The sequence below is a fragment of the Paraburkholderia strydomiana genome (assembly GCF_046030495.1).
Classification (GTDB): domain Bacteria; phylum Pseudomonadota; class Gammaproteobacteria; order Burkholderiales; family Burkholderiaceae; genus Paraburkholderia; species Paraburkholderia strydomiana_A.
On the sequence record NZ_JAQQCJ010000014.1, the window covers coordinates 115,344 to 171,357 of the forward strand.

The window sequence follows — 56,014 nt, forward strand, 5'->3', positions numbered from 1 at the left end:
CTCGCCGTATTCTGTTTTCGGATCTTCGTCCCGTTCCTGAATCTGATGGTATGGGCGCTGATTCTTGCCATCACCCTCTATCCGTTGCAGGTTCGGCTGCGCAGCAGGTTGCCGAACAGGGGAGGCTTGATCGCGACGCTGATCGTCGCTGTCGCGTTCGGCATCATTCTCGTCCCGACTTACCTGCTAGGTGTCGCGGTTGCCGATTCGATCGAGCATGCGATCGCCGTGTTCCGCAGCGGCAGTTTCCGGATTCCGCCGCCGGCCGAATCGGTGGCCAATTGGCCGCTGGTGGGCGAACGGGTGCATGAGTTCTGGCAACAGGCTTCGACCGACCTCACGGGCCTCGCGCACAGGTTTGCCCCGCAGCTCAAGGGTGCAGGCCTTGCGGTGCTCGGCATGGTCACGGGTCTCGGTGCCGGGCTGGCGATATTCTTCGTTTCCCTCGTCGTGGCGGGCGTGCTCATGGCGCATGGCGAACATGGTCACGTCAGTGCCGTGCAGATTGCCTCGCGCATCTCCGGCCCGGAAAATGGTCCGAAGATCACCGATCTTTGTACGGCCACGATTCGCGCCGTGGCCCAAGGGGTGGTCGGCATTGCATTCATCCAGATGCTGCTGATCGGCATCGGCTTCGTCGTGATGGGCATTCCCGGTGCTGGATTGCTTGCTCTCGCCATACTGCTGATCGGCATCATGCAACTGCCTGCCACCTTGATCACGATTCCCGTAATCGTCTTCGTGATTGTCACCGAGGGCTTCAGCGCGGCAACGATCGGGTTTGCCGTGTATGTGTTTGTTGCGGGACTGGCGGACAACGTGCTCAAGCCATTGCTGCTCGGCCGCGGCGTTGCGGTACCGATGCCGGTCGTGCTGATTGGCGCGCTTGGAGGCATGGTTTCGGCGGGCGTCATTGGCCTGTTCATCGGGCCCGTGATGCTCGCAGTCGGCTATCAACTGTTCTGGCGATGGGTGAGAGACCAGCCCGTCTCCGAGTTGCCGGGAGAGAAGCTGAATACCGTGGTCAGCAAGACCGGACAACTGGAAGCGAAGTGAAGAGAAAGGACCCCAGGTCAGGTAGTCAGGTACTTCGTCGCTTGCACCGACGCACAGCGAGAGCGGCCGGAGATAACTACAACGCGCAGCGATCGCAGCCATTCTCCGGGCGGAGAACGGCTGCTCCAGATGCTCCAGATTAACCGCCGGTCGGCACGCGGTAGCGGATGCCCGATTCGGCCGTGCTCACGCGGGTGCCGGCCCCGCGTTCTTCGAGGATGGCCTGGATGTCCGACAGTGAGCCGATCACGGCGTCCTTGCCCGTTTGACGGGCAAACTCGATCGCCGCCTGGACTTTCGGGCCCATCGAACCACTGGCGAATCCGAGCCTTTCCAGTTCGTCCGGGTGCGCCTGTGCAATGGCCCGCTTGTTCGGCGAACCCCAGTCGACATACGCCGCATCGACATCGGTCGCGACGATCAGCATGTCGGCGGCCAATTCCTGCGCAAGAAGCGCGGAGCATAGATCCTTGTCGATGACCGCTTCGACGCCGATCAGGTTGTGATTCGCGTCGTAGCAGGTGGGAATACCGCCGCCGCCGGCGCAGATCACGATAGCGCCGCGTTCCAGCAGCCATTTGATCGGTCGGATCTCGAAGATATGTTTCGGTCGTGGGCTTGCGACCACACGACGGAACTTGTCACCGTCCGGGGCAATGTTCCATCCCCGCTCCTTCGCGAGACGCTCGGCTTCTTCTTTCTCGTAGACCGGACCGATTGGTTTGGTCGGATGCTGGAAGGCGGGGTCGTGCGGATCGACCTCGACCTGCGTCAAGATCGTGGCGAACGGCACTTCGTAAGGCAGCAGATTGCCCAGCTCCTGCTCGATGAGATAGCCGATCATCCCTTCGGTCTGCGCACCGAGAACATCGAGCGGATAAGTCGCGACTTCCTTGTATGCCGCACCCTGGAGAGCAAGCAGCCCGACCTGCGGCCCGTTGCCGTGCGCAATCACCAGTTCGTTACCCGTCGCGATTCGCGCGATCTGGCGGGCGGCGAGCCGCACGTTATCGCGCTGATTTTCTGCCGTCAGCGGTTCACCGCGCCGCAGCAAGGCGTTGCCTCCCAATGCAATCACGATACGCATCATGTAACCCCTTCTAATGGACGGCAAATGACGGTGGGCACAAGCGTTGGCGACGCTCGCGCCGCAACGTCCTGAGCGCGGCGAGCTGGCTATTCAAATATCGGCAAGCGTCGAGACAAGGATTGCCTTGATCGTATGCATGCGGTTTTCTGCCTGCTCGAACGCGATATTCAACGGCGACTCGAATACCTCCTCGGTCACTTCGACGCCGCCCGCAAGCTCTGGATATTTCTCCGCAATCTGTTTTCCGAGTTCCGTCTCGCTGTTGTGAAACGCGGGCAGGCAGTGCATGAACTTCACCTGAGGATTCTGCGAGGCTTTGATCAGATTCATGTTGACCTGATAGGGGAGCAGCTGTTGAATACGCTCGCCCCATGCTGCCATCGGTTCACCCATCGACACCCACACATCCGTGTGCACGAAATCGACGCCGTTGACGGCGGCCTTTGCGTCTTCCGTCAGCAGGATGCGCGCGCCGCTTTCCGCGGCGAAGCGCTGACAAGTCTCGATGTGCTCGGGGCTCGGCCAGAGCGCTTTGGGCGCACCGATCCGCACGTCCATTCCCAGCTTCGCGCCGATCAGCAGCAACGAGTTGCCCATGTTGTTGCGAGCGTCGCCAAGGTACGCATAGCTGATTGCCGTCAGCGGCTTGTCGCTGTTTTCCCGCATCGTCAGAACGTCGGCGAACATCTGGGTTGGGTGGTATTCATCGGTCAGGCCATTGAATACGGGCACGCCCGCAAATTTGGCCAGCTCCTCGACGATTTCCTGTTTGAATCCGCGATACTCAATGGCGTCATACATGCGCCCCAGCACGCGCGCTGTGTCCTTCATGCTCTCCTTATGGCCGATCTGGGAAGAGGTCGGATCGATATAGGTGACATTGGCGCCCTGGTCATACGCCGCGACTTCGAACGCGCAACGTGTGCGGGTTGAAGTCTTCTCGAAGATCAGCGCGATGTTCACACCCTTCAGGTGCTGCTGCTCGGTGCCGGTGTACTTGGCGCGCTTGAGATCGCGTGCGAGGTCAAGCAGGTACCTCAGTTCACGCGTGTTGTGATGCATCAGGCTCAGCAGACTCCGGTTACGCAAATTGAAAGCCATGGTTTTCTCCTTTAAGGGCCGATCCGGTGGCAGCCGGCTCCATGCCGGCGATGCCGACCAGTCAGTAGTCGATGGGATCTCGCACGATCGGGCACGTCATGCAGTGGCCGCCGCCGCGACCGCGACCAAGCTCACCCGCGGTGATCGTGATCACCTCGACGCCAGCCTTGCGCAACAAGGTGTTGGTGTAGATGTTGCGGTCGTAGCTGATTACGGCGCCAGGCTCGATGCAGACGACGTTGTTGCCGTCGTCCCATTGCTCACGCTCTGCGGCGAAGCTATTGCCCCCTGTCTCCACGACGCGTAATCTGGCTAGTCCGAGCGCCTCGGCAATGACATCGAGAAACGGCTTATCTTCGCGGCGAATGTTCAGCTTCGTCGCTGACGAATCATCGGCGCGTATTGAGAACGCGACAATTTCCTTCACGACCTCCGGAAACACGGTGACCAGGTCGCGATCACAGAACGTGAATACCGTATCGAGGTGCATGGCAGCGCGAGACTTCGGCAGGCCGGCCACGATAATTCTTTCGACCGCCCCTTTCGAGAAGAGACTCTGAGCGAGTTCGCCGATCGCTTGCCGTGACGTGCGCTCGCCCATGCCGACCACGAGCACCCCATTGCCGATGGGCATCACATCGCCGCCTTCCAGCGTGGACATGCCGTGATCGCGGTCCGGATCGCCGTACCAGACTTCGAACTTGTGATTCACGAAGTCCGGATGAAACTTGTAGATCGCCGTGGCCAACAGGGTTTCCTGTCGCCTTGCGGGCCAGTACATCGGGTTGAGACAGACGCCGCCATAGATCCAGCAGGTGGTGTCGCGCGTGAACAGGGTGTTCGGTAGCGGAGGCAGCACAAAGCCCGAGTAGCCGAGATACTGGCGGAACATCTTGAGCGTATTGGTCTCCGCCGTGTCGGGGATGTCTTCCGCAACCACGCCGCCAATCAGGAATTCGGCCTGCTTGCGAGGCTCGAGACCTTCGATCCACGCGCGAACCTCGTTCGCGAGTCCAATGCCCACGGTATCGGGCCGGACCTTGCGGTCGAGAATCCACTCGAGCGCGTCGGCGTTGCGTACCGTTTCGGTGAGCAGGTTGTGCATCTCCACGACTTCGACGCCGCGCTCTCGCATCTTGGTGGTGAAGTCGAAATGATCGCGTTTGGCCTGGCTGACCCAGATGACGTCGTCGAACAACAGTTCGTCGCAATTGCTTGGCGTCAGGCGCTGGTGCGCAAGTCCGGGCGAGCAGACCAATACCTTGCGCAGTTTTCCCGCTTCGGAATGGACGCCATAATTCAATGTCCCAATGCTCATCATGTGTCTCCCTGGATCAGAGCGTGAGGAAACCTTTGTACAAGCCGAATGCGGCGACCAATGCGCCGATCACGACCGCCACGAAGACGGCTTTTTCGACGGTAGTGAAGACTGGCTGGCCGGCTTCGCGCTTCGCCTTGGCGAACAGCAATGCGCCGGGCGCGTAAAGCAGGGCGGATAGCAGCACATATTTGAGCCCGCCCGCATAGAGCAGCCAGACGGCGTAGATCACTGCAATCGCGGCGATCGCAAGATCCCTGTTGCGCTGCTTCGGCTCGCTTTCGTATGTCTCGCGACGCCACGCGACTTGCAGTGCGTAAGCTGCGGACCAGAAGTAAGGCAACAGGATCATCGACGTTGCCAGATAGATCAGCGACAGGTATGTTCCTTTTGAAAACAGGGTGATGAGCAGGAATATCTGCGTCAGCCCGTTGGTCAGCCAGAGCGCGTTTGCGGGGACCTGCTTCGAGTTTTCCTTGCGCACGAAGCTCGGCATCGTGTTGTCGCGAGCGGCGGAAAAAATGATTTCGGCGCAAAGCAGCACCCACGAAAGCAATGCACCCAGCAGCGAAATCACGAGGCCGACGCTGATCACGACCGCACCCCAGTGGCCGACGACATGTTCGAGGACACCTGCCATCGACGGGTTTGGAAGTGCCGCCAGCTCGGGCCGCTTCATGATCCCGAGCGACAGCATGTTGACGAGCACGAGAACCAGCAGGACACCGGCAAAACCCACGACCGTCGCCTTGCCGACATCAGTGCGCTTCTCAGCGCGCGCTGAGAAGATGCTGGCGCCTTCAATGCCGATGAACACCCAGACGGTGACGAGCATCGTGCCGCGCACCTGATTTGCGACGCTGCCGAGCTTTGGACTGCTCAGACCGAAAAAGTCGCTGGTGAAGACATGCGCTTTGAACGCGAACAGGCAGATCAGGATGAATAGAATAATCGGCACCACCTTGGCGATCGTCGTGATCAGGTTGACGAAGGCGGCTTCCTTGATGCCGCGCAGCACGAGGAAGTGAACGCCCCAGAGCAGCACGGACGCGCAGGCAATCGCAAAGGGCGTATTACCTTCGCCGAAGATGGGAAAGAAGAAACCGAAGGTGGCGAATAGCAGGACGAAGTACCCGACGTTACCAAGCCATGCGCTAATCCAGTAGCCCCAGGCCGATGAAAACCCCATGTAGTCCCCGAAGCCTTGCTTGGCGTAGATATAGACGCCACCATCGAGTTGTGGTTTGCGGTTGGCGAGCGTCTGGAACACAAACGCCAGGGTCAGCATGCCCACAGCGGTGATGGCCCAGCCGATCAGCACGGCGCCGGCGTCAGCGCTAACGGCCATGTTTTGCGGCAAGGAGAAGATGCCGCCGCCGATCATCGATCCAACCACGAGCGCGGTCAGGGCGCCGAGATGAAGCTTCGGGGCGGAGGCGGTGGAAGGCTTCGTTTTTGCGCCAGAGGCAGGATGAGATATGGAATCAGACATGTAACGTCTCCTTTAAACACTTGCCGCGATGCCGGAGAATCTTTGGGTGATGATCTCGGCATACGGCGCTCTCAACTCTTTTGCGTGTGAACATCGGCAAGGCCACCTTTTTTGCGAATGAGTCGATGCCACATACCGATGAATGAAGTGAGCACTCGATATCAATTTTTTGCGGACTAAAAAAACCATTTTTGAACGATCGGCTCGCATCGGATGGGACGTGATCGTTCGGAGCGGCTCTGCCCGCATATGGAGCGTATGAGTTACTGGGATGCGCAGATTGACCTGAATCAACATCTGCTCCGGTATGCATAACGTTGGAAAAACATATGGTTTTCATCTGACGGGAGCAGTGGAACTTCGCATGGGACGCAGCGAGTTGGCCGCATAAATCTTCACGCGGTTGCGCGAGTGTGCTCGACGTAATGCGGTGAGAGATTAAATCGCCAGGCTAACTCGCGCGCGTCGGAGGTGGATTCGCGCTTGCGCTCCCACGGTCGCGCTCAGAGGCGTTTGTCGTTTCCCGGCTCAGCCACCGCGTTGATCTGTATCAAGCCTGTGGGTGGGCCTATTGCGTACTGTGGGATGAAGGACGATCAAGGAACTGCCGCAACCTTGCGGCAATTGCCGGATCACAGCGAGTGCGACGGACCGCGTACTGGAAAAGTGGCCCGCCAGTTCGAAGCTTCTCTAAAAGTCAGGCCTTTGAGACTTTCCCGGAAGGAGACACCGTGAAATCCCTATTGGCAACAGCCGTGGCCGCTGTGTTTCTGGACATGGGCCCGGCTAGTGGTGTCAACGTCGCAACGAATGACGTCTGCGCCCGTCGCTAACGCACGGATCTTCAGAGGCATACGCTCATGCAAGACCAGTCCTCGCCGCACCAAAGTCCCGGCCGTCGGCTTCCCGTTCTCGAATGGGTTCACGGGTATCAGAAGTCGTGGATCAAACCGGACGTTGTCGCGGGAGTCACGGCTGCGGCTGTCGTGTTGCCGAAGGCGATGGCTTACGCTACCGTTGCGGGTCTTCCTGTACAGGTCGGACTGTACACGGCACTTGTCCCTATGGTGATCTATGCGCTCTTCGGTACATCGAGGCCGCTGAGCGTCAGCACCACTGCAACGCTGGCTATTCTGACAGCGACCGCGCTCGGTCAGGTCGCGCCGGGCGGCGGCGCGGCCCAACTGGCCGTTGCCACTGCGACACTCACGCTGCTGGTCGGCGTATTCCTTGTTCTCGCTGCGCTTCTCAGGCTTGGATTCGTGGCGAACTTCATCTCCGAGCCGGTGCTGACAGGCTTCAAGGGCGGCATCGCCATCGTGATCGTGCTCGATCAACTGCCGAAGCTGATTGGCCTGCACATGGTGAAAAGTTCGTTCTTTCATAACGTCTATGCGCTCGTCACGGGACTTCCTCATGCATCGGTGGCCACGGTCGTCGTCGGGGTGGTGACAGTTGTGGTTCTGGTGGCGCTCGAACATTTCTATCCGAAGTCACCGGCCCCGCTCATTGCGGTGGCATGTGGGATCGCGGCTGTCAGCATCCTGGGGCTGCCGAAGTACGGCGTGGGGATCGTGGGCCACATTCCAACGGGGCTTCCATCGATTGTCATGCCTCAGTTCTCGCTCGTCGAGGCGCTCTGGCCCGCGGCGGCGGGCATTGCATTGATGAGCTTTACTGAAACGATCGCTTCAGGCCGGGCGTTCGCCCAAAGCGGCGAATCCGTGCCGCTACCGAATCGCGAGCTAATGGCGACGGGCCTTGGCAATGCAGCGGGCGCGCTGCTGGGTTCGATGCCGTCGGGCGGCGGGACCACCCAGACGGCGGTCAATCGCCTTGTGGGTGCGCATTCACAACTGGCGGAACTCGTGACGGCAGCCGTTACGTTGGGCACCATGCTCCTGCTTGCGCCGCTGATTGGTCTCATGCCGCACGCGACGCTTGCCGCAGTCGTGATCGTCTATTCAATCGGGCTGTTCAAGCCTGCGGATTTTCGCGCGATTCTCGCTGTCAGACGCATGGAGTTCCTCTGGGCTCTGGTTGCCCTCGCGGGCGTCGTGCTGCTCGGTACGTTGAACGGCATTCTGATCGCCATTCTTGTGTCACTCGTGGCGCTTGCGCACCAGGTGTCCGATCCACCCGTCTATGTGCTGCGACGCAAACGTGGCACGAATGTATTCCGGCCAGTATCTGACCAGCACCCCGACGATGAGGAGTTTCCCGGACTGCTGCTTTTGCGGCCCGAGGGGAGAATTTTTTTCGTTAATGCCTCGAACATTGGTCACAAGATTACGCCGCTCGTCGAGCAGACCCGTCCGACTGTGGTGGCGCTCGACATGCGCGCCGTTTTCGACCTGGAGTATACGGCGTTGAAGATGTTGACCGAGGCCGAGGAGAGATGCCGCAAAGTGGGGATTGCCGTATGGCTCGTTGGTTTGAGCCCGGACGTATTTGCCGTCGTGGAGAATGCGCCGCTCGGCAAGGCGCTTGGACATAGGCGCATGTTTCTCAATCTCGAGCAGGCGGTTACTGCGTGGCATGCACTGCGGGAAGAACAAGCCGTTGAGGAAGCCTCAGGTGGAGTCCAGCGTTGAGCCATCCATTAGCACACGACGAGGCAGTTGGCCGAACATGCATTGCAGAATGGACGACGACCATCGCATTTTCGTACATCGCTCCCGGTTGCCGGCCTGAGCGAAAAACATTGCGTCAGAGAGAGCAGCCTCCGACACGGCATACCGCTATAGTGAAAACCACTAGGGGTTGACATGGACAGAGCCGATTCACGCAAAGTTGCGCACGATGCATCCGCAAAGCCTCCGATCTACAGCACGCCTGAAGAGCGAGCGGCACAAGGGCGAGTCATTCGTGATTCGGTCTCCAGATCGTCTCAAGGCGGGTGGAGTTTGCCCACGGGTCGCCGCAGCCCAATCGAACTTCTCAACGAATCGAACGAAGGGCGGCTCCAGAGCCTGATCCCGATCCGCTTCGGTCGAATGTCCGCGTCTCCGTTCGCGTTCTATCGCGGCGCGGCCGCAGTGATGGCGGCTGACCTCGCTACGACGCCAACCAGTGGGCTGCGCGTGCAAGCATGTGGCGATGCGCATCTGATGAACTTCGGCGGGTTCGCGACGCCCGAGCGCAACGTGATTTTCGACATCAACGACCTGGACGAGACGTTACCCGCTCCGTTTGAATGGGATCTGAAGCGGCTCGCAGCGAGCGTCGTGATCGCGGCGCAACATCTGGAGTTGCCTTACAGCGATACGACACGCGTCGCTACGGAACTCGTGCGCGAATACCGCGAGCGTATGCACGACTATGCGTCCATGCGTGCGCTCGACATCTGGTACGACCGAATCGACCTGCAGAAGTATGAGGATCGCTCGGGCGACCCTGTAGTCGTGGAGGCCGCGCGCAAGCGGATTGCACAGCGAATTGAAGTGGAACGCCGCAAGACCGTGCCCGAGCATCTGTATCCGAAACTTGTCTCGGAGGAAGGCGGGCGGCCCAGAATCAAGGATGAGCCGCCGCTTATCTTTCATCCCAGTGAAGATATCGCGCCCGGCCTTCAATCGGGCTACGCAGAGGCAATTGCGACGTATCGGGAAAGCCTCGCCGAACACGTGCGAGTTCTGTTCGACCGCTTCCGTTTCGTCGACCTGGCGCTCAAGGTGGTGGGCGTGGGCAGTGTCGGCACGATGTGCGGGGTAGGCCTGTTCATGGCCTCCGACAACGACCCGTTGTTCCTGCAGGCCAAGGAGGCGAAGGCGTCGGTGCTCGAGCCCTATGCGGGCAAGAGCCTGCACCCCAACCACGGCCAGCGCGTGATTGCGGGCCAACACATCATGCAGGCCGCTAGCGATGTGTTTCTCGGCTGGAGTCGGGGCAAGAATGGGCGCGATTTTTACATTCGTCAGCTCCGCGACATGAAGATTTCCGTCCTCATCGAGGCGCTCGACATCGGGACGCTCCGGCAATATGCGCGCATGTGTGCCCATGCTCTTGCGCGTGCACACGCGCGTTCGGGTGATGCAGCGATGATTGCCGGGTATATGGGCTCGGGTCAAACCTTTGACGACGCCATCACGGAGTTCGCGACGGAATACAGTTCACAGAACCGGCGCGACTACCGCGAGTTTATCCAGGCGATTCGTGAAGGGCGAATTGAGACGGTAACTGAAGTTTAGGTTGGGCGGTGTTGGTGCATCGGGCCGGTCTGATCGAGGCGTGGGCCCGAGCGGGCAAACGGGCATTTGCGGGACATGTAGCCTACGAGTTGCAGGTCACGTGGGGGCACCGCCGCAGGAGAATGAAGTGATCGGATCGGTCTTCCGGAGTACGCAGAAACGCACGCCGTGCTTGACTGGCGGGCTTGCCGTTCTATTGTCATCGACAGCCGGCGCGGCCGTACATCATGACTTCCATTCTCTTGCGCCCGACAACCCGGCTACCTTGAGCGCGCCCGCCTCCGGCCCGGAAGCCACTGCCTTGAATAAGGTATTGCGCCAATACGGAATCGAACAAGGATCGAACAAAGCGAGGATCCTGTCGGCGTGGTTCGACAAGGTATCGCATGACCCCATCATCGCGGCTCGGATACCAGGTGGGGCAGGGGGACTCGAGCGGGTCCTGCTCGATGCGGACAAGCGGGAAGCCCTGATGTCAACAGGACTCGCGCGTCTTACCGTCGAAGACCGGTTGCTTTACCTGCAACTGTTCACCCGTCTGCTCGACGAACTTGTCCCTGTCAACTGTTTCGGGCTTATCGATGTCATCGCGGTGATGAACCGTATTACGGTTGCCGTGATGTCCGACGCGGATGCGGAAATCTATCTTGGGCTGCTCTATAAGGTCCTCGTGAGCAGCGTTTCCGAAATGCCTGAGCGGTCGCTGACGCCGCGTCAATATACGGCGGCTGTCGACAGTCTGTCTCGCGCAATCGTCATCGAGCTGGACGCCGATCCCGTCGACCTCGATCGATACCACTTCTACACGATGCACCCTTTGGCGGCCACACCGTCGGACGTGTGCTGGATGACGAGAGTCACGCTGCATGCTATTGCAAGGATGCCCGAGGGGGAGCGCGACCTGTTTCTTCTGTCGATATTCACGGATTCCAAAGCAGCGTCACATGCAAGCCCGGTTGATGCAGAACCGGCGAAAGCACCACTGCCTTCTTCGACCGCGCCTCCTGACCTGAAGATGCCTTGACGGCGTATGCGAGCGGCCAGGCGAGTCAGGCGTGGATTCCGGGTGCCCGGGACCTGATTGGACGACGTGGTATCGAAGTCCTGCCGCCCCCGGCGGGAAGGTAACGAAACAGGGCGGTACGAAGCCCGGAACCGCGCCTCGCGCGGGGCGGCTGCTTGAGGCGGTTATGGAGGTTGGCATGGCCTGGAACAGAAGATACAGCGTGAGCAGCTATGTGAGATCGTCGCTGTGGACCGTTCCGATTCTTGCCGTGATGGCCGGCATTGCCTTGAAGCGTGTAGCCGAATACACCGGTGCGTGGCTGGCCAACCATCATGCATATGACCTGCAACGCGGATTTCTTGCCGTCAGCGCGGAGGAAGCGCATTCCATTCTCGACCGGATCTTCACTCTCAACTTGTCGTGTCTGGTGTTCAGTTTCGGCTCCCTGCTCGTCGCCATCCAGGTGGCGGGTGGACAATATACGCCTCGCATCATCGCAACCACGCTGTTGCGGGACAACGTAATCCGCTGGATCGTCGGCCTGTTTGTCTTCTCGTTGCTCTGGACTCACAGAACCATGGCGGAACTCGGGCAATCAGTGGTGGTGCCGCAGATGCAGGTGTTCCTTGCGACCCTGATCGGACTCGCTTCACTCATCGCGTTCATCCTGCTGATCGACTATTCTGCGCGGCTGATGCGGCCCGTGAGTTTGATAGGCCGCGTGGCAACTCAGGGTTTAGCGGTCATCGAAAGTATTTATCCCGATGCCTTTAGTGAGGAGGAAATGCACGCGGATTTACCACACGTTCAGGTTTGGGCATCGCTCTCACGGCAGTCGCCCGCAAGCGCAGACGAGGAAAGCGTATCCACTAACCCGATGCCGAGCCCGCGCATTGTCTGTCATGGGGGTGGATCCGGCGTCGTGTTGGCGGTGAATCTGAAGGGCCTCGCACGAGAGGCGCGACGTTGTGGCTGCGTCATCGAGTTCGCCGCTCAGGTCGGTGATTTTCTTGCCACGGACGAACCGCTCTTCTATCTGTACGGTGCAACCACTTCACTCAGCGACGACAGCGAGCAACGTTTGCAAAACTTTGTCGCGCTCGGTTCGGAAAGGACGATGGAGCAGGACCCTATGTTCGCATTCCGGATCGAGGTCGATATTGCGCTGAAGGCACTGTCTCCTGCGATCAATGATCCGACGACGGCCGTGCTGGCCATCGACCAGTTGCACAGGCTGCTCCGCCTGGTCGGCAAGCGCTCCCTTGCCAACTGCGCGGTCAGCGACGAAAGCGGGAAGCCCCGCGTGCTGTTTCGTACGCCGGACTGGGAGGACTATGTGCACATCAGTTTCAGGGAAATACGGCAGTGCGGGGCAGGAAGCTTGCAGATCGAGCGGCGTCTGCGGGCAATGATCGAAAACCTGATGAAGACACTGCCACCTGAGCGTCACGGCGCATTGCGTCGCGAACTGATCCTGCTGGACGCGACGATTTTGCGTGAGCATATGTTCGAGGAGGACATCGCACTGGCTCGCGTTCCGGACACACAGGGGCTGGGCGGCGCATCGGAGGCCAGCTCGCGGCAAACATCCGCGGGGGATCGCGAACATGAACAGGGCGATGGGGTCAGTGCCCATGGCGCGCCGGTGCGAGGATGAAAGTTCGGCGGGACGTCATCAGTACGATCCTGACTACCGCAGCCGTCGTGGTACTCGTGATCGCGCTGCCCTCGGCAATCGTCGATACGTTTGAGACAGGGCGCGTCTATCTGTTCTCCCGTCAGTTTCTTGATGAACTGCCGCAGCGGTTGACGGGTCCGGGGCGCCTGCGATTTGTTATCCAGCCGCTGATTGCTATCGTCTTTGGATGGCGTGGGGGGATCGGCAATGCCAATGCAGATCGGCAGCCCTATTTGTACAGTCTGGTCATTCGAGCTGGGGACCGCAAGGAACTGGCAAGGAGTGGGATAAAGGCGATTCGGGATCTGTTTGCCGTGGGGATTATTCTGGACGCCATCGCTCAGTTTTTCATCTATGGATGAAGTCCATCGGGGCGCGGCGATCGTATTCGGGCCGGTACTCATTTGCCTTCCGTATTCTGTTTCGCGCGCGCTCGGCAATCGGGCAGTGCGGCTTTTGCGAGGCCATAGCGGAGGGCGGTGATTTCCGACAGCTCCTATTCGTGAACCTGGATATCCCAAACGAAAGGAGTCGTCTTTGAGATTGGCGCAGCGCGCAACGTGGTCGCGCCGTTCTCGAAGAGTGGCGAGCCGGTCTGTTGCATGTTTGCCCATCGGACTTTCAGGTGCGTTTTTGCGTCTGCAACGCGTTCAAATAACAGGCTGTTGCGTCGTTGATCTGCGTCAATCGCCCGTGGTTTCGAGGTGCTTGAATGAACGTAGACACCAGGAGCAACGACTATGAATTCACGTTCGGCAGAGGCTCCTGCCATCCCCATCCAGTTTCACAAGCTGCTCAAGATAGTCGCGATCGTCGACGGGAATGATCGTGCAACGAAGGAACTGCTTGATCACATCGCTGCCGGGAACATACGCGTCGAGATCACGAACAGCGCCAGGCGAGATCTCGACGAAGATGCGGACGTCGGTGCCTACATCGTCAGGGTGGACACCGAGCACGTCGGAACGGCGCCACGCTTGCGTTGATTTATCCGCCGAAAATCGGTGTCGTACTTCCGGGTGAGCGTTGGGACGCGCGTGCGCAGTCGATGCTCGCGTATTTCACGGCATTCCAGGAATCGTTGAACCGCTTTCCTGGGTTCAACTTCGAAGTGCAGGATGTGTTCCACGAACGGGAGAACGGTCGCATCCGCTTCTATACCTACGTGGTCCGGGCACAACCGGACCTGAACGCGACCTACCCTGCAGGAGGGTCAACATGTCTAACCAACCCAAAAAGATGAACGTCATCCAGTTGACGTTCATCGTCACGGTGAACATGATGGGCTCCGGCATCATCATGTTGCCCACCAATATGGCGAAGGTGGGTGCGATATCGCTGCTGTCCTGGCTGGTGACGGCCATCGGGTCACTCGCCATTGCATACGGCTTCGCCGAGGCGGGGCTGTTGAACCAGCGCGCCGGGGGGATGGCGGCCTATGCGGAGGATGGTTATGGCAGGGACGGGTACTTTCAGGTGTTCTTCCTGTACTTCCTTTCTATTGCTATTGCGAATGTGGCGGTCGCGAGTTCGGCACTCGGCTATCTGGCAGCGTTCTTTCCGGTGCTCACGTCATCGCCCATTGCCACCTGCGCGGGCGTGATCGGTCTGCTGTGGCTCACCACCCTGGCGAACTTTGGAGGCCCAAAGATCACGGGGCGCATCGGATCCGTCACTGTGTGGGGGGTGATTCTGCCCGTCGGCTTCATTTCGATAGCAGGCTGGTTCTGGTTCCACGGCGCAACGTTCGCCGCCGCGTGGAATCCCAGGGGACTGAGCCTGGGCGAAGGCATGGGCTCGAGCATTCCACTCACCCTGTGGGCGTTTCTCGGCATGGAGTCGGCGGTGCAGAACTCCTCGGCGGTCGAGAATCCAAAGCGCGACGTGCCGCTGGCATGTATGTTTGGCACCTTGGGCGCGGCGGTGATCTATATCCTGTCCACCGCGGTGATCCAGGGCATCGTGCCCGGTGCGGATCTCGCTGCATCGACCGGCCCGTTCGGGCTGGCCTTTGCGCGCATGTTCAACCCGACGGTCGGGTCGATTGTGATGGCGCTGGCTGCGATGGCGTGTGTTGGATCACTGCTCGGCTGGCAGTTCACACTGGCCCAGACGGCCAAGGATGCCGCCGACACCAGAATGTTTCCAGGCATTTTCAGCAAGGCGAACGCGATGGGGGCGCCGATCGCGGGCATGATCATCATGGGCATCATGCAATCGCTCATGGCGCTTTCGACGATCTCGCCAAACCTCAGTGAGCAGTTCGCGGCACTCGTCAATCTCGCGGTCGTCACGAATGTGCTGCCGTATATCATCTCGCTATCGGCTCTGTTCGCGATGATGCGAAATGCCGGCACGCCACCGGCAAAATACCGTCTCAACGCGATTGTGACCGTGATTGCGCTGTCGTATTCCGTCTACGCGATCTATGCGTCCGGCAAGGATGCCGTGCTCGGGGGCATGCTCGTCATGGCGATCGGATATGTGATTTACGGCTTCATGGCTTCACGCTTCACGTTGGCGAAATTGACCGGACGTGCGGCGGCGTCGGCCGCTGCCGCATTGGCTGTCGCGATCGTGGTGCTGGCGGGTTTGATTTCACCGCGGGCACACGCGGACGAAGGGGCACCCGCGCGGACGCTGGCGAGGATCAAACAGGCTGGCCAGATCAACCTGGGTTATCTCAGCGAGGCCCAGCCGTTCGCCTACAAGGACAAAACAGGGCAGATCACAGGATACACGGTCGGACTGTGCCAAAAGATCAGCAATGAGATCAAAAGCGAGTTAAAGCTCGGAAGACTCACGGTAAAGTGGGTGGCCGTCACACCCGATGATCGTCTGCGCGCGATCCAGGAGCGGCGGATAGACCTGTTGTGCGGTGACAGCGACACACTAGCCGCCCGGCAGGGCATGTCGTTCTCGGTTCCGGTCTACCCCGGCGGCATCGGCGCTTTGCTGCGCTCGGATGCGTCGCCGGGGCTCAAGGAGGTCCTGTCCGGGGCGGGGCCGTCGCACCCCACCTGGCGAGCGGCTCCAGCGCAGCTGCTTTCGCGGCAGACCGTTTCCGTCGTCGAGGGGTCGCCCACGCAACGCTGGCTCGGCAGCAAGCTCGGCCAGTTCCAGATTACAGCGTCCGTCGTTCCGGTCCCCGATGTTCAGTCGGGTGTACACAAGGTTCTCGAGCGGCAGACCAACGTCTTCTTTGGCGAACGTTCACTGCTGCTCGCGGTCGCCAGCAATAGCCCGGCTGCCGGTGAGCTGGCCGTGCTGGAGCGTCGATTCACCTATTTGCCGGTGGCGATCGGCATGGCACGCGGCGACGACGATCTGCGCCTGCTCGTCGATCGCACGTTGAGCCGGCTATTTGTTTCGCCGGAGTTTCCCGCGATGTACGCAAGGTGGTTTGGCGAGCCTGATGCGGGCACGCAAGCCTTCTTCCGCGTGAGCGCGCTTCCCGAATAGCAGTCGGCCGATGAGGGGGCCGCCGTCGCGTGGCCGCGCGTTTGTCCAGATCGGCCACATCCTGTTGACACGCATGGCTTGCCTGTGACACGGCTGGGATGTTTCGCTTAGCATACTGAAGAAGCCTAATGAATATCAGACGCAGGGGATCAGAGAGCCATGAAGCCGGTGCATAACCCAGAACCCGCCGGCCACGCTGGCGGCCGCGCCCCTTCCAGATGGACGGCGAGCGTATGTTTCGCGCTGTGCGCACTGATTTCTGGCTGCACGTCGCTCGGCCCCACGACCATCATCGCAGACCGCTTCGACTACAGTGCAGCGATCGCCGATTCCTGGAAACAGCAAACGCTGCTGAACATCGTCAAGCTCCGCTATCTGGACTTGCCGGTGTTCGTGGAGGTGGCATCGGTTGTCAGCGGCTATTCGCTTCAAACGGGTGTGTCGATGAACGGCACCCTTTCGACGGAGAGGGCGGTGCAGGGCAATTTTCTGGCGGCGGGCGTACAGGGTGTCTATACGGACCGGCCAACCATCACCTATGCGCCCGCAACCGGGCAGAAATTCCTGCGGGGGCTGGTGGAGCCGATCGATCCGAAGAACATCTTCTTCATGCTTCAGAGCGGCTATGCGGCCGACTTCCTGTTGGGCATGACGGTAGAGTCGCTTAACGGCGTGCGTAATCGCTCGACGGCTGCAGGGATAATGCAGGAGGCGGATCCAGACTTCCTGCGGGCAATCACACTGCTGCGCGAAGTGCAGGCCACCGGCGCAGTTGGCATGCGTGTGGAAGAGGATAAAGGCAAGGGTTCAACCGCGGTGCTTTTCTTTCGGCGCGAGGATATGCCCGCCGATGTCGTCGAGAAGGTCGGCGAGATACGCCGGCTGCTCAAGATGCCCGTGGGGCCGCAAAAGTTCAAGCTCAAGTACTCGCCGGCGCGCGGTGCAGACGACGAATTGACGGTGAACAGCCGCTCGATGCTGCAAATCATGCAAGCGTTTTCCACCTATATCGACATACCGGCGGAGCATCTCGCAGACCATAGCGCGTTGCCGGTCGTCATCAAGTCCGCCGCCGAAATGCAGCAGGGTACCGTACAGATTCACAGCGGCAAGGAAAGGCCGACGAACGCGTATGTGGCGGTACGCTACCGCGACTATTGGTTCTGGATCGATCATGGCGACTTGCGAACCAAACGTGCGTTGAATGCCGTCATGCTCTTTTTCACGATGGCGGACACCGGTCCTCAGGAGGCTTTGCCACTGATCACGATCCCGGCGCAGTAGCGGTGTCAAACGCAGGGCGCGGCGAATCGCGCCGCTTACGAAGTACGAGCCGACGGATGGTTCAAGGCCCGCGCGCGCTGCTCCTGGCGGGCGTCGTAGAGGTCTCGCGTCGCTGCAGACCACCGTGTCGGACCATCACATGGATAGCCCGCGAGCGCTCATCTCCGGCCGTTATCCGATTCCCTCTCCATTAGGCGGATGCTCTGTAGGCCAACGCCTACAGAGCATCACGTTCGGCTACGTCTTTCTCGGGGCACTCTGATTTCGTTTCGCGAGCGTATCTCCAATAATAATTTTACGGACCTGCGCAACGGCTTTGCGCCGCAGCCCGACCGGACTTCAGGAGCACGCCATGAACAGCAATTGCGTTTCCCTGCGATCGTTAGTGGATAAATGGCTTGCGCCCACGCATTCAATGCCGGCGCGGGTAGCGCTCGTTGGTCGGATGTTCGCGACGCACGGCCGCTATGTGCAAATGGAAGGTTGCACCTCGACCGGACCACTGACGATCATATTTTTCAGGCATGACGACGGTTCATGGTGCGTGTTCCCACCCGTGCCTGCGCTGCCCGCGATGTGCGGGCATGTCTTTGCGAACTGACGCGTCATGTCATGAACCTGCGTCGACCACATGCCGATGCTGATCGGCATATCGCGGCGGGCTGCCAGCGCCTCTAATCGGCTCAAGGCTTGCCCGCGCCTGTCTGTGATGAATTCTCGGGATCGAACCGCTCAAGCCGCAGGGCACCCCAGCCCAGCGGCGCGAATACATGGCCGCCGGCCAGTTCGACCAGTTCGACGAATTTTTCGAGCGAAACGCCCGCAGCGATTCGAACCGGCGCATTGCCGATGAAATTCTGGGTGCGCAGCCACGGCACATCCCCATGATTGACTTCGTTGACGCTATATTCCCGGCCGTCGTACCCGGCGTCGGGCGACAGTAGCGGCCCGTCGAATGCAACGGTCAGGATCTGGTTCGGTGCGTCGTCGTAGGGCCGGCCGGCATGCTGCTCGCAAGGTGCCCGCTCCCATCCGTCGCCCCATTGCTGATCAAGTGGCAAGCGGGTGAAATAGGCCCACGGCGCGCGGACGAAGCACAGTCCGTAAGCATGGCGGACGCCGTCCAGATCGGTGGTGAGTGCCATGACAGTAGCCTCAAGGTTTTGACGACATCGCCGGATCAGGCTTCGTCGTCAGTAGTGAACAGGCCGTGTTCAGGCGAGGCCCGCTCATTGTCGACACATTGCACATGCCAGTGACCGGTCATCAGGGTGCGGCCCCGGTCCGCGCACCACTGGGCGCGCCCGGTCTCGCCTTCGAACGGGCCGTTGAGTTCGTTGAGATCGAGCCCTTCGAGCACACAAACGGGCACCGAATCGTGCGGACCGCACACGAGCGTATGTCCGCAATCCACACGGAGCGTTCCCCATTCGGGCAGCTCCAGCCCGAAGTGGCCTTCACGTGACCATTGCCGCGTTTCCTTGTCGAGCCACAAGATTGCAAATGCCATCGGATGAGCACGATCGAACGTGTCGAGGTGGACAGTCAGACGCATGAAAATTCTCCGGAACGTGCGGTCGCCTCTATCTGATCGAGACAGGCCGCGAAGGCGTGACAAAAACCGGCGTTATTGACTCAGAACCCACTGCACCAGCGTATGCGCATCCTCCGCCGACAGCGGACCGCCGCGATCGGCCGGTAGCGGCATCGACATGTCGCCCCAATGCGCTTTGCCGCCGAGGCGCAACTTGTGTTCGAGCATGAACTGCGCGTCCGGCTTGTCGCGGTAGCGCTCGGCGATCTGCTGGAACGACGGTGCGAGGAACGGTGCGTCGCGCGTGTGGCAAAACATGCAGTGGTGCTGATCGACCAGGGCGACCGGTTCAGGCTCGGCAAGCGCGGCGCCGCTGGCTAGCAGCCAGGCGGAGCAGACCATCAGACTGTGACGGGACAAGGCGTTCACGGCATGCGCTCCTGTGCAAGGGATGAGTTCAGTGTAGAGAGCCCGATCTGGCTGCTGTTGACTTCGGTCAACCAGGACGCAAAACCTGACTTTGATGTACCGCGCGCGGCTCCTATGCTGATGACAGGCGGGCGGCGCACAGGCCGGGCCGCCGCGAAGCGTGGTGCTCGACGCGTGGGCGTGCAGACACGCCCACTCCACGTCACATCCTCGCGGTCAACCAGGTGGTGGTCATGAAGATTCATTTTCCCGAGGAACGCCGGAGTATTGCGCGCGCGATCTCATCGTCGCGTTCGCCGCCGAAGTGGACGGCGCGCGAGTGCAGTGCGCGATCACGGCGGAGGCGCTCGAAGACCATTTCGGCGCCGCCTCGTTACGCGAAGACGACCTGATCGCGGCCTTCAACTCGAACCGGCATCCAATCGAACATGCCGCGCGGCGGCTCCTTCACGAGATTGGTGCCAAGCCGGTGCTCATGCACAGCGGTTACTTTCGCTTTTGCGAGTGAATGCCCTCGAAGCTGGCGGGCGCAGTGCCAGGCGGCGTGCGCCACGCCCGGAGGGCGTCCGCGTCAGGCGGGGAAAGGGAATTCGAGGAGAACGCGACTATGCGTGCGATGGTATTCGACGGCAGCGCGTCATCGCTGCGTGAGCAGGATCTACCCGATCCGGTGGCCGCTCAGGGGCAGATCCTGATTGATGTTCACGCGTGCGGTGTGTGCCGCACGGACCTTCATCTGGTCGACCGTGAGCTCGAGCATCCCAAACAGCCCGTGATTCCGGGCCACGAAATCGTCGGCAGGGTAGCCGGGCTCGGCGCGGGCGTGACCGGATTCGCCGTCGGCGACCGTGTGGGCGTGCCGTGGGTCGGCCATACGTGCGGGCGGTGCCGTTACTGTCTGTCGGCGCGGGAAAATCTTTGTGACGATCCGGGCTTCACCGGCTATACGATCGACGGCGGTTACGCCGAGCGCACCGTCGCCGACAGCCGGTACTGCTTTCATCTGCCGGAGCAATATACGGACATCGAGGCGGCGCCGCTGCTATGCGCCGGTCTCATCGGCTATCGCGCGTTGAGTATGGCGGGCGACGCGCAGCGCATCGGCCTATACGGATTTGGCGCCGCGGCACATATCGTCGCGCAGCTCGCGCGTCATCAGCAGCGCAAGGTGTACGCGTTTACCCGGCGGGGCGATCAGGCAGCGCAGCAGCTCGCGCTGCGTCTGGGCGCCGCGTGGGCTGGCAGCAGTGACGAGGCGCCGCCAGACGGGCTGGATGCGGCTTTGCTTTTCGCGCCAGTTGGCGCGCTCGTTCCGCAAGCACTCCAGGCGGTCGTGAAAGGCGGTGTGGTGGTATGCGGCGGGATTCACATGAGCGATATTCCGTCGTTCCCCTATGCATTGCTGTGGGGCGAACGGCGCGTGGTGTCGGTCGCGAATCTGACGCGTGACGACGGACTGGCCTTCATGCATATCGCGGGCGAAACCCGCCTCGCGATCGAAACGACGACCTATCCGTTGACAGAGGCCAATCGGGCGCTGAACGATCTGCGCGGTGGCAGGCTGACGGGTGCGGCGGTGCTCGCCATCCGATAGCGCGCTCGGGCTCTGTGGTGCGGCTCGGCACGCGGGCGCGGCGTCCGGGGCCCTCGCGCCGACGCGCCGGCCCGGGTACGGCTCAAACGCTTACGAGGCGCTCGTGGTCGAGAATACGGATGTCCTTGCCGTGGATATCGACCAGCCCGTCGCGCTGGAATTTCGAGAGCATCCGGCTCACCGTCTCGAGCTTGATACCCAGATAGCTGCCGATTTCCTCGCGCGTCATGCGCAGGTGAAATTCGGCCGGCGAATACCCGCGCATTCTCAACCGGTCCGACAGATTCAGCAGGAATGTCGCCACGCGCTGTTCGGCGGACATCGTGCCAAGCAGCATCATCTGCGACGACTCGCGCACGATTTCGCCGCCCATTATCCGATGCAGATGTTGCTGGACCGCCTTGACTTCACGGCACATGGCTTCGAGCAGATGGAACGGGATGATGCAGACGTTGCTGTCCTCGATCGCGATCGCATCGCAGCTATGGTGGCCGAAACACACACCGTCCAGCCCCAGCGAATCGCCGGCGAGATGAAATCCGGTCACCTGCTCGCGACCGTCGCGGTGCATGACGACAGTCTTGAATGAGCCCGCGCGCACCGCGTAGATGCTCTGGAACGAGTCGTTTGCGCGATAGATCGTCTCGCCCTGCCTGATGGTCCGCGACGGGCAAATGAACGATTCGATCCTCTGCATTTCCCGGGGTGTCAGGCCTTGTGGCATGCAGATGGAGCGCATGGAGCAGGCCGTGCAGCGCTGTCCGTCCTTTTGAGATGCTCGCGCGATTGCCGGCGAGCGTGCCGCAGCGGGCGGTGCTTGCAAAGGAATGCGCGCGGGCGCGATGACGGGATAGGCTGCAACGTCAGACATGATCTGCTCCTGGTTGAATGAGGGCGCGCGTACGATGCTCGCGGGCGATTCGCTGGATCGTGTTTAACGCGAGATCAAACTCGCGGGTCTTGTCGAAAAAAAGATGAGCGCCACCCGTAAGACATGCGCGCCGAAACCAGGCGCTGGCATGGTTCGTCAGCACGATGACAATCACATGCGGCATGCTCTGCGCGAGCGACGCCAGCAATTCCACGCCGGTGCCGCCGCTCAACTGCCACTCGGTCACAACGAGGTCGGCCGTGCGTGCTTCGATGCCCGCGAGTGCGGCAAGGGGTTCTTCGGCTTCGCCGACTATCTCCACGCCGTCCAGTGTGCCGAACAGCGCTGCCATACGGCGTCGCACTGATACTGCGGCGTCGACGAGAAAAACGCGCAGGGCGGGGCAGTCGGGGATCGAGTTCATGGCTCGAAGTATTGGCCCTGCTGTCCCAAAATAAAATCAGCGCGGAATGAGCTTCGAGTAGGCAGGTGGGAAGGTATGTAGGGCGTTTCCTACATCAGCGGGATGGGGGTCGGGAGAATCCCTGGGTGTGCCCCGTGAGGGCTGCGCGTCAGGTCAGAAGGGCAATACGGGGCTTGACCGTACCCGCTTGCCACGGCGGGGAGGGTAGGTGTTCAGATGTCGTCCTCTTCGTCGCCAACCAGCTTGTGCCGCATCGCGTAGCGCACCAGCGCAGCCTCGTGCGGCATCTGCATCTTCTCGAGAATACGCGTCTTGTAGGTGCTGACGGTTTTGCTGCTCACGCAGAGTTCAGCCGCGATTTCGGTGATCGTCTGGCCGGCGGCGATCCTCCTGAGCACGTCGAACTCCCGGTCGGACAGTCGCTGATGCGGCAGCAGATCGGCCGGTTCATTCAGGCTCTGGGCAAACCGCTCGGCCATCGCCAGGCTGACGTAGACGCCGCCGGCGGCTACTTTGGTCACGGCCGTCACGAGCTCCGCGCTCGCGCTTTCCTTGGTCAGATAGCCGGATGCGCCGGCCTTGAAAGCGCGCACCGCATATTGCTGCTCCGCGTGCATGGTCAGCACGAGAATGCGCAGCGACGGTTTTTCTTCCTTGATCTGTTTGATCAGCTCAACGCCGTTGCGGCCCGGCATCGACAGATCGAGCACCAGCACGTCGGCGGCGCGCTCTCGCATCAAGGCGATGGCGCTCGTGCTGTCGCACGCTTCGCCGACCACTTCGAAGCCGCTTGCCCCTTGCAGGATATGCCGAAGACCATCTCGTACGAGCGCATGGTCATCGGCGATCAAGACACGGGTCATGTTTGCACCTCCTGCAACTGCACGGCCTGTGACGGAACGGTGACGGTCAACACGAAGCCTTCACCGTGCGCGGTGTGAATGTCGACCGCACCGCCGAGCATGTGCGCACGTTCGCGAACGCCGAGCAAGCCGAACGATTTGCCTGCCGCGCCCGCCGCACGATGCGCGCCCTTGCCGTTGTCGGCGACGCGCAGCACAAAGCTCTCGTTCGCGGCGCGCAGGTTCAGCGTGACTATCGTGGCATCGGCATGGCGCGCGACGTTCGTCAACGCTTCCTGGACGATCCTGAACAACGCAGTGCCGCCCGCCGGGCTGAAATGCGCGTCCCCGGTTTCGATGTCGCGCGTCACGTCGATGCCGTAGCGGTTGGTGAAGTCGTTCGCCAGCCATTCTATCGCGGGGATCAGGCCAAGGTCGTCGAGCATGACCGGCCGCAGGTCGGCAGCAATGCGGCGGACCGACGCCACGGTGGCGTCGATCAGCCTGCGCATGCTTTGCAACTGCTCACGCCCCTGCGCGCTTGCCGATGCGTCCAGTGCCTGTTCGAACGCCGAAACGTCCATTTTCAGCGCGGTGAGTTGCTGACCGAGATCATCATGCAGTTCGCGCGCGATGCGGGCTTTCTCCTCTTCGCGCACCTTCTGTAAATTGGCCGAGAGGTCCCGAAGTTCATCACGTGCCTCCTGCTGCGCGCGCTCCGCTTTCACGCGCTCCGTGATATCACGCAGCATCACCGTGTAAAGCCGGGCGCTGCCGTCGCTGATCTGCGAGATCGAGGCCTCCAGCGGGAATTCCTCGCCGTTCGCACGCAAACCCCATAGCACCCGCTGCTTGCCCATTTGCCGGTCCGACACGCGGGTTACCCCGAATTGTTCGACGTGCCTCGCGTGCGCCGTGCGAAACCGCTCGGGGATGAACCGGTCGAGGGGCGCGCCGACGGCATCCATGGCGGGGCAGCCGAACACCTGTTCCGCCATCGGATTGAAGATGATTATGCGCTGATGTTCGTCGATGGTGACGATCGCTTCCATCGAGGACCGGATGATCGCCAACATGCGGGCTTCGCTCACGCCTTGCCCGCTATGGTCGGCGTGACCCCTCGCGCCCGCGAGTCGAGCGTCGCGGGACGAGCGCACCAGCATGTATGTGCTCGCCGCCAGGAAGACGGCGGCGGCGAGGCAAAGGAGCTGCGTTGAATCAAGCCAGCGTTGCATCGCCAGCATCGCGGCGAACGTCAGACCAAAGACCGCCACTGCGGCGAATACGGGCTGCGCCGCAGCAGAGGCGAGCCGCCGATGGGCGCCGGTATGGGGTGGAGGCAGCGTCTTATCGCGAATGGCCATGTGCGCCTCTTCGGAAAACGCGGACAGGCGGACGCGGCACTAACCGCTGGGTCGCCACGGCGGCGCGTAGTGCGAGCATCGCGGTCCGATATGTTGTCATGCCTGCCGTGGCGGCCAGGCGCCGCTGTTATTCCTGAACAGATGCCGTTCGCGCTCATTCTGCGCGAAACGCGGAATGCTTGCCAGTGTCGCACGAGTTGTGCGATTGCCCGCAATGCCAACACCGGAGCGCCACCCGGTATCGCTCGGCCATTCAATGCGACAGCAGAACAGGTAGCGTCATCGATTGCAGCAGGGTACGCGTGACCCCGCCGAGCAGCCGTTCGTGCACCCGGGCGTGGCCATAGGCGCCCATCACCAGCAGATCAATATGGCGGTCCGCCAGCATATTGAGCAGCATGACGCCGGTATCGACGCCGGACAGCCTGGGCGTTGCCGTGAAGCTCGCCTCGATACCGTGACGCGCCAGCCATGCGGCGACATTGATGCCCGCTGGCTCTCCGTCAGTGTGATGACGCTGCACCGTCATCACACTGACGAAACTGGCGCGGCGTATGAGCGGCAGCGCATCGGTCACGGCCCGCGCGCTTTCGCGGCCGCCATCCCATGCAATCATCACGTTCTCCATTTGGGCCCGCACCGGTCCCGCGTGAGGCAGCACGATCGCCGGACGTCCGGAACCCATCACGACGTCGTCGACGAACTGGCGCGCGACATACGCGCCCGGGTCCTCCAGGTCCTCCTGGCCAAGGATCACCAGATCGGCGTGGCGCGAGTGCAGGATCGCCTTCTCGGTGGGGGGGCCGTCCGGTGCTCGCCATTCCGCGCTGCATGCGGCGCGCCCGGTCGCGGCGAGGAAGCGCGCATGCGCGCTCTTCAGATTGGCGTCACGCTGCGCGTCACGGTTGGCGATCCAGATAAAGTCTTCATGCAGAAAGATGGGTTTGGTCAGTTCTTCGCAAACCACATAAAGACCGATCAGATGTGCGTCGTGGTGCGCCGCAAGCTGCAGGGCGTAGTCGAGCCGCGCATCGCTATGCGTGCTGTCGTCAAGATGCACCAGCAGGGTTTTGCAGTTCATGACGGCTCCGTGGCAAGTGTTCCGGCGGTCTGTGTAGGGTTCGCGCGGGGCGATGCGCACTGCCCGGAGATCAGCAACACCGGACAGGCGGCGATGCGCAGAAATCGTTCGGCAACGCTGCCGAGCATCAGCCGCCGCACGCCACGCCGGCCGTGCGTGCCCATCACGACGACGTCGGCGCCGAACTCCTCGGCGGCGCGCTGGATGCAGTGTGCGATGTCTTCGCCGGTCATCAGCTCGGTTTCGGCGAGGCGCGTCGGCCCCGTTACGCCGGCCGTGCCCATGAGCGCGGTAGCGTCGGCCAGCACGCGTCGCCCTTCCTCAGTGAGCGCGTCGCGCACGTATGACGGGTCGTAGCCGGGCGCGTCGTAGGACATCAAGGGCACGTCAACGACGAACAGCGGCTGCAGCCGCGCGCCCGAATCGCGCGCCAGCTCGATGGCGGCATTGAGTGCGCGCGTCGAGGTTTCGCTGCCGTCAACGGCAACCAGAATCTTTTGGTACATGGCGAACTCTCCAGAACAGGATGCGAGCGGGATGCGCTCAGTGCGACATCAGCACCGGCACGGTCATCGAGCGCAGGATCGTGCGCGTGGCACCGCCCAATACCAGTTCACGCCAGCGGGCATGGCCGTAGGCGCCCATCACGAGCAGATCGGCGCCGCTGTCGGCCACATGGGAAAGCAGCACGTCGCCGACCGATGCCCCCGGTCCGGCTTCAATGCAGTCGACTTTTACAGGCACGCCGTGTCGCGCAATCACGGTGGCGATATCCGCGCCAAAAAGGCGCTCGGGCTCGCCTTTGTGCACGCCGTTGATGCTGAGGATCGTGGTGCTTTTCGCGGTCCGCATGAACGGCAGCGCGTCGTGCACGGCGCGCGTGGCTTCGCGGCTGCCGTCCCACGCGACCAGAATCCGGCTGCCTGTCAAGCCTGCATGGCTTGCATTGGGCACCAGCAGCACCGGACGGCCGCACGACAGAATGACGTTTTCGGGAAACAGGTCGCCGACATACGATTCCGGATCCTCCGGGTTATCCTGGCCCGCCACGATGAGATCGGCGCAGCGTCCCTCGCGGGATACGGCGATACTGGCGGAGTCTTCCACAGCGACCCATTCGCCCGCTACGTCGGCACGCCTGAGTTCGGCATGAAAGAGCCGTTCCAGCGCCGCGCGCCGCTCCGCGCGAATCTGTTCATGCGTCGCGTAGTACTCCGCGGTTCCCGCCATCACATACAGCGAGCGGGGATCCGGCGAGAAGACGGCGTATACGCCGGTTAGATGCGCATCGAACTGTTTGGCGAGGCGCAGCGCGACTTCCAGCCGCGGGTGCGCACGCTGGCCGTTGTCGAGATGAACGACGATGGTTTTGTAGCTCATGGCAGGGGCTCCGTGGGAAAAGATGCTGACGCGAGTTGGATGCGCGAATAGGTGAGCTTGAGTCTAGGCATGATCGCGACGGCCCCGTTGACGCAGATCAACGGCGCTGCCGACGCAGCGCGCCGAGAGCGGTGTTTGACTTAGGTCATGCCCAAGGACTGTGCGCGGCCTATGCTCCTCGACATGCGAGGCCGCCGTGCTTGCGCCGGCGCATTCCCCTCTGGAGGAGCGAGTCATGTCTGATCACCGCGTTCTGGTCGTTTTCTTTTCCCGTACGGGCACCACGCGTATGCTGGCATCCACGCTCGCCAGGATGCTGTCCGCAGACCTCGAAGAAATCTGCGATCTGGCCGAGCGGCGCGGTCCTTTCGCCTATCTGCGTTGTCTTGTCGACTCGTGGCGCAAGCGGCCAGCCGAGATTGTTCCGGCTGGGCTCGATGCCGCGCAGTACGACCTGGTGGTGGTGGGCACACCCGTATGGGCCGGCTCGGCGTCCGCGCCGGTCCGCGCCTACCTGCTCGAGAACCGCTCGAAGTTCAGACACGTGGCGTTCTTTTGCAGCTTCGGAGGCCTCGGCAGCCAAGCCGCTTTTGCCGAAATGCGCGCGCTGGCCGGCAAGGCGCCGGTCGCGCAGTGCAATGTGCGCGCCGCTGAAGTACGGCGCGGCGCGGTGGGCGCGTTGCTCGTTCTTTTCGTGAGCGCGCTGAAACGCCATCTCGCCGACCATGAAGCGCTTGAATGGACCTGCTGAGCTCACCTGCGGCTCAGGCCGGCAGCAGCATCAGCACGGCAGCGACGCCCATCACCGCGGTCGCGGCCGCGCCGAGCACAAGCAGCGGCCGGCTCGCGGTGAAGTCCCCCATCACCGAGCGCTTCGACACGAGCAGCAGAATGACCACCATCAACGGCACGGCCACCACGCCGTTGATGACTGCGCTCCAGAACAGCGCTTTCATCGGACTGATCGGCGAAAACTGGATCGCCAGCGCGGCCAGCACACTCACCGCGATAATCCCGTAGAAGCCACGTGCATCGCGCAATTTGCGCTCGAGCCCTTCCTGCCAGCCCATCGCTTCGGCCAATGCATAGGCGCCCGAGCCTGCCAGCACCGGCACCCCGATGCATCCCACGCCAAGTATGCCGAGCGCGAACAGCAGATACGCGAAGTCGCCGGCAAGCGGGCGTAGTGCGCTCGCCGCCTGGGCGGCGCTAGTGATGTCGGTCACCCCGGCGGCGTGCAGCGTCACGGCCGTGGCGAGCATGATGAAGTAGGCGGTGAGATCGGAATAGAGCATGCCGCTCCAGGTGTCCCAACGGATGCGCCGCAGTTCCGTGCGCGCTGCGTCGGCCTCGCGCACGAGCGGCGCCCGGGACGGATCGGCATGCATGTCTTCGACTTCCTCGGCGGCCTGCCAGAAGAACAGATACGGGCTGATCGTGGTGCCAAACACCGCGACGACGACCGCCGCCGCCTTCGCATCCACGGTGAAGCGCGGCCAGAGCGTGCGCAGCGCCACGTCGCGCCACGGGACATGGACAACGAACAGCACGGCCGCATACGCCAGCAGCGAAACGGTCAGCCACTTCAGAACAAACACGTAGCGATGGTACGGCACGAAGATCTGCAGCAACAGCGTGGCGAACACGAAACACACCGTCAGCAGGTGCCGGTCGATACCGCTGACCAGTTGCGCGACTTCGCCCATTGCGGCTACGTCGGCGGCGATATTCAGCGTATTGGCGAGCAACAGCAGCAGGACCACGGCGTACAGCACGACAGGCGGAAACGCTTCCTTGATGTTGGCGGCGAGACCCTTGCCGGTGACGCGGCCCAGATTGGCGCACATGCACTGGATTGCCGCCATGAGCGGGAACGCCAGCGGCATGGTCCAGAGCATGTTCAGACCGAATTGCGCGCCCGCCTGTGAGTAAGTGGCGATACCGCTCGGATCGTCATCGGCGACACCGGTGATGAGTCCGGGTCCGATGCGTGAGAGCGGATGCTCCCTGAGGCGGGCGAACAGCGCGCCGAGGCGTTTGCGCGGTGCTCGGCGAGACGCCTCGCCTGCCGCCCTGGAGCGTGAGGAGCGTGAGGAGGGTGGTAGGCGGCGTGAAAAGGGCATGGCGGCCTATTGGTTACGCAGCGGGTGACGCAGCGCCGACAACGCGCCGTACACCACGCGCAGGTCGTGCTGACCTTTGTAGACCGCCGGGGCTGACCGGTCTAAATCCAGCAACGTGTAGACGGCGGTCTGTGCGGTGCGCACCGAATATTCGACAGTGAACACCACGTCGTTCGGCAACTCGCAAAACTGCCCGACGAATGCGAGATTCGCCCAACCTTCGGGTACCACCTGCGGCCGGTCGCCGGGCTTGCGCCGCAGAAACTGACTGGTGATGAACGGCATCAGGCACGGAATGCAGATCGCGTCGTCGAGAATGCGTGGGGCGTCCTCGTGCACGTGAAGATGACCCAGCAGTTCGGTCATGATTTCGCGGCCGGTGCAATCGGCCATCGGCTTGCCGACAAAATTGCCGGGCCGGTCGACGAAGAGCCCATAGCCCCAGAGCACTTCGACGTCCTTCGGCTGTCCAATGAAATGCGGCTGGTGCGGCAGCACGATCGACGCAAGCCAGTTCGACTGCGGGAAGGTGATGAGGCCGCCTTCGCCAGGCACGTTGCCGGTCAGATCGCGGATCAGGCGGAATAGCGTCGGGTCGTGCAGCGTCGCGGTGAAGGACAGCCAGCGGGATTCGTCGACGTGATCGGCGAAAACGGATGGATGGCCGAATTCGGCTCGTCCCGACGCGATATTTTTCCAGAGCGCCCACGCGCCGCTGCTGTCGCCGTGATCGAACCCGGCAGGCCGGTTCGTGCCGCCGAGGCTCGATCCCGCAGTCATCGAACCGAGCGTGACGATGACCTTGTCCTCTTCATCGACCGGAATCTCGACACGACGGTTCTCGTGTTCGCAGACGATACCCGCGATCCGGTTCAGCTCGCCGCTTTCGTCATAGCGCAGATCGACGACGCGCGTGTTGGCGCGAAATCGCACGCCGTGCTCGTCGAGCCACTTGCGCAACGGCCGCACCATCGAGTCGTGCTGGTTGTAGACCGTACGCATGATGCCGTGCAACTGGTTGAAGCCCGACGTCATATGCGCGAAGCGCAGCAGGTAGCGGCGGAATTCGACCGCGCTATGCCACGGTTGAAACGCAAAGGTCGTGCACCACATGAACCAGAAGTTGGTTTCGAAAAAGTCCGGCTCGAAGTGTTCCGAAATCCGGCTATCGCCAAGCAGGGCTTCCGGTTCGATCGAGAGACGGCCGAGCGTGAGTACATGCCTCTCGGCGAGTTCATAAGGAGGCGCGTTTTCGCGCCGGCCATTACGCACGAGCCGCGCTTTCGACGAGGTGCGGATCGTTTGGTTCCAGTCGAAAATTTCTTTCGTGACGCTGCTGCGCCCGTCCAGTGTCGGAATCGAGTCGAACAGATCGTAGGTGCACAGATATTTGCTTTCGAGCATGCGGCCGCCGCGGACCATGTAGCCCTCGTCCGGAGAGCCGGCACCGTCCAGACTGCCGCCGGGCTTGTCGAGCGCCTCGAAGATCGTGATGTCGCAGCCGGGCACGTCGGCGTCGCGTATGAGGAACGCAGCGGCCGCGAGCGACGCAATGCCGCCGCCGACGAGATGGAAATGGCGGGCTGCCGCAGGGGCGTCCCTGAAGCCATTCCCGGTGGAGCGCGTCGCAAGGTGGTCTGGGTTGTTCATGCTGAGTCCCCCGAAGATAATGGCCATCCAGATGCCAGTGTCCAGACCATACCGGGGCGAAGCGAACGCGTATTGAGTTGGATCAACGGAGCTTGAGTGGTGCCCCCTTCGCAGCGGAGGAATCGCGCGGTGCCTGAAACAGCGGGGCCCGTTTCAAACGAACCACCACGCGAGCACTGCCGTCAGCAACACGACCGCCCACGACGGCACGCGCCACCACGCAAGCAGCACCAGCGCCACGACGAGCAGCGCGAAATCGCGCCCGTTGTGAACAGCGCTGATCCATACGGGGTCATAGAGCGCGGCGAGCAGGATACCGACCACGGCGGCGTTGATGCCGGCCATGGCGCGGCGCATGGGCGCGAGCGCGCGCAGCTCGCCCCACAGGGGCAGCGCAGCGCCGACCAGCAGAAACGACGGCAGGAAAATCGCCACCGTGGCAATCACTGCGCCGACCATGCCCGACGGATGTCCGGTGCTGGTGGCGCCAAGAAACGCGGCGAACGAAAAAAGCGGACCGGGAACCGCCTGCGCCGCGCCGTAGCCCGCCATGAACGCGTTCGCGGCGACCCAGCCACGCGGCACGACGACTGCTTCCAGCAGCGGCAATACGACGTGCCCGCCGCCAAACACCAGAGATCCGACCCGATAGAACGCCGCAAACAGATCGAGCGGGTAGCTGTGCAGAGAGGCCGCTATGGCAGGCAATCCGAACAGCAACAGTGCGAAAGCCGCGAGGCAGCCGAGCGCGCCGGCTTTCGTTCCCGGCATGCCGAGCGGTGCGCCCGGCACCTCCGTCGACGATTTCAGCAATACGGCACCGGTGATTCCCGCCGTGACGATCGACGCGATCTGCCCGTAAGCCGCGCCGAGCAGAATGACGGCGATGGCCGAGAGCGCCGCGATCGTCACGCGCGCGCGGTCTGGACAGAGCATGCGTCCCATCGACCAGACCGCATGGACGACCACCGCCACCGCCGCGATCTTCAGTCCCCGCAGCAGATGAAGCGCGGTCGCATCCCCCAGACGCGTGAACCCATAGGCGAAAGCCACGAGCACTAACACCGATGGCAGCGTAAAGCCGAGCCAGGCCGCCACCGCACCCGCCACGCCGCCGCGCAGACGGCCAATCGCGATGCCGACCTGGCTGCTGCCGGGCCCGGGCAGAAACTGGCACAGCCCAACCAGGTCGCCGAACGTGTGTTCGTCGAGCCAGTGGCGACGCTTGACGAATTCGTCGCGAAAGTAGCCAAGATGGGCCGCCGGGCCGCCGAACGAAGTCAGACCGAGCCGCAGGAATATCCAGAAGAGCGTCCATGGCGAGCTATGCGCCGTTCGGGTGGTGGGCGTCTGTGTATCTGCGTTGCGCATGGAAAAGGTCGTGCATTGAAGTGCCGGGATGGGCTCCGCAAAATAGCACATCCCGGTCCTGTCGAGCGGGTGTCGGCGTCCGCGCGCTGGTTTGTTCGATCGGTCCCGTCAATCGCACGGCACTGTTGCATCACCGTTGATGCAGGTCAACCGGAGCCTGCGAATAGCGCAGATGATCTGCTCATCGGCTCGCTGCCATGCGTGGCTTTCGGTGTCGCACCAGTCGACCGGCAGGACTATACGCGCGGAGGCAGTATGGGAATCGACATGCAGATCGTCTACTTCGGATTTGCGGGGACCGCGCAAATCGAGTCGGAGGCCGCCGCGCAACTGGTGCGGCTCGAGCGGTTTTGCAAAGCCATTTCCGGATGCCATCTTGCAGTCGAGGCCATTCACAGGCGTGCGTCGAGCGGCATGGTCGACGCGCTCGACACGCGACGCGCGGGTCCGGACGCGGCGCCGAATCATCTCCTGTTCGACGTTCGTCTTGATCTGATCCTGCGCACCGGCGAGCTGGTGCCGCTAGAGCATCAGCAGGGCGCTGACGCCGATGGCGCGGTGCGGGCAGCATTCGATGCAGCCGAGCGGATGCTCGCACGAGGCGCCGCGCGCATCTGATTCCGCACGGATGGGCAATGTTTCCCAGGAGGCAGTCATGTACGCAAACATCGTGGTGGCTCTGGACGGCAGCGAAGCATCGAAGCGTGCACTTTCCGAAGCGATCCAGCTTGCAAAGCTCTCGCGCGGCAAGGTGACGGCGGTCTACGTGCTGGATCAGTCGGGGGCTTTCACGTACGCGGGCGCGTGCGATCCTCATCTGTTGACGGACGCGGCGCGTCAGGTCGGCATGACGCTGCTGCAAGGCGCGCTCGCCCAGATGCGCGAGCTTAACGTCGCGGGCGACACGGAGATCGTGGAGACCCTAGGCGTCTGTGAAGACGTCGCTAGTGCGCTTGTGCGCTGTGCGCAACGCCGTGGCGCAGACCTGGTCGTGATGGGCACACATGGGCGCCGCGGCTTGCGGCGCATGGTGATCGGCAGCGTAGCCGAGCGGTTCGTCCGCTTTGCAACGTGTCCGGTGCTGCTGATCCGGGAGGCGGTGGACACGGAGCATGACCCACCGGCCTGACGTGCATCACGCGACGGCTTCCGATGCGTTGAAAGTGATCGTCGACATGCCGTAGCGATCTCCATCTATTGACGGACAGGTGCCAGGAAGGGGCGCGCTCACGGGCGTGCCCCGCGTCCTGGCTCATTTTGCTTCTGCAACTGCATGCGGACTTTCTCCTATGAATACATGCCCGGTTGCCGGCGAGCCAGCGGCAGACGCGTTGCCCGGCATCATCCCGGGCCCGCACGGAGAACCCGCGCCGCTGCTGCGGCTGGCGCTCGCCCGCGGCCCGGTTCGTATCGCGGTCGTCCATCCCTGCGACAGTCCAAGTCTCGCGGCAATGAGCGCGGCATGCCACGCCGGCCTGATCGATCCGGTGGTCATCGCGCCGCGCGAGAGAATTCAGGCGCTGGCCTCAGCGGTGGGAATCGATCTCGCAGGCATCGAAATCGATGACGTGCCGCATAGTCATGCCGCAGCCGCCCGTGCGGTTGAACTTGCGGCGCGTGGACACGTGCAGGCGCTAATGAAAGGCAGTCTGCCGACCGCCGAACTCATGGAAGCCGTGGTTCAGCCGGGAAAGGGTTGGCTGGGTTTGCGGACCGGCAAGCGCATGTCGCACTGTTTTCTGATGCAGATTCCGAGCTATCCACGCCCCTTTATCATCACGGACGCCGCAGTCAATGTGGTCCCGGATCTGGAGCAGAAGCAGGGCATCGTGCAAAACGCGATCGATCTCGCGCACGCGCTCGGCCTCGCGCTGCCCCGTGTCGCGATCCTTGGCGCGGTTGAAACCGTCAATTCGAAGATGCGCGCCACACTTGACGCCGCGGCCTTGTCCAAGATGGCAGACCGAGGCCAGCTAACCGGCGCGTTGGTGGACGGACCGCTCGCCTTCGACGACGCTATTTCGGTCAGAGCCGCGCGGCTGAAGGGAATTGTCTCTCTTGTTGCAGGCCGCGCTGACATCCTGGTGGTGCCCGATCTCGAGGCTGGCAACATGCTCGTCAAGCAACTGGAGTTTCTCGGCGGAGCCGCCAGCGCTGGCATTGTTCTCGGTGCCAGGGTACCCATCGTGCTCACGGGCCGCACCGACGGCGTGCCCACGCGGGTGGCATCATGTGCGCTGGCGGTGCTGCTGGCCGACCCGTGCGGCGGCCAAGCGGGCGGCAGGTGCCGCCCGGAATCTGCCTGATCACGCTTCGCGCAGTTCTTCCTGAATCGTCAGGCTCACGGCAAGTTGAGCGGTTACCGCACCTGTCGGCAACACCACGTGCCCGTGGGTCTCGTTGATGATTTCCGCGGCGGACAGATAAAACGCCAGCAGCGCGGTCAGCATGCCCAGATACCCGCCTGCATGATGCAGCCATTCAAGGCCGGTCCATTCGCTCGCCGCGAGCACGAAGAAGGTCACCCACAGCGAGAGAAACACCAGTTGCAGCACGCGTGCGGCCCGCCATGTCGCGACCCACATGTAAAGCGTAAACACACCCCAAAGAAACAGATACCAGCCGATAAAGGCAGCCGGCACCGTGCCGTGCAGAAACAGCACGAACAGTGCGAGCGACCACCAGAAAGCGCCGTAGCTGAGGAAAGCGGTCGCGCCAAACGTGTTGCCGCGCGGAATCTCCATGAGTCCGGCGAGCGCCTGCGCGGTGCCGCCGTAAGCGAAAGCGACGGCGAGCACCATCCCCATCGCATTGCCGCTGAACCAGCCGGCGTTGATCATGCTGAGCAGCCACGTCGTCAATGCGAAACCCGCGAGACCGAGCGAAGCGGGATTGGGAGCCTTGACATTCATGATGACATCCTCCGTTCCGTGCAGGAACGATGAAATTAGGATAAGCGCGTGTCCACGCTGGGCACGCGCGAGGTCGGATCGTGCTTGAGGCAAATTGGGCGAGCGGTTATCGCTCTCGGGTCAGATGGGAATCAGGTGGCATCGGCGAATTGTGAAATCACCGCGGGGTTTTCGACCGTCGAGGTGTCCTGCACGATGACTTCGCCTTTGGCCACCGAGCGCAACAGCCGGCGCACCACCTTGCCCGAGCGAGTCTTCGGCATCGCGTCGCCGAAGCGGATGTCTTTGGGCTTGGCGATCGGGCCGATCTCTTTGCCCACCCACGCGCGCAGTTCGTCGGCCACGCGCTTCGCGTCGGCTGCGCACGGCCGCGCCGTCTTGAGCACCACGAATGCGACGATTGCCTCGCCGGCGGTGTCGTCCGGGCGGCCGACCACCGCGGCTTCCGCAACCAGCGGATGCGCGGCGAGCGCCGACTCGATTTCCATGGTCCCGAGCCGGTGCCCGGAAACGTTCAGCACGTCGTCGATCCGGCCGGTGATCGTGAAGTAGCCGGTGTCGATGTCGCGGATCGCACCGTCGCCCGCAAGGTACAGCCTGCCGCCAAGCTCGTCGGGAAAATAGCCATGCCGGAAGCGCTCCGGGTTGCCCCATATGGTTCTGATCATCGAGGGCCACGGCTTGCGGATGACGAGCACGCCGCCGTGGCCATTCGGCACTTCGTGACCGGTTTCGTCGACGATCGCCGCGTCGATGCCGGGCATTGGCAACGTGCATGAGCCCGGCACGAGGGGCGTCGCGCCCGGCAGCGGGGAAATCATGTGGCCGCCGGTTTCCGTTTGCCAGAACGTGTCGAGCACAGGGCAACGGCCGCCGCCGACATGCTGGGCATACCACGTCCACGCGCTTGGATTGATCGGCTCGCCGACCGTGCCGAGCAGACGCAGACTGCTCAGGTCGAAGCTGTCCGGATGCACCGAGCTATCGGCCTCCGAGGACTTGATGAGCGAGCGGATCGCCGTCGGCGCCGTATAGAAGATACTGACCCTGTGGCGCTCGATCATGTTCCAGAAGCGGCCCGCGTTCGGGAAAGTGGGCACGCCTTCGAAGATCACCTGCGTCGCGCCAACCGCGGTCGGCCCATAGCAGATGTAGGTGTGGCCGGTGATCCAGCCGATGTCCGCCGTGCACCAGAATACGTCGGCGGGCTTGATGTCGAAGGTCCATTTCATCGTCAGCGCGGCCCACAGCAGATAGCCGCCGGTGCTGTGCTGAACGCCTTTCGGCGTGCCTGTCGAGCCGGACGTGTACAGCACGAACAACGGATGCTCCGCGCCGACCCACTCGGGTTCGCAGGTGTCCGGCTGCGCCGCTTCGAGTTCGTGCAACCATGCGTCGCGGCCTGCGATCCATGGAATCCGGCCGCCCGTGCGCCGGTAAATCGCCACTGTCCCGATGCCGTCCGTGCCGCCCATCGCGAGCGCTTCGTCGACGATCGTTTTGAGCGGCAACGTCTTGCCGCCGCGAACCTGCTCGTCAGCGGTGATGACGGCAGATGCGCCGACGTCGACGATGCGTTCATGCAGCGACTTCGCGGAGAAGCCGCCGAACACCACCGAGTGCGGCGCGCCGATGCGCGCGCAAGCGAGCATGGCGACCACGCCCTCCACCGACATCGGCATGTAAATCACCACGCGGTCACCCTTTTTCACGCCGCGCGCGCGCAGCGCGTTGGCGAACCGGCATACGCGGTGGTACAGCGCCTGATAGGTCACATGCGTGATCTTCCCATCGTCGGACTCGAAGACGATCGCGGTCTTGTCCGCCAGGCCGTTGATCAGGTTGCGATCGAGACAGTTATATGACGCGTTTAGCTCGCCGTCTTCGAACCACCGATAAAACGGTGCATCCGTCTCGTCGAGCACCTTCGTGAATGGGCGGCGCCACGCGAGCTGTTCACGGGCAAGGCGTGCCCAGAATGCCTGGTGGTCCTGGCTTGCCTCGGCAACGAGGGCGCGATAGGCCTGCATGCCGTCGATGCTCGCATCCGGAGCAAGCGGGATGTGCAGCGCGGTGCTGTTGGGGACAACCGATTCGATGGTAGACATAGTCTCCTCACATAAATCATGAAGGGGCAAAGCGTGCAGTACGCAAGAAAAGCGCTTTACCGATGCGGGAAGGCTCTTGTTGGCCATGAGGTGCCTGGGCCGACGCTCCAACATGGTGGAGCCGGCCTCAGATCAGCGTGGGTGCACGGCAACTATGATCCAGCCACGGGCGGCGCTGTTGATGCATATCAACTGAAAGGCGGAGCGCGGCAGGGTTTTCGCGGGCGACACGAATAGCGGGAGCCTTGATGAAAATCAATCGCAACAGCACAACAAGAACGATGATGAACACTTCTTTCATCGTCTGACTATCCCGCGAACAGCATGAAAGGCATCCTCCGGCTCGCGTTCAAGCTTCTCATCAACGACAGCGCGAAATTCTCCGCGTTGCTAGTGGGCATTTCGTTCGCCGTCTTTCTGATGATTCAGATGACCTCGCTCTTCGCCGGCATCCTCAACAAATCGTCATCGACCGTCATCAATATCGGCGCAAAAATATGGGTGATGGACCCGGCGGTGCAGACCATCGCGAGCAGCATCGGCATGCCGAGCTACGTGCTCGATGCGGTGCGCAGTGTCGATGGCGTGAAATACGCTGTACCGCTCTATTCGGGTGCGGCTCTGGTCAAGCTGCGGGACGGCACGTATCAGGCGGTCACGGTGATCGGTCTCGACGACGCGAGCCTGTTCGGCTGGCCGCACATGAAGCAGGGCAAGATCGAAGACATCTATGCGGAAAATGGTTTCATTGCGATCGACGATGCCGAGTTCGTGAAGCTGAAGAACCCGACGCTCGGCACCGACTTCGAGCTCAATGACCATCGGGGCGTGGTGGTCGGCATCGCGACAGTGGCGAGCAGCGGCCTGTTCGGCACGCCCACGCTATACACCACTTATCAACGCGCGGTCACATACATTCCGTCAAGCCGTTACACCACCTCGTACATTCTCGTCGAACCCAAGTCAGATGCCGACATCGCGCACATCAAGCAGGCGGTGCGGGCGATGGGTTACGTGGCATTCACGAAAAACGAGTTCATGTACCGGATATCGCACTTTTACAAGTACGAAACCGGGCTCGGCACCAACATCATGTTGATGACCGTGATCAGTTTCGTGGTCGGTCTGTCCATTTCAGGACAAACGTTCTACACGTTCATTCTTGAGAACCTCGAGAAATTCGGTGCACTGAAGGCAATCGGTGCGAAGCGGTACGAACTCGTCGCGATGATCCTGTTCCAGGCCACGTTCACCGCACTCACAGGTTATGGGCTCGGCGTCGGCCTGTGCGTGGCATTGATCAGCCTCGCACGGCTGCGCATTCCGGATTACGCCGCCATGATCACCTACAGTAATCTGGCGCTGGCGTTCGGCATGGTGATCGTGATTGCCGCGACGTCCAGCTACATGGGTATCCGCCGCGTGCTGCGGATCGAACCCTTCGACATCTTCCGGGGCTAGCCATGGCGAATCTGGCGATCGACGCCCGGGCGGTCACCAAGTGGTTCGGCGAGGGCGACGCGCGCACCTGTGCGTTGCGCGATGTATCGATCGAAGCGAGATTCGGCGAGATGCTGCTGATCGTGGGGCCGTCGGGTAGCGGCAAGACCACCTTGTTGAGTGTCATCTCGGGGATACTGCGGCCGGACAGTGGCGATGTCGTGGTGGACGGCATCGATCTGTGGAAACAGCCGCACGACGCGATTGCGGACTTCCGGCTCAACCGCATCGGTTTCGTGTTCCAGGACTACCACCTGTTCGGGCGGCTGACGACTGCGGAAAACGTGGCCATTCCGCTCATTCTGAAACGGCGGCCGTGGGACGAAGCACTCGGCGACGCGCTCAGGTACCTGAAAATTGTGGGTCTCGAGAACCGCGCGCAACTCCCGCCCGTGAAACTCTCGGGTGGAGAGCAGCAGCGCGTGGCGATCGCGCGCGCCATCGTGAGCCAGCCGGACATCCTTGTCTTCGACGAACCGACCGCATCGCTCGACGGCGACACCGGTCGCAGCATTATCGAATTCGTCAAACATCAGGTGCTCAACGAGCACCGCTGCATCGTCATCGTCACACACGACAGCCGCATCTTCGACTACGCCGATCGTATCCTGCACATGGAAGACGGTCGACTCAAAAGCGTCGACCTCGGGAGTGCGAAATGAAACGCACGCTCGTCTTCGCGTTCGCCATCGCCGGTTTTATCGCGGGCATTGTGGCGGCATTTGTCTACGGCCAGCAACAGGTGCCGCAGCCGCCGGTCTTCAGTCCCGCTGCGAATCCGTACGCGCGCGGCGTGTACGCGCAGGGTATCGTCGAAAGCGATCAGCCGGCCGGGGAAAACATCAACGTTTATCCGAATGTGGCCGGTGCGGTGACCAGGGTGAGCGCACGCGAAGGTGCGGCAGTGAAAGCAGGCGACGTGCTGCTCACGATCGACGATTCGGTGCAGCGCGCAACGGCCGCCCAGCTCGCCGCGCAGGCGGAAGCAGCCGCGGCCATGCTCGATGAACTGAAGTCCCAGCCACGCAAGGAAACGCTGGACGTGGCGAGCGCCCAGGTCAGCGCGGCGGCCGCGAGCCTCAAGATGGCGCAGGATCAGTTCGACAAGCAGCAGAAGGCATTTGCGATCGACACGAAAGCGGTCAGCAAGGACACGCTTGACAACGCGGTGAACGCGCTGAAGGTTGCCCGCGCAAATCTCGACGTGGTCACGCGGCAGTACAACCTCACGCGGGCCGGCGCATGGATCTACGACATCCGGAATCAGCAGAAACAGGTCGACGCGTTGCGCAAGGCCGCGGACTCGGCGGACGCGCTGGTGGCGCAATACACGATACGCGCGCCGGCCGACGGCGTGGTGCTATCAGTCAATGCAGCGCAAGGCTCGTACGTGTCGCCGCTAGGGGTGTACGAGCCCTATGCGAAGGGCCAGGCGCCGGTGCTGGTGATTGGCTCACCCGCTGGGCAACTGGCCGTGCGCTGTTACGTCGATGAAATTCTGATCGACCGCCTGCCCGACCCTCATGCGCTGAAAGCGCGCATGTTCGTGCGTGGCACCCATCTCGAGGCGCCGCTGGAGTTCATGCGAATCCAGCCCTACGTGTCGCCCAAAATTGAACTGAGCGATCAGCGCACCGAACGCGTCGATGTGCGCGTGCTGCCGGTGATTTTCCGTGTCGCGTTGCCAAAGGGCGCGCGTCTATACCCAGGACAGCTCGTCGATGTCTATATCGCCGCCGGATGACACGCGCCGTGTTCCCGCGTGCGCTCGTATGCGCCGCCTGCTGCGGCGGGCGGCGGTATTGCTGCTCGCATTGCCGCTCGATGCCTGCATGATGGGGCCGAACTTCTCACGGCCACCGCCGCCAAAGGTCGATCAGTTTGTGACGGGCGGGCTGCCCGCCGAGCCGATGCAGGCGGCTGGCGCCTCGCAGACGTTCTCCGCGCAAGCTGATCTGCCTTCCGACTGGTGGACGCTGTTCGGCTCCCTGGCGATTGACAACGCTGTCGACGAAGCGCTGACCGGCAATGCGACGATCGACAGCGCCCAGGCCGCGCTGCGTCAAAGTGAAGATGAAATGCGCGCGGGCGCCGGCATATTCTTTCCGCAGATCGATGCGGGTTTCGGCGCGTCCCGCCAGAAATTTTCACCGCTGCGGCTCGGCTCCGATCAGCCGTCGACGCTCTTCAATCTGTTTACGCTCTCTGCCAGCGTGAGCTATGTGCTCGATATCTGGGGGGGCCGGGCGCGCATGGTCGAGGCATTGCGCGCGCGCGAAGACGCGCAGCGCTATAGTGTGCTCGCGACCTATCTCACGCTCACGGCCAACGTGGTCAACACGATGATCGCGCGCGCGGCATATACCGATCAGATTGCCGCAACCAGTGAAATGATCGGGCTATTGCAGGAACAGGTTCGCATCACGCGGGCGCAGTCCGACGCGGGCACCAGTGCGTACTCGGCGGTTCTCACGCTCGAAAACGAACAGGCCACGCTTGAGGCCTCGGTGCCCGCGCTCGCCCAGAAGCGCGCGCAGGCGGAAGATCTGCTTGCGGTGCTGTCGGGCATGGTGCCGGCGCAGTGGCACGCGCCTGAGCTTTCACTCGGCGATATCGCGCTGCCGTCCACCTTGCCCGATACGGTGCCCGCGTCGCTCGTGCGCCGTCGTCCAGACATTCTGCAAGCCGAAGCCGCATTTCACGTGGCGAGCGCAAACATTGGGGTCGCGACGGCCAATCTGTTACCCGGCGTTACCCTCAGTGCTTCCGGCGGCTATGACAATTCGTCCATGAGCACGTTATTGCATCGCAGCGGGCAGATATGGGCAGTGGCTGCCGACATCACTGCGCCCGTGTTTCACGGCGGCACGCTCTGGTTCCAGCGAAAGGCGGCCCTCGATGCGTATGCGCAGGAGCGCGCTGCATACCGGCAGGTCGTGCTGAGCGCTTTCGGCGAGGTGGCGGATGTGCTTCGCGCGCTCGACAACGATGCCCGTGCGCTGGATGCGCAAACGCGGGCGATGGATGCCGCGGCCCAGGCGCTGCACCTGATCAGGATCGACTACGACGCGGGCACGATAGGCTATCTGCAGATACTGGTTGCGGATCAGCAATATCACCAGGCGCGAATCGCGTGGTTGCAAGGCGTGGCGCAAAGACTTCAGGATACCGTGGCGCTGTACGTTGCATTGGGCGGCGGGTGGAACGATCAGAAGTAACGATCGGAAGTAACGGCATCTGGCGGCCTCTGCGCTGCATGTATCACGTCAGGCATGACACTTCCGGCATGACTTCCGCCACAACGCGGCTCGTACCTGCATCAGCCCGCGTCATGCGCATCGGCGAAATCGAAGTGGCCGATGGTTTGCGCGAGGACCGGCACACTGTCGCGCCCAAGGTGCATCTCGACGCCCAATGCGCTGCGGTTGAGCCAGCTGCGGGCGGCAACCGCCAATCCGGCGGCCGCGCAGAATAGGTAGACGTTTTGCATGATCGCCCCAGCACTTGCATACGCAAATGGCTCGCGCTGCGATGGGGCAATGTCGTGCATGCGGGCAAGGTTGGCGACATACACCAGTTCGAGCGGCGCCTCGCCGACAAATTCCTGATACCCCGTCAAACCGCGTAGATCGGCCGCGACCACCAGATCGAGACCATGGTGCAGCGGATCGTAGCGGTAGATGCCGCACGCGAGCGCCGCATAAATGTCGATCTCGTGCAAGGCGAGGACCGACGGCGCCGTGCGTCCGTTGTTGCCGTCGGGTCCGATGCGGTCAATGCCGTCGGCGGCCCAGAGCAACTGGCTCAGTGTCGATTCGTCGAGCCCGGTCGTCGCGAAGCGGCGAGTCGTGCGCCGTTTCGAAAAGGCTTCCATGATCAGCAGGCCGCCGCTCAGCATGGGTAGTGGCAGCGTGATATGCGAAGCCGCGCGGCCGGTGGCCGGGCGTGCACGTGCTGGATCGCGCGGCTCAGTGCCGAGTCTGAACAGATGTCTCATGGCAACCTCATCGAACAGGCGTTGGGCCGGGGCCGGGCCTCATGACACCACCTCGGCAAGCGGGCGGCGCGGCGAATGGGGCACGGGCTCCGCACGGCCGACGCGCAACAGGATCTGGGGTGTCGCGTCCGTCGCCAGCGCCGTGCGCAGCCGCTCACGCAAGGCGCTCAATTCGATCGGTTGATTCAGATAGGACGCCGTCAACCCGGCATTCGCGGCGACCAGCAACAGGCGTTCGAGCGCCTGGCCGGCTGCCAGCCACGCGGAAGCGTCGTCCGTCGGCATCGCCACGCAGATCAGCAGCGGTGAGCCCGCAGCGAGCGCATGATGCGCCGCCGCGAGGCCGCCGCCGAGGTCGAAGGTGCGCATGACCGAGGTGAGCACGGGTGCCGCCAGGTCGAGCAGTGCGCTCAGGCCTGCGGAGAGGGCCGGCATGCCGTCTTCGCGGCGTCGCGGATGGACCCAGCTGGCCAGTTCGCGGCGAAAACGCGGATCCTCGAACTGGAGCCGGTCGGCTTCGGCGACCAGCTCGGCGAGCGTCTCGCGCAGTGACGCGTTGGAGACGCAAATCACGTCCGCGCCTTCCGCTTCTGCGGCTTCCACGAGTTGTCGCTGGATAGCCGGGGGCAGCGGCTCGTCCGCGAAGATCTCGCGGGTGGTGACGCGGCGGGCAATCGCCTGAAACAGGGGGGCAAGACCGGTGTCGCGGTGACCGCCGTCGACGATGCGCAGATGCGCCAGCACGTCGGGATCGGCACGCCACGGGAAGAGGGTGATCGCGTAGGCAAGCCCGAAGTAGCTCAGTGCCACGCGCAGATTGAACAGCGCCGCACCGCAACTCATGATCAGCTCGCGATCGAACGGATCGACCACCGGCAATGCGCGCAACCGGTCGGCGCAGAGGCTCACGCTGTCGCCATTCACGATGAAGTGCCACGGCTGCGCGTTGTGGTTCGACGGCGCCAGCACGGCATAGCGTATTGCGAATCGCAGCTTGTCTTCGACGCTCGCGGCGGGGTCCAGCTGATGTTCGTCGACGGCCCACGCGGCCGTCTGCGGCAATGCGCTCATGTCATGGTCTCCTGCACGAATCCACGTTGCCACTGTGTCAGGCTGCGGCGCACGCAGATTGATCTGGATCAGTTCGAATCGAATGGAGAAGAGCGCTTCTTATGGCGCAGGCCTGTCGCTCCCGTTTGGGGCCGCCGGTAAGCGGTGATCCGTTGGCCAGTCCGCGACGGCGGCGCACGGATCGATCGCTGCATCGTCCACGGCGCCGGGCAAATCGACCGTTTGAGCGTAGAGCGGCACTTCGCAGCGCCAGTGATAAGTCTCTTCGATGTGGCGGCGCATCGCATCCGCGGCGGCCGGTTCGCCGTGCGTGACGAACGTGCGCTGCGGCGGATCGGGTATCGAGCGCAACCACGACAGCACCTCGCCGTAGTCCGCGTGGGCCGACAACGACGAGAGGCTCACGACCGATGCGCGCACCCGCACATAGTCGCCGTGAATCTTGATGGTCGGCGCGCCGGCGGCCAGCGCGGCGCCGCGCGTGCCCGCCGCCTGATAGCCGACCAGCGCGATCGTGTTGCGATGATCGGGAGCAAAGGCTTTCAGGTGGTGCACGACCCGGCCGCCGGTCGCCATGCCGCTGCCCGCGATGATGACCATGGGTCCATGCCGGCCCAGAATTGCCTTGGATTCGTCGACGGTGCGAACCATCTGTGCGGCGTGGCTGATCGCATTGGCTTGAGCCGTGCTCAGCCGATGTTCGCCGACGTGATGCTGGTAAAGCTGGGTGACGCTCGTCGCCATCGGGCTGTCGAGAAAAACAGGCACATTGGCCATCCGGCCGGTGGCTTTCAATTGTGCGATGTAGTGAAGGATCGATTGCGCGCGTCCCACCGCGAAACACGGAATCACGACGATGCCGCCGCGCCGGAAAGTGCTCGCAAAAACTTCCGCCAGTTCGGTGGCGGGATCGGCTTTCTCGTGAAGCCGGTCGCCGTAGGTGGATTCGACGACCAGGTAATCGGCATGCGCCAGCGGCATCGGCGCGCGCATGATGGGGTCCTCCGGCCGGCCGAGGTCGCCCGAGAAGGCAATGACCTTGCCTTCGACGCACAACACCACGCTCGCGGCGCCGAGAATGTGCCCCGCAGGCAGCAGGCGGAAACACCCATGGTCGTTCAATTTTTTAGGCACATCGAAATCGCGCGGGTCGAGCAACTCAAGTGCATTCTCGGCATCTTCCAGCGTGTAAAGCGGCAGCGCTGGATGATGTTTCGACAGGCCGTGACGGTTCGCATAGGCCGCTTCCTCTTCCTGCAGTCTGGCGCTGTCGCGCAGCATGATCTGGCAGAGGTCGCGGGTGCCGCGCGTGCAGTAGACCGGTCCGCGATAGCCCATTCGAACGAGCACGGGTAGATAGCCGCTGTGATCGAGATGCGCGTGAGTCAGAATCACGGCGTCCAGCTTGCCGACATCGATCGGCGACGGGTTCCAGTTGCGTAGACGCAGATTCTTCGTGCCCTGAAACAACCCGCAGTCGATCAGCACCCGCAGCCCCGCACCTTCCAGCAGATATCTCGAACCAGTGACGGTTTCCGCCGCGCCAAGAAAAGTCAGCTTCATCACGCGTACCTCGCAGTCATGAGTGGCCGTACACGGTCCGGGAGCCCCCTCAATGCCTCGGCGGTTGCGCTGACGCATTGGAAAGCGCTTGCGCGAAGCGTCGGAACGCGTTGAGCGAACCGGCGACGCTCTGATACTTCTCGCGGCCGATCTGGCCGTCGAGCGTGATCAGCATGCCTGCCTCGCGGGCAAGCGCGAGAATCCGGTTCAAATCGTCGCCGGTGTCGAGTGCATCGCGCAGCTGGCCACCAGTGGACATCGTCTGAGCGGAGAAAGCGGCGTCGGACATGATGATCTCCTGTTTACATGGGCAGAGGGGGGCGGCTGTGTTTCTGGCGGCACGGATGTTTCGATTGCTGCTTCCGATGAGTTAAGTAAAGGCCATCGAACGGCCCGTATAAATCAGGTGACGCTGAGACACCGGTAGGTATTCCGGCGTCGGTGTCAGCATTTCCCTACACGATGGCGCGCGAAGGGAAATTCGGGAAAATTGGCAGCGCCCGGAATCCGCTCATCACGATGGAGGATGATTTAGGTCAAATCCTCTGCAACGTCCCGCCCGTACTTTCTAAAAGAGGCGAATGGCTTGCGACGGCACTTCGCGCCGTTGAACGTGAAGCGGGCAGGGTCGATATGAAAAACTCGGGGATGGCAGCCGTTGCGCTGCTGACGATCATCGTGGCTGGCTGCAGTACCGAAGCGCGGATTGCGTCACACCGCGACACTGAAATCGCGCTTGAAAAAGCGCGTGACCTGGCATACGTGGACTGTTCCGCTCGCGTCGATTGTGGCCAGTTATGGAAACGCACCCGACTGTACGTGGCGCAGCGCTCCGTGACGCCGATCCGCCATGCGGACGACACGACGATCGAAACCGCCGAGCCGCACCAGTTCGGCGCCGTCTACGTGTGGGCGACGCGGACCAGCGACGCCAGCGGCATGTCGACCATCCGGATCAAGGGGATCTGCCGGGGTATGTATCGCACGGACGGCACTCCCGGCTGGTTGTACGGAACGTGTGCTGAACAGATTCGCGCGGTCGAAACGGATTTTCGCCCGTTCATCGGCGCGCCATCATGATGACGGTGTCGAGATGAAGGAGAGCCTGCGTGTTGCGGGTCTTGCCGGGGTCGACGCCCACGACGGTGCACGCGCCGTGCAGGCGTGGCAATGGATGCAGTGGGCGCTGTTCGCCTTCAGTCTGCTCGCCATTCCGGCGTTCTATTTCGAACTGGCCGCCGCATCCGGACTTCATCCGGCGGGGCGTGCGCTGTATGCCTGCATGTTCACCGGATTCGGGACGGTCCTTGCCCGCGTTGCCTGTCTGAGCCACAAGCCGCAACGGTTTCTCGCGCGCAATGGCTACGATGTGTTGATTACAGCGGGCGCGGTAGCCAGCGTGGCGTGGGGGATATCGCCGTGGTCGTCGGTCGAATGGGTGTTACGCATCCTGTTCGTGGGGCTCGTTGCGGTGCGTATCGTCGTGTCGCTGCGCAGCTTCTTCTCGCCCGGGCGCCTGTTGCCGCTGCTTGTGACAGCTGCACTGCTGGTCGCGTTGGCGGGAGCGGGGTTCTACTGGCTCGAACCGGGCGTGCACACCTACGCTGAGGGTGTCTGGCTCGCATTCGAAAGCAGCGCGACAGTCGGTTATGGCGACATGGCGCCGACCACACCCGCATCGCGAGTGCTTGCCGCGTTCGTGGTGCTACTCGGCTACGGGCTGCTGTCGCTGGTGTTTGCCAGCATCGCCGCAATTTTCGTCGAACAGGAAGAGCGGATCCTGCGCCGCGAAATGCATCGCGACATCAAGGCACTACGCGCTGAGATCGCCGCGCTGAGGAAAGACGTACAGGCGCGCGGCGCCGAAGCAGGCGTGGCGGGCGCTCCGGTCGAAACGGTCAATCCGGCTGGTCCTGATCCGGGCGAATCGCACTGAGCGCGACACGTGCGACGATCCGGAATCCCTTGCCGGGCGCGCTATCGATTGTCAGAACGCCGCGCAGTTGGCGCACCCGCTCCCGCATGCCGAGCAAGCCAAACGAGCCGCGCTCGCTGGCGTCTCCCAACTCGGTGCCATGGCCATTGTCCGCGACGCAGACCGTGCAGGTATCAGCGTCGCTCGATATATCGATCACCACTTCGCTGGCGTGCGCATGTCGGGCCACGTTCGTCAGCGCTTCCTGCACGATGCGGAAAAGAGCAGTGGCCGCGAACGACGTGACGCCCGTGTCGTCGATGCCAACGTGCAGCCTCGTGGCCACCTTGAAGCGATGCGTAAAATCGTCTACCAGCCACTCGAGCGCCGCGGATAGACCGAGATCGTCCAGCAGGGGCGGCCGCAAGTTGGCCGCGATGCGGCGCAGCGAGGCCATCATGCTGTCGATCTGGGCTTGCAGGTCATGCGTGGCGGCAAGCCCCGCGGGGGCCTCGCTGCTCGCCGCGAGCCGCGGCTCCAGTGCGGCGACACCCATCTTGAGCGCGGTGAGCTGCTGGCCGAGATCGTCATGCAACTCGCGGGCAATGTGCCTTTGCTCGTCTTCGCGCGTGAGCTGCATCTGCGTCGACAACTCAATGGCGTGCTCGAGTTCGGCGAGCCGCATGCGCTCGGTCATGTCGCGGGTTATCTTGGCAAAACCGAGCAAGGCGCCGGACGGGTCGTGCACCGCCGTGATCGTCACGTCCGCCCAGAAACGGGAGCCGTCGCGCCGCACGCGCCAGCCCTGGTCTTCCACGCGGCCCTGCGCGCTCGCTTGCGCCAGTTCGCGGCCAGGCTTGTCGGTTGCGATGTCCTCCGGCGTATAGAAGATCGAGAAATGACGGCCGATTATTTCATCGGGCGCGTAGCCCTTTATCTTGCACGCGCCGCCGTTCCAGCTTGCGACGTGTCCCGTCGAATCGAGCATGAAGATCGCATAGTCCTGCACCGCGTCGATCAGCAATTGATAGCGGTCCTCCAACGGTACGTCGGAACCGTTCGCCGCTCCTGCATTACGTTTTGCATCGTTCCAGTTAAAAATCACCTGTATCTCCGACAAAGGGCGTGAAACGCGAACGATCGGTTCAATGCAGGGTAACGCAGAGACACGCCAGTTTACGCCGAATGATGCAGTTTCTGCCGCCTTTGTTCAGCGTTACGCCGAATGATGCGTGTCTGCCGCCTTTGTTCAGCGCGCTTCACGCCGCTTACCACCGCCGCGAACATATGGCGGCGCGGCTCGCGCGGACAGCGCAACGCGCCCGGGTTCGTGGCGGGCCATCTGGCGCTTGACCCAGGTCAACCGGAATCTCGCCGCTGCGTCTACATTGGTCGCACCGCTGCTGCACCTCCCCGTTCGCCGCAGCTTCTCACTTCGCGTATGCGGCCCGCTTCATCACGTCAGGAGATCCCATCATGACAGGCAAACCCGTCACACCCTTCGATCTGTACCGCGCGAACCTTACGTTTGTGCTGCAAATGCTGAGTTTCGGCCTCGAAGCCCGACAGCAGGCCTGCGAATTCGAAACACAGCGCATCCGGCGTGACGTGGCGGCAGTGGACGGTATTCGCACTGCGGCGCTGGCCGCTCACGACCTGAGCAAGCTCACGGCCTCTTGCAATACCGTGGCGCGCGACTACACAGCGACGACGGCCAACCTGTGGCAGCAAACAATGAGTTCCGCCGTGCGGCTGCAAAGCGCGTGCAGTGAGGGCCTGCGCGAGGCGCTGGCGACCTGGCAATCAGCCTGCGGCGGCCCATGGCCCATGCAGGCCCCGAGCAGTCCGGCCATGCTGCTGTGGCAGGAGTGGCTGCAGCGCATTCGGAGCACGGCGGCGCAGACGCCTTACCGGCCAACGGGCGGCGGTGACGCAAGCGAGGATACTGCGGCCGGACCGGCGAATTCGACGCGGCCGCCATCCTCCAGCGGCTACGACCAGCAGGGGGGTCGTCATGTCGGCTAAACGGGTTGCGTTCGTCACCGGCGGCATGGGAGGTTTGGGCGCCGCGATCAGCCGGCGTCTTCACGATGCGGGCATGGTGGTTGCCATGTCGCATTCCGAGCGCAACGATCACGTTGCGACCTGGCTCACGCATGAACGCGATGCCGGCCGGCATTTCGTCGCGTTTGAGGCCGACGTGTCCAGCTTCGATTCCTGCGCGCAATGCGCCGGGCGTGTGCTGGCCGAGTTCGGGACGGTGGACGTTCTGGTGAACAACGCAGGCATCACCCGCGACTCGACCTTCGCAAAGATGAGCAAGGAAGAGTGGGACAGGGTGCTGCGCACCGACCTGGATTCCATGTTCAACATGACCAAGCCGCTGCTTGGCGGGATGCTCGAACAGGGGTTCGGGCGGGTCGTCAATATCAGCTCGGTGAACGGCGCGCGCGGAGCGTTCGGGCAGACCAATTACGCTGCAGCGAAGGCCGGCATTCACGGCTTCACGATGTCGCTCGCGCTGGAGGTGGCCAGACACGGCGTGACCGTCAACTCGGTCTCGCCTGGCTACCTGGCCACGGCGATGACCGCAGACGTCCCGCAGGAGGTGATGGAAACGAAAATCCTGCCGCAGATTCCGGTGGGCCGTTTAGGCCAACCAGACGAGGTCGCAGCCCTCGTGGCCTTTCTTTGCTCGGACGACGCCGGCTTCGTCACCGGCGCGGATTTCGCCATCAACGGTGGCATGCGCATGCGATGAAAAACGACAATTTGGCGAGCGTCACACAATTTCCGGGCAAGGAAGCGGCCTTGCGCGCAACGCACGCTGCGCGATCGCCGGACGAATGCCCACCGCCGGGCACGGATGGCGCTTACGACCAGCTGGACCGTGCCATGCACGCCGCGATCACCAACCTCACGGCCGGACTTTCGCCGGCGGCGCTGTGGCTCGCCGCCCAGGACTGGTTCATCCATCTTGCCATTTCGCCAGGCAAAGGATTGGCGTTGACATCGCACATTTTGCAAGCGCTTACGTCGTGGGCAACGTCGACGGTGATTGGCCCGGCCGTGCTGGACGAAGCGGATTTGCCTGAAGCGGCATCGACGGCGTCGCCTCTATCGCAGGGAGATCCGCGCTTTGCCGCAGCGGTCTGGAACCAATGGCCATTCAGCCAGTACCGCGACGGGTTTCTGGAAATCCAGCAGTGGTGGCACGTGGCGACAACTGATGTATCGGGGGTGCAAGCACATCACGCCCAGATCGTGGAATTTTTCGCACGGCAATGGCTCGATGCCTGCTCGCCCGCCAATTTCGTGCTGACCAACCCGGCTGTGCTGGAAACCGCGTTCCGTACGGGCGGCGCGAACTTCATCGCCGGCGCGAATCATTGGAATGCCGATCTGGAGGAACTCAACCGTCGGCTGCGCGGCGCACCGTGTGTGGCGCGCGGCCCCTTTACGCCGGGCAATGAAGTCGCAATCACGTCCGGTAAGGTGGTCTGGCGCAATGCGTTCTGCGAACTGCTTCAGTATGCGCCGTCGACCCCACGAAGTGCCCGGGAGCCGCTGCTGATTGTGCCCTCGTGGATCATGAAGTACTACATTCTCGATCTTCAGCCGCACAACTCGCTGATCCGCTATCTGGTTGGCGAGGGTTATACGGTGTTCGCGATATCCTGGCGTAATCCGGGCGCGGAATTCCGCAACGCGAGACTGAACGACTATTTGTCGCGCGGCCTGCTGGCGGCGCTCGCCGAAGTCCGAAAGCGTTGCGACGATTCCCCGGTGCATGCGATCGGCTATTGTCTGGGCGGCACGCTGCTGACGATCGCCGCCGCCGCGCTCGCGCGCGACGGTCATGGCGCTCTGTTACGCAGTATCACGCTGCTCGCCGCGCAGACCGACTTCGGCGAACCCGGCGAACTGGGCCTGTTTATCGATGAAAGCGCGCTGGCGGCACTCGATGCGCTGATGTGGAAGCAAGGATTTCTCGACGGAGAGCAGATGGCCGCGGCGTTCCAGTTGCTCAACGCGCGAGACCTGATCTGGTCACGCTCGATGAGCGAATATCTTTTCGGCCGCCGTTCGAAACCCAGTGATCTGATGGCATGGAATGCGGACACCACCCGCATGCCGTACCGGATGCATAGCGAGTACCTGCGGGGGCTGTTCCTGAACAATGACCTGGCGGCGGGGCGCTACTGCGTGGATGGCAAGCCGGTTGCGCTGTCGGACATCGAGACGCCGATGTTCGTGGTTGGCACCGAGCGCGACCATGTATCGCCCTGGCGTTCGGTGTACAAACTGCATCTGCTCACGCACAACCCGCTGACCTTCGTTCTGACTTCTGGGGGGCACAACGCCGGTATCGTGTCCGAACCCGGTCATCCAGGGCGGCACTATCGCTGCGCAAGCCGCGCAGCGGACGCCGCCTATCGCAGCCGGCATGTATTTCTGGAAAGTGCCGAAGTGATCGACGGATCGTGGTGGCCATGCCTGTCGCGCTGGCTGCGCGGGCAGTCGAGCGGCGACATCGATGCGCGCACGATTGGCCACAGTCTTGCCGACGCACCAGGAACCTATGTTCTCGAACCGTGATCCACGTTATTCCGACGTTATTCCGGCTCGCAGCTGGAAGTGACCGCTAGCCGCTAGCCGGTAGCCGCATAGCGGCGCGGAGAAGGCCGCCGTCGGAGCGCCATCCTGTCGCTCCAGTACGCGGCGCTATCCGTGCGCCACTTCCGGCGCCGTGGCTGCTCGCGGCTCGCATAGCCGTCGCAGCAACTTTCGCCAGTAACCCATATGGCCAAAATTGGCGAGCGGCACTTCCGTATCGAAGCTCACCGTTTGCTGCATTTCTTCGGCGGAAAGCGGTTCCTCGTTTGCCAGTTGCCGGATCAGCACGAGCGGCCCCGCATCGGACGCCGCCTGAGACGCGGCGGCACGCGCCTGCACCCGCAGCTTGAGTTGATGCGCGCGCGCATGGAAATCGAGTAACAGCACCGGCACCGCCAGCGAGCGCGCGAGCGCGATGAAGCGGCTACGATGCAGGCTCTTTAAAAAGCTGGCGTCGACCAGTGCAGGATAGCCGGCCAGCAGCACCTGTTGCGCCAGTTGCTGCAGCACATCGTAATGCTGATCGATCGAGTGAGGCGAGTAGGCCGCCGCCGGCAGAGGCCGGGGATCGACGGGGACGAAGGGGCGGGCGCGTTTGCGCTCGACGTCGCTCGACAGCCGCACGGCGCCGATCAGACTCGCGAGCGCTTCGCTCGCCACCGATTTGCCCGATCCGCTGTAGCCGTGGCACAGCAGCAGGCAGGGCCGCTGCGGAGCGATCATGCGCTCCACCACCTTCAGGTATGGCGCGGCCTGCGCAAAGCGGTCATCGCAACGATGAGCGCGCGCTTTCAACAATGCCACGAGGGAGCGCACTAGCGCACGGTAGACCATGTAGTAGCGCAGCGCGGGCAGCGCGGAGAAATCGCCGGTACGTTGCAGCCAGCCGTTGAGCAGGCGCGCCGCGAGATCCGGCCGGCCGTGCGCGTGCAGATCCATCAGGGGGAAGCTCAGGTCGCTGGCGACATCGACCCAGCGCAACGCAGCGTCGAATTCGATGCAATCGAGCATGAGCACGCGCTTACCGCGGCGCACGATGTTATCCAGGTGCAGGTCGCCATGGCATTCGCGTACAAGGCCGCCCGCGCGGCGCGCATCGAAATGGCCTGCGAGACGCTTGCCTTCGCCGTCACACCAGGCGGCGATTCGCTCGGGAAGCCGCGTACCGGCTTCGCGTTCGAGCGCCTGCAGCACAGCTTGCATCTGCTGCTGAACAAACGGTGCTGTGCCGAAGACGCTGCGCGGCGGTGTGCGTGGTGCGCGCCGATGAAATGAGGCGAGCTGCCCCGCGAGTGCATCGATCTCCGCAAAACCGAGTTCGCCGCGCGCGTGCAGCGCTATGAAACTCTCCTGCGCATCGAAGCGTCGCATCCGGACGGCGTGCTCGGTCATACGGCCCGTCCCCCCGATCCGGTACACGCGGCCCCTGCGCGCAATCATCGCGACGCCGCAATAGAGTTCGCGCGCGAACCGCTGGTTTAGTCCGAACTCGGCAGCGCATGCGCGTTCGCGCGCGTCGGCGCGGGTGAAATCCACGAAACCGGGATTGACGCGCTTCTTGAGTTTGTACGCGTAGCGCCCCGCCAGGTAGACCACGGACAGGTGCGTTTCGATACGGCGGATCCGGCCCGCCGGGTGGCGGTACGTGCAGGGACGCTGCATGGCGCGATCGAGCGCACGCCAGCCGCGCTGCGCGAGCCGTTCGCTTTGCCGTGCGTGAGTGGGCAGATGCGGCGCGGGTGCCGGGTGGTCGGCCATGGTCGTCTCCATCGGGAAATCCAGGTCTCAGGATAGAGGCGCAGCGCCGGAGTCATTTGACCGAAATCATGCTTTCTGAAGCATCGGTGTGCGATGCGGGTCGCTTGATACATGTCAATCGGTGCGGCGCCGATGAGCCTAAAGTCAGTGATACAGCGTGTTTGATGCGATCAGCGAACGGCGTGCATCGAAGCACACTGGGATGCGCCGGTCACGGCCTGCAGCTTATGCGTCAAGCAGGGCGGGACAAGGCATGCAACGAGAGTTCGTATCCGTAATGTCATTGACTATTTCAGGAGCAGGACAATGAGCAACTTGACCCGATTTGATCCGTTTGCACTTGAGCCCATGTCGGAACTCTTCCAGGGATTGTTCCGGCCGCTACGCGGCGCGGGCGGCGAAGCGCCGCTCTCCGACATCAAGGTCGACGTGACCGAAAACGATAGCGCCTACACCGTGAAGGCTGAACTGCCAGGTGTCGAGAAGAAGGATATCGACGTGAAGATCGACGGCAACCTCGTTTCGATCAGCGCGAAAGTCGAACGGAATCAGGAAACCAGGGAAGGCGAGCGCGTGCTTCGCCGGGAGCGGTATACCGGCGCGGTCAGCCGTGCATTCTCACTGGCGAGCGAAGTCGATGAAAGCGCTGCGGCGGCCGAGTACAAGGACGGTGTGCTCTCGCTGACGCTGCCGAAGAAGGCGACATCCGAGCGCAAGCGCCTGCAGATCAACTGATCCCGCGTCGCCTGGCGCAAAGCAGGCTTCGTGCGTCATGCGACGCCGCATCACGGTATGCAACCGAGGAGCACGCAATGAAGTCGGACATGGAATTGAAACGGCAGGTCGAAGAAGAGCTTGAGTGGGATCCGTCGGTCGACGCCACGGACATCGGTGTCGAGGTGCATGATCGCGTCGTGACGCTATCGGGCCATCTGGTGAGCTACGCCGAGAAGCTCGCAGCGGAAAAAGCTGCGCAGCGGGTGGCGGGGGTGAAGGCCGTCGTCGTGGAAATGGACGTTCGGCTGCTGCATACGGACGTGAGAACCGACGAGGAGATCGCCAACGCGGTTCGCGCCATTATTCGCTGGACGGTCGGGTTGAGCGAAGAGGCGGTCAAGGTGCAGGTCGAGAAAGGCTGGGTGACGTTGCGCGGCGAGGTTGACTGGGCTTATCAAAGCCATATCGCTAACCGCACAATCTCCAGCATGCGCGGCGTGCTAGGGGTCTCCAACCTCATCGAGGTAGGCGGCGATGCGGCGGCGCTGGATATCGGCGAGCAGATCGGCAAGGCGCTGCAACGACACGCCGAACGCGAAGCGAAGCGCATCGGCGTCAAGGTGCACGAGGGAACGGTCACGCTGACGGGCACCGTCGATTCGCTGGCGGAGCGCTCGGCCGTGCGCGGCGTGGCATGGTCGGCGCCGGGTGTACGCGCGGTTGTCGACAATCTGTCGGTGGGATAGGCACGCTTGCTTGCGGCGGCAGGCGCCGCCGCGCGTGGCGCATCGACGACGCATCTTAAGAAGCAAGGAGCGACTCATGACGATTTCGGGCAACGTGGGCGACGCCGACTGGTCGGTCGCCGCAACGACACATCGCACAGAGGGCGGTTTCGACTGCCATATCCAGTTGAGCCATCGCCAGCGCGAGGGAATGTTCAGGCACGCGTTCATGCACAGCAGTATCTTTCCCACTGAACGCGAAGCCGTACTGGCTGGCTTGCGCGAAGGGATGGACTGGATCCAGCTCAAGATGTCGAACACATTGTCGGTTCAGCCGCCGGAATGTCCTGCCGAGCCTAAGTGATGCGTGTGAGCGGTGGCTGGTTCCGCCCTGATCCATCCCTCGCTTTGCCTTCGTGCGCCCATCTTGACTTGCCGTGGTTCACCTCCGAACGATCCATCCGTACTGCGGGTGAAGAGAGAACGCGAGCCGGGCAGGCGCTCGCGTCCCCCTTAGCTTGTCGAACCTGCCGTTGCGGCACGCGGTCACGGTGGATAAACCGGCGTGTTCACGCGTCGGCCCTCGAGATGATCCATGTCAAACGAGTGCTTCGCGCGCGGGCTTAATCTCAAACTACACGAGGACCCGCCGACGCCCGGATACCGATGGCCGCAGCGGCGAATCCTCCGAATCGAAGGACCCTAACTTTTCAGGAGGCTTACCATGCGCGCATCCGATGTCATGACCAGCAACGTGATATCAGTTACACCCGACATGACCGTTCGTGAGG

The 56,014-nt window shown here is 62.5% G+C and carries 55 protein-coding genes and 1 pseudogene (2 of these 56 only partly in view); 30 read left to right on the forward strand and 26 right to left on the reverse strand.

Annotated elements, in window-relative coordinates; genetic code table 11:
• Positions 1-1,056, forward strand: the 3' portion of a protein-coding gene (locus PQQ53_RS19730) for an AI-2E family transporter (protein ID WP_408325492.1). Its footprint begins 81 nt before the window's first position; 1,056 of the gene's 1,137 nt are visible here — the last part of the coding sequence; the start codon falls outside the window, past its left edge; the stop codon is at positions 1,054-1,056.
• A 139-nt stretch (positions 1,057-1,195) separates the two neighbouring features.
• Here PQQ53_RS19730 and arcC read toward each other — a convergent pair whose 3' ends face one another.
• The 4 genes from arcC to arcD all read right to left on the reverse strand — a co-directional run bounded on the left by arcC (position 1,196) and on the right by arcD (position 6,057).
• Positions 1,196-2,146, reverse strand: coding sequence for a carbamate kinase (gene arcC, locus PQQ53_RS19735; RefSeq protein WP_459252112.1), 951 nt, complete (start codon positions 2,144-2,146; stop codon positions 1,196-1,198).
• Between the two features lie 90 nt (positions 2,147-2,236).
• Positions 2,237-3,247, reverse strand: coding sequence for an ornithine carbamoyltransferase (locus PQQ53_RS19740; RefSeq protein ID WP_408147559.1), 1,011 nt, complete (start codon positions 3,245-3,247; stop codon positions 2,237-2,239).
• A 61-nt stretch (positions 3,248-3,308) separates the two neighbouring features.
• Positions 3,309-4,565, reverse strand: a complete 1,257-nt coding sequence (gene arcA, locus PQQ53_RS19745) for an arginine deiminase (RefSeq protein WP_408147561.1) — start codon at positions 4,563-4,565, stop codon at positions 3,309-3,311.
• A gap of 16 nt (positions 4,566-4,581) precedes the next feature.
• A complete protein-coding gene (gene arcD / locus PQQ53_RS19750; protein ID WP_408147563.1) occupies positions 4,582-6,057 on the reverse strand; it encodes an arginine-ornithine antiporter in 1,476 nt (491 codons plus the stop codon).
• An 860-nt stretch (positions 6,058-6,917) separates the two neighbouring features.
• Between arcD and PQQ53_RS19755 the strand changes: the two genes are divergently transcribed.
• From PQQ53_RS19755 to PQQ53_RS19800, 10 genes are all read left to right on the forward strand, one after another.
• Positions 6,918-8,651: a SulP family inorganic anion transporter gene (locus PQQ53_RS19755; protein WP_408147566.1), complete on the forward strand. Its 1,734-nt coding sequence runs from the start codon at positions 6,918-6,920 to the stop codon at positions 8,649-8,651.
• 174 nt (positions 8,652-8,825) lie between these two features.
• Complete coding sequence (locus PQQ53_RS19760; protein ID WP_408147568.1) at positions 8,826-10,247, forward strand: DUF2252 domain-containing protein; 1,422 nt, start codon at positions 8,826-8,828, stop codon at positions 10,245-10,247.
• Positions 10,248-10,374: 127 nt separating this feature from the next.
• Positions 10,375-11,271, forward strand: a complete 897-nt coding sequence (locus PQQ53_RS19765) for a hypothetical protein (protein WP_408325494.1) — start codon at positions 10,375-10,377, stop codon at positions 11,269-11,271.
• A gap of 202 nt (positions 11,272-11,473) precedes the next feature.
• Entirely contained in the window at positions 11,474-12,910 is a 1,437-nt protein-coding gene (locus PQQ53_RS19770; RefSeq protein ID WP_408325497.1) for a DUF2254 domain-containing protein, read from the forward strand.
• Positions 12,911-12,957: 47 nt separating this feature from the next.
• Entirely contained in the window at positions 12,958-13,293 is a 336-nt protein-coding gene (locus PQQ53_RS19775) for a hypothetical protein (RefSeq protein ID WP_408147574.1), read from the forward strand.
• Positions 13,294-13,671: 378 nt separating this feature from the next.
• Positions 13,672-13,917, forward strand: a complete 246-nt coding sequence (locus tag PQQ53_RS19780; protein ID WP_408325500.1) for a hypothetical protein — start codon at positions 13,672-13,674, stop codon at positions 13,915-13,917.
• Entirely contained in the window at positions 13,914-14,174 is a 261-nt protein-coding gene (locus PQQ53_RS19785) for an Orn/Lys/Arg family decarboxylase (protein ID WP_408325502.1), read from the forward strand. The genes PQQ53_RS19780 and PQQ53_RS19785 overlap by 4 nt, the downstream gene beginning before the upstream one ends.
• Complete coding sequence (gene potE, locus PQQ53_RS19790) at positions 14,150-16,393, forward strand: putrescine-ornithine antiporter (RefSeq protein ID WP_408325505.1); 2,244 nt, start codon at positions 14,150-14,152, stop codon at positions 16,391-16,393. Before PQQ53_RS19785 ends, potE begins: the two co-directional genes overlap by 25 nt.
• 159 nt (positions 16,394-16,552) lie before the next feature.
• Positions 16,553-17,677, forward strand: a complete 1,125-nt coding sequence (locus PQQ53_RS19795) for a hypothetical protein (RefSeq protein WP_408147582.1) — start codon at positions 16,553-16,555, stop codon at positions 17,675-17,677.
• Between the two features lie 352 nt (positions 17,678-18,029).
• Positions 18,030-18,278, forward strand: coding sequence for a hypothetical protein (locus tag PQQ53_RS19800; protein ID WP_408147584.1), 249 nt, complete (start codon positions 18,030-18,032; stop codon positions 18,276-18,278).
• Positions 18,279-18,360: 82 nt separating this feature from the next.
• On the opposite strand, the gene PQQ53_RS19805 is transcribed toward PQQ53_RS19800, so the two are convergent.
• The 3 genes from PQQ53_RS19805 to PQQ53_RS19815 form a co-directional block, all read right to left on the reverse strand.
• On the reverse strand, positions 18,361-18,822 hold the full coding sequence (locus tag PQQ53_RS19805) for a hypothetical protein (protein WP_408325508.1): 462 nt from the start codon (positions 18,820-18,822) through the stop codon (positions 18,361-18,363).
• A 35-nt stretch (positions 18,823-18,857) separates the two neighbouring features.
• Positions 18,858-19,232: a DUF3564 domain-containing protein gene (locus tag PQQ53_RS19810; RefSeq protein ID WP_408147588.1), complete on the reverse strand. Its 375-nt coding sequence runs from the start codon at positions 19,230-19,232 to the stop codon at positions 18,858-18,860.
• A 72-nt stretch (positions 19,233-19,304) separates the two neighbouring features.
• Complete coding sequence (locus PQQ53_RS19815; protein WP_408147590.1) at positions 19,305-19,640, reverse strand: c-type cytochrome; 336 nt, start codon at positions 19,638-19,640, stop codon at positions 19,305-19,307.
• 233 nt (positions 19,641-19,873) lie between these two features.
• Between PQQ53_RS19815 and PQQ53_RS19820 the strand changes: the two are divergent.
• Positions 19,874-20,148 (forward strand): annotated as a pseudogene (locus PQQ53_RS19820) (DUF1488 family protein).
• A 99-nt stretch (positions 20,149-20,247) separates the two neighbouring features.
• Positions 20,248-21,234 (forward strand): zinc-dependent alcohol dehydrogenase family protein, encoded by a 987-nt coding sequence (locus PQQ53_RS19825; RefSeq protein WP_408325511.1) that lies wholly within the window; start codon positions 20,248-20,250, stop codon positions 21,232-21,234.
• An 82-nt stretch (positions 21,235-21,316) separates the two neighbouring features.
• Here the strand turns inward: PQQ53_RS19825 and PQQ53_RS19830 are convergent, their stop codons facing one another.
• The 7 genes from PQQ53_RS19830 to PQQ53_RS19860 form a co-directional block, all read right to left on the reverse strand.
• A complete protein-coding gene (locus PQQ53_RS19830) occupies positions 21,317-22,105 on the reverse strand; it encodes a helix-turn-helix domain-containing protein (protein WP_408147594.1) in 789 nt (262 codons plus the stop codon).
• Complete coding sequence (locus PQQ53_RS19835; protein ID WP_408325514.1) at positions 22,098-22,529, reverse strand: response regulator; 432 nt, start codon at positions 22,527-22,529, stop codon at positions 22,098-22,100. The genes PQQ53_RS19830 and PQQ53_RS19835 overlap by 8 nt, the downstream gene beginning before the upstream one ends.
• 212 nt (positions 22,530-22,741) lie before the next feature.
• Entirely contained in the window at positions 22,742-23,392 is a 651-nt protein-coding gene (locus PQQ53_RS19840) for a response regulator (protein WP_408147598.1), read from the reverse strand.
• The gene (locus PQQ53_RS19845) at positions 23,389-24,735 is read right to left on the reverse strand and encodes a PAS domain-containing sensor histidine kinase (protein ID WP_408325517.1); all 1,347 of its coding nucleotides are present in this window, start codon (positions 24,733-24,735) and stop codon (positions 23,389-23,391) included. Before PQQ53_RS19845 ends, PQQ53_RS19840 begins: the two co-directional genes overlap by 4 nt.
• 253 nt (positions 24,736-24,988) lie before the next feature.
• Entirely contained in the window at positions 24,989-25,816 is an 828-nt protein-coding gene (locus tag PQQ53_RS19850) for a universal stress protein (RefSeq protein ID WP_408325674.1), read from the reverse strand.
• On the reverse strand, positions 25,813-26,322 hold the full coding sequence (locus tag PQQ53_RS19855) for a universal stress protein (RefSeq protein WP_408325519.1): 510 nt from the start codon (positions 26,320-26,322) through the stop codon (positions 25,813-25,815). Before PQQ53_RS19855 ends, PQQ53_RS19850 begins: the two co-directional genes overlap by 4 nt.
• A gap of 37 nt (positions 26,323-26,359) precedes the next feature.
• Positions 26,360-27,196, reverse strand: a complete 837-nt coding sequence (locus PQQ53_RS19860; RefSeq protein WP_408325522.1) for a universal stress protein — start codon at positions 27,194-27,196, stop codon at positions 26,360-26,362.
• A gap of 235 nt (positions 27,197-27,431) precedes the next feature.
• On the opposite strand from PQQ53_RS19860, the gene PQQ53_RS19865 reads away from it, so the two are divergent.
• On the forward strand, positions 27,432-27,947 hold the full coding sequence (locus PQQ53_RS19865) for a flavodoxin family protein (protein WP_408325525.1): 516 nt from the start codon (positions 27,432-27,434) through the stop codon (positions 27,945-27,947).
• A gap of 13 nt (positions 27,948-27,960) precedes the next feature.
• Here PQQ53_RS19865 and PQQ53_RS19870 read toward each other — a convergent pair whose 3' ends face one another.
• From PQQ53_RS19870 to chrA, 3 genes are all read right to left on the reverse strand, one after another.
• Entirely contained in the window at positions 27,961-29,319 is a 1,359-nt protein-coding gene (locus PQQ53_RS19870; protein ID WP_408325528.1) for an NRAMP family divalent metal transporter, read from the reverse strand.
• 6 nt (positions 29,320-29,325) lie between these two features.
• Positions 29,326-30,969 (reverse strand): oleate hydratase, encoded by a 1,644-nt coding sequence (locus tag PQQ53_RS19875; protein WP_408325532.1) that lies wholly within the window; start codon positions 30,967-30,969, stop codon positions 29,326-29,328.
• Between the two features lie 153 nt (positions 30,970-31,122).
• Positions 31,123-32,340 (reverse strand): chromate efflux transporter, encoded by a 1,218-nt coding sequence (chrA, locus tag PQQ53_RS19880; protein ID WP_408325535.1) that lies wholly within the window; start codon positions 32,338-32,340, stop codon positions 31,123-31,125.
• A 255-nt stretch (positions 32,341-32,595) separates the two neighbouring features.
• On the opposite strand from chrA, the gene PQQ53_RS19885 reads away from it, so the two are divergent.
• The 3 genes from PQQ53_RS19885 to PQQ53_RS19895 all read left to right on the forward strand — a co-directional run bounded on the left by PQQ53_RS19885 (position 32,596) and on the right by PQQ53_RS19895 (position 34,646).
• Positions 32,596-32,958, forward strand: a complete 363-nt coding sequence (locus tag PQQ53_RS19885; RefSeq protein WP_408147616.1) for a hypothetical protein — start codon at positions 32,596-32,598, stop codon at positions 32,956-32,958.
• Positions 32,959-32,995: 37 nt separating this feature from the next.
• Positions 32,996-33,469, forward strand: coding sequence for a universal stress protein (locus PQQ53_RS19890; RefSeq protein ID WP_408147618.1), 474 nt, complete (start codon positions 32,996-32,998; stop codon positions 33,467-33,469).
• 160 nt (positions 33,470-33,629) lie between these two features.
• The gene (locus tag PQQ53_RS19895; protein ID WP_408325538.1) at positions 33,630-34,646 is read left to right on the forward strand and encodes a bifunctional enoyl-CoA hydratase/phosphate acetyltransferase; all 1,017 of its coding nucleotides are present in this window, start codon (positions 33,630-33,632) and stop codon (positions 34,644-34,646) included.
• Here the strand turns inward: PQQ53_RS19895 and PQQ53_RS19900 are convergent, their stop codons facing one another.
• From PQQ53_RS19900 to PQQ53_RS19910, 3 genes are all read right to left on the reverse strand, one after another.
• Complete coding sequence (locus tag PQQ53_RS19900) at positions 34,647-35,252, reverse strand: acetate uptake transporter (protein WP_408147623.1); 606 nt, start codon at positions 35,250-35,252, stop codon at positions 34,647-34,649.
• A 131-nt stretch (positions 35,253-35,383) separates the two neighbouring features.
• Positions 35,384-37,360, reverse strand: a complete 1,977-nt coding sequence (gene acs / locus PQQ53_RS19905) for an acetate--CoA ligase (RefSeq protein ID WP_408325541.1) — start codon at positions 37,358-37,360, stop codon at positions 35,384-35,386.
• Positions 37,361-37,487: 127 nt separating this feature from the next.
• A complete protein-coding gene (locus PQQ53_RS19910) occupies positions 37,488-37,661 on the reverse strand; it encodes a hypothetical protein (RefSeq protein WP_408147627.1) in 174 nt (57 codons plus the stop codon).
• 23 nt (positions 37,662-37,684) lie between these two features.
• Between PQQ53_RS19910 and PQQ53_RS19915 the strand changes: the two genes are divergently transcribed.
• From PQQ53_RS19915 to PQQ53_RS19930, 4 genes are read left to right on the forward strand one after another with little or no spacing between them, the layout of a single operon-like run.
• Positions 37,685-38,821, forward strand: a complete 1,137-nt coding sequence (locus PQQ53_RS19915; protein ID WP_408325544.1) for an ABC transporter permease — start codon at positions 37,685-37,687, stop codon at positions 38,819-38,821.
• 2 nt (positions 38,822-38,823) lie between these two features.
• Positions 38,824-39,522 (forward strand): ABC transporter ATP-binding protein, encoded by a 699-nt coding sequence (locus PQQ53_RS19920; protein ID WP_408325547.1) that lies wholly within the window; start codon positions 38,824-38,826, stop codon positions 39,520-39,522.
• Positions 39,519-40,604, forward strand: a complete 1,086-nt coding sequence (locus PQQ53_RS19925; RefSeq protein ID WP_408325550.1) for an HlyD family secretion protein — start codon at positions 39,519-39,521, stop codon at positions 40,602-40,604. Before PQQ53_RS19920 ends, PQQ53_RS19925 begins: the two co-directional genes overlap by 4 nt.
• Before the next feature lie 28 nt (positions 40,605-40,632).
• Positions 40,633-42,078, forward strand: coding sequence for an efflux transporter outer membrane subunit (locus tag PQQ53_RS19930; RefSeq protein ID WP_408325676.1), 1,446 nt, complete (start codon positions 40,633-40,635; stop codon positions 42,076-42,078).
• A 101-nt stretch (positions 42,079-42,179) separates the two neighbouring features.
• Here the strand turns inward: PQQ53_RS19930 and PQQ53_RS19935 are convergent, their stop codons facing one another.
• From PQQ53_RS19935 to PQQ53_RS19950, 4 genes are all read right to left on the reverse strand, one after another.
• Positions 42,180-42,857, reverse strand: a complete 678-nt coding sequence (locus PQQ53_RS19935; RefSeq protein WP_408325553.1) for a nitroreductase family protein — start codon at positions 42,855-42,857, stop codon at positions 42,180-42,182.
• A gap of 39 nt (positions 42,858-42,896) precedes the next feature.
• The gene (locus PQQ53_RS19940; protein WP_408325556.1) at positions 42,897-43,928 is read right to left on the reverse strand and encodes an Acg family FMN-binding oxidoreductase; all 1,032 of its coding nucleotides are present in this window, start codon (positions 43,926-43,928) and stop codon (positions 42,897-42,899) included.
• Positions 43,929-44,027: 99 nt separating this feature from the next.
• Positions 44,028-45,491: an MBL fold metallo-hydrolase RNA specificity domain-containing protein gene (locus tag PQQ53_RS19945; protein ID WP_408325559.1), complete on the reverse strand. Its 1,464-nt coding sequence runs from the start codon at positions 45,489-45,491 to the stop codon at positions 44,028-44,030.
• Between the two features lie 49 nt (positions 45,492-45,540).
• Entirely contained in the window at positions 45,541-45,780 is a 240-nt protein-coding gene (locus PQQ53_RS19950) for a hypothetical protein (RefSeq protein WP_408325562.1), read from the reverse strand.
• Positions 45,781-45,932: 152 nt separating this feature from the next.
• Between PQQ53_RS19950 and PQQ53_RS19955 the strand changes: the two genes are divergently transcribed.
• Positions 45,933-46,571 carry a hypothetical protein gene (locus PQQ53_RS19955; protein ID WP_408325565.1) on the forward strand — a complete coding sequence of 213 codons (639 nt, stop codon included), beginning with the start codon at positions 45,933-45,935 and terminating at the stop codon, positions 46,569-46,571.
• 13 nt (positions 46,572-46,584) lie between these two features.
• Positions 46,585-47,427: a potassium channel family protein gene (locus PQQ53_RS19960; protein ID WP_408325568.1), complete on the forward strand. Its 843-nt coding sequence runs from the start codon at positions 46,585-46,587 to the stop codon at positions 47,425-47,427.
• Here PQQ53_RS19960 and PQQ53_RS19965 read toward each other — a convergent pair.
• Positions 47,390-48,511: a PAS domain-containing sensor histidine kinase gene (locus PQQ53_RS19965; RefSeq protein WP_408325571.1), complete on the reverse strand. Its 1,122-nt coding sequence runs from the start codon at positions 48,509-48,511 to the stop codon at positions 47,390-47,392. The two genes, PQQ53_RS19960 and PQQ53_RS19965, sit on opposite strands and share 38 nt — an antisense overlap.
• Before the next feature lie 371 nt (positions 48,512-48,882).
• Here PQQ53_RS19965 and PQQ53_RS19970 point away from each other — a divergent pair, with 371 nt between their 5' ends.
• From PQQ53_RS19970 to PQQ53_RS19980, 3 genes are read left to right on the forward strand one after another with little or no spacing between them, the layout of a single operon-like run.
• Positions 48,883-49,431 (forward strand): hypothetical protein, encoded by a 549-nt coding sequence (locus PQQ53_RS19970; protein WP_408325574.1) that lies wholly within the window; start codon positions 48,883-48,885, stop codon positions 49,429-49,431.
• Positions 49,421-50,167 (forward strand): beta-ketoacyl-ACP reductase, encoded by a 747-nt coding sequence (locus PQQ53_RS19975; protein WP_408325577.1) that lies wholly within the window; start codon positions 49,421-49,423, stop codon positions 50,165-50,167. Before PQQ53_RS19970 ends, PQQ53_RS19975 begins: the two co-directional genes overlap by 11 nt.
• Positions 50,164-52,005, forward strand: a complete 1,842-nt coding sequence (locus tag PQQ53_RS19980) for a PHA/PHB synthase family protein (RefSeq protein ID WP_408325580.1) — start codon at positions 50,164-50,166, stop codon at positions 52,003-52,005. Before PQQ53_RS19975 ends, PQQ53_RS19980 begins: the two co-directional genes overlap by 4 nt.
• 126 nt (positions 52,006-52,131) lie before the next feature.
• Here the strand turns inward: PQQ53_RS19980 and PQQ53_RS19985 are convergent, their stop codons facing one another.
• Entirely contained in the window at positions 52,132-53,781 is a 1,650-nt protein-coding gene (locus tag PQQ53_RS19985) for a bifunctional aminoglycoside phosphotransferase/ATP-binding protein (RefSeq protein ID WP_408325583.1), read from the reverse strand.
• Positions 53,782-54,087: 306 nt separating this feature from the next.
• On the opposite strand from PQQ53_RS19985, the gene PQQ53_RS19990 reads away from it, so the two are divergent.
• The 4 genes from PQQ53_RS19990 to PQQ53_RS20005 form a co-directional block, all read left to right on the forward strand.
• Positions 54,088-54,516, forward strand: coding sequence for an Hsp20/alpha crystallin family protein (locus PQQ53_RS19990; protein ID WP_408147659.1), 429 nt, complete (start codon positions 54,088-54,090; stop codon positions 54,514-54,516).
• Positions 54,517-54,593: 77 nt separating this feature from the next.
• Entirely contained in the window at positions 54,594-55,244 is a 651-nt protein-coding gene (locus PQQ53_RS19995; RefSeq protein WP_408147661.1) for a BON domain-containing protein, read from the forward strand.
• A 76-nt stretch (positions 55,245-55,320) separates the two neighbouring features.
• Positions 55,321-55,587: a UDP-glucose 4-epimerase gene (locus tag PQQ53_RS20000; RefSeq protein WP_408147663.1), complete on the forward strand. Its 267-nt coding sequence runs from the start codon at positions 55,321-55,323 to the stop codon at positions 55,585-55,587.
• Between the two features lie 360 nt (positions 55,588-55,947).
• Positions 55,948-56,014, forward strand: the start of a protein-coding gene (locus tag PQQ53_RS20005) for a CBS domain-containing protein (protein ID WP_408325586.1). It continues 623 nt past the right edge of the window; the window shows 67 of its 690 coding nt (coding positions 1-67); its start codon is at positions 55,948-55,950; the stop codon falls past the right edge of the window.

What these genes read in the sequence shown, in the direction of transcription:
- arcC (WP_459252112.1), bottom strand. Translation starts at nt 2,146, where the DNA reads ATGATGCGTATCGTGATTGCATTGGGAGGCAACGCCTTGCTGCGGCGC.
- PQQ53_RS19740 (WP_408147559.1), bottom strand. Translation starts at nt 3,247, where the DNA reads ATGGCTTTCAATTTGCGTAACCGGAGTCTGCTGAGCCTGATGCATCAC.
- arcA (WP_408147561.1), bottom strand. Translation starts at nt 4,565, where the DNA reads ATGAGCATTGGGACATTGAATTATGGCGTCCATTCCGAAGCGGGAAAA.
- arcD (WP_408147563.1), bottom strand. Translation starts at nt 6,057, where the DNA reads ATGTCTGATTCCATATCTCATCCTGCCTCTGGCGCAAAAACGAAGCCT.
- PQQ53_RS19755 (WP_408147566.1), top strand. Translation starts at nt 6,918, where the DNA reads ATGCAAGACCAGTCCTCGCCGCACCAAAGTCCCGGCCGTCGGCTTCCC.
- PQQ53_RS19760 (WP_408147568.1), top strand. Translation starts at nt 8,826, where the DNA reads ATGGACAGAGCCGATTCACGCAAAGTTGCGCACGATGCATCCGCAAAG.
- PQQ53_RS19780 (WP_408325500.1), top strand. Translation starts at nt 13,672, where the DNA reads ATGAATTCACGTTCGGCAGAGGCTCCTGCCATCCCCATCCAGTTTCAC.
- potE (WP_408325505.1), top strand. Translation starts at nt 14,150, where the DNA reads ATGTCTAACCAACCCAAAAAGATGAACGTCATCCAGTTGACGTTCATC.
- PQQ53_RS19795 (WP_408147582.1), top strand. Translation starts at nt 16,553, where the DNA reads ATGAAGCCGGTGCATAACCCAGAACCCGCCGGCCACGCTGGCGGCCGC.
- PQQ53_RS19800 (WP_408147584.1), top strand. Translation starts at nt 18,030, where the DNA reads ATGAACAGCAATTGCGTTTCCCTGCGATCGTTAGTGGATAAATGGCTT.
- PQQ53_RS19805 (WP_408325508.1), bottom strand. Translation starts at nt 18,822, where the DNA reads ATGGCACTCACCACCGATCTGGACGGCGTCCGCCATGCTTACGGACTG.
- PQQ53_RS19810 (WP_408147588.1), bottom strand. Translation starts at nt 19,232, where the DNA reads ATGCGTCTGACTGTCCACCTCGACACGTTCGATCGTGCTCATCCGATG.
- PQQ53_RS19825 (WP_408325511.1), top strand. Translation starts at nt 20,248, where the DNA reads ATGCGTGCGATGGTATTCGACGGCAGCGCGTCATCGCTGCGTGAGCAG.
- PQQ53_RS19830 (WP_408147594.1), bottom strand. Translation starts at nt 22,105, where the DNA reads ATGTCTGACGTTGCAGCCTATCCCGTCATCGCGCCCGCGCGCATTCCT.
- PQQ53_RS19835 (WP_408325514.1), bottom strand. Translation starts at nt 22,529, where the DNA reads ATGAACTCGATCCCCGACTGCCCCGCCCTGCGCGTTTTTCTCGTCGAC.
- PQQ53_RS19840 (WP_408147598.1), bottom strand. Translation starts at nt 23,392, where the DNA reads ATGACCCGTGTCTTGATCGCCGATGACCATGCGCTCGTACGAGATGGT.
- PQQ53_RS19845 (WP_408325517.1), bottom strand. Translation starts at nt 24,735, where the DNA reads ATGGCCATTCGCGATAAGACGCTGCCTCCACCCCATACCGGCGCCCAT.
- PQQ53_RS19850 (WP_408325674.1), bottom strand. Translation starts at nt 25,816, where the DNA reads ATGAACTGCAAAACCCTGCTGGTGCATCTTGACGACAGCACGCATAGC.
- PQQ53_RS19855 (WP_408325519.1), bottom strand. Translation starts at nt 26,322, where the DNA reads ATGTACCAAAAGATTCTGGTTGCCGTTGACGGCAGCGAAACCTCGACG.
- PQQ53_RS19860 (WP_408325522.1), bottom strand. Translation starts at nt 27,196, where the DNA reads ATGAGCTACAAAACCATCGTCGTTCATCTCGACAACGGCCAGCGTGCG.
- PQQ53_RS19865 (WP_408325525.1), top strand. Translation starts at nt 27,432, where the DNA reads ATGTCTGATCACCGCGTTCTGGTCGTTTTCTTTTCCCGTACGGGCACC.
- PQQ53_RS19870 (WP_408325528.1), bottom strand. Translation starts at nt 29,319, where the DNA reads ATGCCCTTTTCACGCCGCCTACCACCCTCCTCACGCTCCTCACGCTCC.
- PQQ53_RS19875 (WP_408325532.1), bottom strand. Translation starts at nt 30,969, where the DNA reads ATGAACAACCCAGACCACCTTGCGACGCGCTCCACCGGGAATGGCTTC.
- chrA (WP_408325535.1), bottom strand. Translation starts at nt 32,340, where the DNA reads ATGCGCAACGCAGATACACAGACGCCCACCACCCGAACGGCGCATAGC.
- PQQ53_RS19885 (WP_408147616.1), top strand. Translation starts at nt 32,596, where the DNA reads ATGGGAATCGACATGCAGATCGTCTACTTCGGATTTGCGGGGACCGCG.
- PQQ53_RS19890 (WP_408147618.1), top strand. Translation starts at nt 32,996, where the DNA reads ATGTACGCAAACATCGTGGTGGCTCTGGACGGCAGCGAAGCATCGAAG.
- PQQ53_RS19895 (WP_408325538.1), top strand. Translation starts at nt 33,630, where the DNA reads ATGAATACATGCCCGGTTGCCGGCGAGCCAGCGGCAGACGCGTTGCCC.
- PQQ53_RS19900 (WP_408147623.1), bottom strand. Translation starts at nt 35,252, where the DNA reads ATGAATGTCAAGGCTCCCAATCCCGCTTCGCTCGGTCTCGCGGGTTTC.
- acs (WP_408325541.1), bottom strand. Translation starts at nt 37,360, where the DNA reads ATGTCTACCATCGAATCGGTTGTCCCCAACAGCACCGCGCTGCACATC.
- PQQ53_RS19910 (WP_408147627.1), bottom strand. Translation starts at nt 37,661, where the DNA reads ATGAAAGAAGTGTTCATCATCGTTCTTGTTGTGCTGTTGCGATTGATT.
- PQQ53_RS19915 (WP_408325544.1), top strand. Translation starts at nt 37,685, where the DNA reads ATGAAAGGCATCCTCCGGCTCGCGTTCAAGCTTCTCATCAACGACAGC.
- PQQ53_RS19920 (WP_408325547.1), top strand. Translation starts at nt 38,824, where the DNA reads ATGGCGAATCTGGCGATCGACGCCCGGGCGGTCACCAAGTGGTTCGGC.
- PQQ53_RS19925 (WP_408325550.1), top strand. Translation starts at nt 39,519, where the DNA reads ATGAAACGCACGCTCGTCTTCGCGTTCGCCATCGCCGGTTTTATCGCG.
- PQQ53_RS19930 (WP_408325676.1), top strand. Translation starts at nt 40,633, where the DNA reads ATGCGCCGCCTGCTGCGGCGGGCGGCGGTATTGCTGCTCGCATTGCCG.
- PQQ53_RS19935 (WP_408325553.1), bottom strand. Translation starts at nt 42,857, where the DNA reads ATGAGACATCTGTTCAGACTCGGCACTGAGCCGCGCGATCCAGCACGT.
- PQQ53_RS19940 (WP_408325556.1), bottom strand. Translation starts at nt 43,928, where the DNA reads ATGAGCGCATTGCCGCAGACGGCCGCGTGGGCCGTCGACGAACATCAG.
- PQQ53_RS19945 (WP_408325559.1), bottom strand. Translation starts at nt 45,491, where the DNA reads ATGAAGCTGACTTTTCTTGGCGCGGCGGAAACCGTCACTGGTTCGAGA.
- PQQ53_RS19950 (WP_408325562.1), bottom strand. Translation starts at nt 45,780, where the DNA reads ATGTCCGACGCCGCTTTCTCCGCTCAGACGATGTCCACTGGTGGCCAG.
- PQQ53_RS19960 (WP_408325568.1), top strand. Translation starts at nt 46,585, where the DNA reads ATGAAGGAGAGCCTGCGTGTTGCGGGTCTTGCCGGGGTCGACGCCCAC.
- PQQ53_RS19970 (WP_408325574.1), top strand. Translation starts at nt 48,883, where the DNA reads ATGACAGGCAAACCCGTCACACCCTTCGATCTGTACCGCGCGAACCTT.
- PQQ53_RS19975 (WP_408325577.1), top strand. Translation starts at nt 49,421, where the DNA reads ATGTCGGCTAAACGGGTTGCGTTCGTCACCGGCGGCATGGGAGGTTTG.
- PQQ53_RS19980 (WP_408325580.1), top strand. Translation starts at nt 50,164, where the DNA reads ATGAAAAACGACAATTTGGCGAGCGTCACACAATTTCCGGGCAAGGAA.
- PQQ53_RS19985 (WP_408325583.1), bottom strand. Translation starts at nt 53,781, where the DNA reads ATGGCCGACCACCCGGCACCCGCGCCGCATCTGCCCACTCACGCACGG.
- PQQ53_RS19990 (WP_408147659.1), top strand. Translation starts at nt 54,088, where the DNA reads ATGAGCAACTTGACCCGATTTGATCCGTTTGCACTTGAGCCCATGTCG.
- PQQ53_RS19995 (WP_408147661.1), top strand. Translation starts at nt 54,594, where the DNA reads ATGAAGTCGGACATGGAATTGAAACGGCAGGTCGAAGAAGAGCTTGAG.
- PQQ53_RS20000 (WP_408147663.1), top strand. Translation starts at nt 55,321, where the DNA reads ATGACGATTTCGGGCAACGTGGGCGACGCCGACTGGTCGGTCGCCGCA.